50 protein-coding genes and 2 pseudogenes (1 of these 52 running past the window's edge) are annotated in these 57,485 nt (G+C 66.8%); 28 read left to right on the top strand and 24 right to left on the bottom strand.

What is annotated here, in order from left to right; all coding sequences use genetic code 11:
- Positions 1-761 carry the start of an L-aspartate oxidase gene (locus A5645_RS22610; protein WP_065131106.1) on the bottom strand. 820 nt of this gene lie to the left of the window's left edge, so the window shows 761 of its 1,581 coding nt (coding positions 1-761); it begins with the start codon at positions 759-761; the stop codon falls past the left edge of the window.
- Complete coding sequence (nadA, locus tag A5645_RS22605) at positions 758-1,807, bottom strand: quinolinate synthase NadA (protein ID WP_065131105.1); 1,050 nt, start codon at positions 1,805-1,807, stop codon at positions 758-760. Before nadA ends, A5645_RS22610 begins: the two co-directional genes overlap by 4 nt.
- 48 nt (positions 1,808-1,855) lie before the next feature.
- On the opposite strand from nadA, the gene A5645_RS22600 reads away from it, so the two are divergent.
- On the top strand, positions 1,856-2,569 hold the full coding sequence (locus A5645_RS22600) for an NUDIX hydrolase (protein ID WP_065131104.1): 714 nt from the start codon (positions 1,856-1,858) through the stop codon (positions 2,567-2,569).
- Positions 2,570-2,750: 181 nt separating this feature from the next.
- The gene (locus A5645_RS22595) at positions 2,751-4,091 is read left to right on the top strand and encodes a lipase family protein (RefSeq protein ID WP_065131103.1); all 1,341 of its coding nucleotides are present in this window, start codon (positions 2,751-2,753) and stop codon (positions 4,089-4,091) included.
- Here A5645_RS22595 and A5645_RS22590 read toward each other — a convergent pair.
- The 3 genes from A5645_RS22590 to bioB form a co-directional block, all read right to left on the bottom strand.
- A complete protein-coding gene (locus A5645_RS22590) occupies positions 4,088-4,669 on the bottom strand; it encodes a DUF2567 domain-containing protein (RefSeq protein WP_231123149.1) in 582 nt (193 codons plus the stop codon). The genes A5645_RS22595 and A5645_RS22590 overlap by 4 nt on opposite strands.
- Positions 4,670-4,794: 125 nt before the next feature.
- Positions 4,795-5,031, bottom strand: a complete 237-nt coding sequence (gene bsaP, locus A5645_RS22585) for a biotin synthase auxiliary protein BsaP (RefSeq protein WP_172830592.1) — start codon at positions 5,029-5,031, stop codon at positions 4,795-4,797.
- Between the two features lie 3 nt (positions 5,032-5,034).
- On the bottom strand, positions 5,035-6,084 hold the full coding sequence (gene bioB, locus A5645_RS22580) for a biotin synthase BioB (RefSeq protein ID WP_065131102.1): 1,050 nt from the start codon (positions 6,082-6,084) through the stop codon (positions 5,035-5,037).
- Positions 6,085-6,290: 206 nt separating this feature from the next.
- Between bioB and A5645_RS28230 the strand changes: the two genes are divergently transcribed.
- The 4 genes from A5645_RS28230 to A5645_RS22565 all read left to right on the top strand — a co-directional run bounded on the left by A5645_RS28230 (position 6,291) and on the right by A5645_RS22565 (position 10,065).
- Entirely contained in the window at positions 6,291-6,434 is a 144-nt protein-coding gene (locus A5645_RS28230) for a hypothetical protein (protein WP_167659556.1), read from the top strand.
- A 115-nt stretch (positions 6,435-6,549) separates the two neighbouring features.
- Positions 6,550-8,331, top strand: coding sequence for a hypothetical protein (locus A5645_RS22575; protein WP_065131130.1), 1,782 nt, complete (start codon positions 6,550-6,552; stop codon positions 8,329-8,331).
- Between the two features lie 4 nt (positions 8,332-8,335).
- Positions 8,336-8,701 (top strand): hypothetical protein, encoded by a 366-nt coding sequence (locus tag A5645_RS22570; protein WP_065035963.1) that lies wholly within the window; start codon positions 8,336-8,338, stop codon positions 8,699-8,701.
- Positions 8,698-10,065 (top strand): hypothetical protein, encoded by a 1,368-nt coding sequence (locus A5645_RS22565; RefSeq protein WP_065131101.1) that lies wholly within the window; start codon positions 8,698-8,700, stop codon positions 10,063-10,065. The genes A5645_RS22570 and A5645_RS22565 overlap by 4 nt, the downstream gene beginning before the upstream one ends.
- Positions 10,066-10,067: 2 nt before the next feature.
- On the opposite strand, the gene A5645_RS22560 is transcribed toward A5645_RS22565, so the two are convergent.
- Genes A5645_RS22560 through A5645_RS22545 form a run of 4 tightly spaced genes read right to left on the bottom strand, consistent with a single transcriptional unit; the run spans position 10,068 to position 13,722 of the window.
- Positions 10,068-10,577, bottom strand: coding sequence for a 2'-5' RNA ligase family protein (locus A5645_RS22560; RefSeq protein WP_065131100.1), 510 nt, complete (start codon positions 10,575-10,577; stop codon positions 10,068-10,070).
- Positions 10,577-11,254, bottom strand: coding sequence for a dethiobiotin synthase (gene bioD, locus A5645_RS22555; protein ID WP_065131099.1), 678 nt, complete (start codon positions 11,252-11,254; stop codon positions 10,577-10,579). Before bioD ends, A5645_RS22560 begins: the two co-directional genes overlap by 1 nt.
- On the bottom strand, positions 11,251-12,402 hold the full coding sequence (locus tag A5645_RS22550) for an 8-amino-7-oxononanoate synthase (RefSeq protein ID WP_065131098.1): 1,152 nt from the start codon (positions 12,400-12,402) through the stop codon (positions 11,251-11,253). The genes bioD and A5645_RS22550 overlap by 4 nt, the downstream gene beginning before the upstream one ends.
- 6 nt (positions 12,403-12,408) lie before the next feature.
- Positions 12,409-13,722 (bottom strand): adenosylmethionine--8-amino-7-oxononanoate transaminase, encoded by a 1,314-nt coding sequence (locus A5645_RS22545; RefSeq protein ID WP_065131097.1) that lies wholly within the window; start codon positions 13,720-13,722, stop codon positions 12,409-12,411.
- A gap of 85 nt (positions 13,723-13,807) precedes the next feature.
- On the opposite strand from A5645_RS22545, the gene A5645_RS22540 reads away from it, so the two are divergent.
- The 7 genes and pseudogenes from A5645_RS22540 to A5645_RS22510 all read left to right on the top strand — a co-directional run bounded on the left by A5645_RS22540 (position 13,808) and on the right by A5645_RS22510 (position 24,444).
- Complete coding sequence (locus A5645_RS22540) at positions 13,808-14,233, top strand: hypothetical protein (protein ID WP_065034934.1); 426 nt, start codon at positions 13,808-13,810, stop codon at positions 14,231-14,233.
- A 323-nt stretch (positions 14,234-14,556) separates the two neighbouring features.
- A pseudogene (ripD, locus tag A5645_RS22535) lies at positions 14,557-15,231 on the top strand (NlpC/P60 family peptidoglycan-binding protein RipD); the annotation flags it as partial.
- 474 nt (positions 15,232-15,705) lie between these two features.
- Positions 15,706-17,850 (top strand): acetyltransferase SucT, encoded by a 2,145-nt coding sequence (gene sucT, locus A5645_RS22530; RefSeq protein ID WP_065131129.1) that lies wholly within the window; start codon positions 15,706-15,708, stop codon positions 17,848-17,850.
- A gap of 42 nt (positions 17,851-17,892) precedes the next feature.
- Positions 17,893-20,085 (top strand): glycogen debranching protein GlgX, encoded by a 2,193-nt coding sequence (gene glgX / locus A5645_RS22525; protein WP_065034911.1) that lies wholly within the window; start codon positions 17,893-17,895, stop codon positions 20,083-20,085.
- A gap of 3 nt (positions 20,086-20,088) precedes the next feature.
- Complete coding sequence (gene treY / locus A5645_RS22520) at positions 20,089-22,389, top strand: malto-oligosyltrehalose synthase (protein WP_065131096.1); 2,301 nt, start codon at positions 20,089-20,091, stop codon at positions 22,387-22,389.
- Entirely contained in the window at positions 22,382-24,115 is a 1,734-nt protein-coding gene (treZ, locus tag A5645_RS22515; RefSeq protein WP_065131095.1) for a malto-oligosyltrehalose trehalohydrolase, read from the top strand. Before treY ends, treZ begins: the two co-directional genes overlap by 8 nt.
- Before the next feature lie 53 nt (positions 24,116-24,168).
- Complete coding sequence (locus A5645_RS22510; protein WP_065131094.1) at positions 24,169-24,444, top strand: DUF4190 domain-containing protein; 276 nt, start codon at positions 24,169-24,171, stop codon at positions 24,442-24,444.
- A gap of 2 nt (positions 24,445-24,446) precedes the next feature.
- Here A5645_RS22510 and A5645_RS22505 read toward each other — a convergent pair whose 3' ends face one another.
- Positions 24,447-25,775 (bottom strand): aminotransferase class I/II-fold pyridoxal phosphate-dependent enzyme, encoded by a 1,329-nt coding sequence (locus A5645_RS22505; RefSeq protein WP_065131093.1) that lies wholly within the window; start codon positions 25,773-25,775, stop codon positions 24,447-24,449.
- A 49-nt stretch (positions 25,776-25,824) separates the two neighbouring features.
- Here A5645_RS22505 and A5645_RS22500 point away from each other — a divergent pair, with 49 nt between their 5' ends.
- Positions 25,825-26,469 carry a pyridoxamine 5'-phosphate oxidase family protein gene (locus A5645_RS22500; RefSeq protein ID WP_065131092.1) on the top strand — a complete coding sequence of 215 codons (645 nt, stop codon included), beginning with the start codon at positions 25,825-25,827 and terminating at the stop codon, positions 26,467-26,469.
- Positions 26,470-26,947: 478 nt separating this feature from the next.
- Here A5645_RS22500 and ilvA read toward each other — a convergent pair whose 3' ends face one another.
- Positions 26,948-28,231 carry a threonine ammonia-lyase gene (gene ilvA, locus A5645_RS22495; protein WP_065034917.1) on the bottom strand — a complete coding sequence of 428 codons (1,284 nt, stop codon included), beginning with the start codon at positions 28,229-28,231 and terminating at the stop codon, positions 26,948-26,950.
- Between the two features lie 34 nt (positions 28,232-28,265).
- On the bottom strand, positions 28,266-28,703 hold the full coding sequence (locus A5645_RS22490; protein ID WP_065131128.1) for a nitroreductase family deazaflavin-dependent oxidoreductase: 438 nt from the start codon (positions 28,701-28,703) through the stop codon (positions 28,266-28,268).
- An 81-nt stretch (positions 28,704-28,784) separates the two neighbouring features.
- Here A5645_RS22490 and A5645_RS22485 point away from each other — a divergent pair, with 81 nt between their 5' ends.
- The gene (locus A5645_RS22485; RefSeq protein WP_065131091.1) at positions 28,785-28,994 is read left to right on the top strand and encodes a hypothetical protein; all 210 of its coding nucleotides are present in this window, start codon (positions 28,785-28,787) and stop codon (positions 28,992-28,994) included.
- Here A5645_RS22485 and A5645_RS22480 read toward each other — a convergent pair.
- Positions 28,975-30,858, bottom strand: a complete 1,884-nt coding sequence (locus tag A5645_RS22480) for a lysophospholipid acyltransferase (RefSeq protein WP_065131090.1) — start codon at positions 30,856-30,858, stop codon at positions 28,975-28,977. The two genes, A5645_RS22485 and A5645_RS22480, sit on opposite strands and share 20 nt — an antisense overlap.
- A gap of 211 nt (positions 30,859-31,069) precedes the next feature.
- On the opposite strand from A5645_RS22480, the gene A5645_RS22475 reads away from it, so the two are divergent.
- The 3 genes from A5645_RS22475 to A5645_RS22465 all read left to right on the top strand — a co-directional run bounded on the left by A5645_RS22475 (position 31,070) and on the right by A5645_RS22465 (position 34,401).
- A complete protein-coding gene (locus A5645_RS22475; protein WP_065131089.1) occupies positions 31,070-32,593 on the top strand; it encodes a GMC family oxidoreductase in 1,524 nt (507 codons plus the stop codon).
- A gap of 120 nt (positions 32,594-32,713) precedes the next feature.
- Positions 32,714-33,472: a TetR/AcrR family transcriptional regulator gene (locus A5645_RS22470; protein ID WP_065131088.1), complete on the top strand. Its 759-nt coding sequence runs from the start codon at positions 32,714-32,716 to the stop codon at positions 33,470-33,472.
- Between the two features lie 278 nt (positions 33,473-33,750).
- Positions 33,751-34,401 carry a nitroreductase family protein gene (locus tag A5645_RS22465; protein ID WP_065131087.1) on the top strand — a complete coding sequence of 217 codons (651 nt, stop codon included), beginning with the start codon at positions 33,751-33,753 and terminating at the stop codon, positions 34,399-34,401.
- 108 nt (positions 34,402-34,509) lie between these two features.
- On the opposite strand, the gene A5645_RS22460 is transcribed toward A5645_RS22465, so the two are convergent.
- From A5645_RS22460 to A5645_RS22445, 4 genes are all read right to left on the bottom strand, one after another.
- Positions 34,510-35,232, bottom strand: a complete 723-nt coding sequence (locus A5645_RS22460; RefSeq protein ID WP_065131086.1) for a TetR/AcrR family transcriptional regulator — start codon at positions 35,230-35,232, stop codon at positions 34,510-34,512.
- A gap of 38 nt (positions 35,233-35,270) precedes the next feature.
- Positions 35,271-36,176 carry an SAM-dependent methyltransferase gene (locus tag A5645_RS22455; protein WP_065131085.1) on the bottom strand — a complete coding sequence of 302 codons (906 nt, stop codon included), beginning with the start codon at positions 36,174-36,176 and terminating at the stop codon, positions 35,271-35,273.
- A 44-nt stretch (positions 36,177-36,220) separates the two neighbouring features.
- Complete coding sequence (locus tag A5645_RS22450; protein WP_065131084.1) at positions 36,221-37,666, bottom strand: aldehyde dehydrogenase; 1,446 nt, start codon at positions 37,664-37,666, stop codon at positions 36,221-36,223.
- Between the two features lie 262 nt (positions 37,667-37,928).
- Positions 37,929-38,303: a MerR family transcriptional regulator gene (locus A5645_RS22445; protein WP_065131083.1), complete on the bottom strand. Its 375-nt coding sequence runs from the start codon at positions 38,301-38,303 to the stop codon at positions 37,929-37,931.
- A 51-nt stretch (positions 38,304-38,354) separates the two neighbouring features.
- Between A5645_RS22445 and A5645_RS22440 the strand changes: the two genes are divergently transcribed.
- Complete coding sequence (locus A5645_RS22440) at positions 38,355-38,801, top strand: PPOX class F420-dependent oxidoreductase (RefSeq protein WP_065131082.1); 447 nt, start codon at positions 38,355-38,357, stop codon at positions 38,799-38,801.
- Here A5645_RS22440 and dnaE read toward each other — a convergent pair.
- Together dnaE and A5645_RS22430 are read right to left on the bottom strand one after the other, a co-directional pair.
- Positions 38,798-42,337: a DNA polymerase III subunit alpha gene (dnaE, locus tag A5645_RS22435; protein WP_065034923.1), complete on the bottom strand. Its 3,540-nt coding sequence runs from the start codon at positions 42,335-42,337 to the stop codon at positions 38,798-38,800. The two genes, A5645_RS22440 and dnaE, sit on opposite strands and share 4 nt — an antisense overlap.
- Positions 42,338-42,406: 69 nt before the next feature.
- The gene (locus A5645_RS22430; RefSeq protein ID WP_065034924.1) at positions 42,407-42,838 is read right to left on the bottom strand and encodes a type II toxin-antitoxin system Rv0910 family toxin; all 432 of its coding nucleotides are present in this window, start codon (positions 42,836-42,838) and stop codon (positions 42,407-42,409) included.
- 74 nt (positions 42,839-42,912) lie between these two features.
- On the opposite strand from A5645_RS22430, the gene A5645_RS22425 reads away from it, so the two are divergent.
- From A5645_RS22425 to A5645_RS22415, 3 genes are read left to right on the top strand one after another with little or no spacing between them, the layout of a single operon-like run.
- Positions 42,913-44,772, top strand: coding sequence for a serine/threonine-protein kinase (locus tag A5645_RS22425; RefSeq protein WP_065131081.1), 1,860 nt, complete (start codon positions 42,913-42,915; stop codon positions 44,770-44,772).
- Positions 44,769-46,643 (top strand): serine/threonine-protein kinase, encoded by a 1,875-nt coding sequence (locus tag A5645_RS22420; protein WP_065131080.1) that lies wholly within the window; start codon positions 44,769-44,771, stop codon positions 46,641-46,643. Before A5645_RS22425 ends, A5645_RS22420 begins: the two co-directional genes overlap by 4 nt.
- A complete protein-coding gene (locus A5645_RS22415; protein WP_065131079.1) occupies positions 46,643-48,310 on the top strand; it encodes a hypothetical protein in 1,668 nt (555 codons plus the stop codon). Before A5645_RS22420 ends, A5645_RS22415 begins: the two co-directional genes overlap by 1 nt.
- Here the strand turns inward: A5645_RS22415 and A5645_RS22410 are convergent.
- A complete protein-coding gene (locus tag A5645_RS22410; RefSeq protein ID WP_065034928.1) occupies positions 48,307-49,110 on the bottom strand; it encodes an SDR family NAD(P)-dependent oxidoreductase in 804 nt (267 codons plus the stop codon). The genes A5645_RS22415 and A5645_RS22410 overlap by 4 nt on opposite strands.
- A 4-nt stretch (positions 49,111-49,114) precedes the next feature.
- A complete protein-coding gene (locus A5645_RS22405; RefSeq protein WP_065131078.1) occupies positions 49,115-50,131 on the bottom strand; it encodes an SDR family NAD(P)-dependent oxidoreductase in 1,017 nt (338 codons plus the stop codon).
- 180 nt (positions 50,132-50,311) lie between these two features.
- Here A5645_RS22405 and A5645_RS27340 point away from each other — a divergent pair.
- A pseudogene (locus tag A5645_RS27340) lies at positions 50,312-50,488 on the top strand (globin domain-containing protein); the annotation flags it as partial.
- Between the two features lie 109 nt (positions 50,489-50,597).
- Positions 50,598-51,248, top strand: coding sequence for an MliC family protein (locus A5645_RS22400; protein WP_065131077.1), 651 nt, complete (start codon positions 50,598-50,600; stop codon positions 51,246-51,248).
- 11 nt (positions 51,249-51,259) lie between these two features.
- Here the strand turns inward: A5645_RS22400 and A5645_RS22395 are convergent, their stop codons facing one another.
- A complete protein-coding gene (locus A5645_RS22395) occupies positions 51,260-52,330 on the bottom strand; it encodes an NAD(P)-dependent alcohol dehydrogenase (protein ID WP_081288499.1) in 1,071 nt (356 codons plus the stop codon).
- A 202-nt stretch (positions 52,331-52,532) separates the two neighbouring features.
- On the opposite strand from A5645_RS22395, the gene A5645_RS22390 reads away from it, so the two are divergent.
- The 3 genes from A5645_RS22390 (at position 52,533) to A5645_RS22380 (ending at position 54,978) form a co-directional block, all read left to right on the top strand.
- Entirely contained in the window at positions 52,533-53,456 is a 924-nt protein-coding gene (locus tag A5645_RS22390; RefSeq protein ID WP_065131076.1) for an AraC family transcriptional regulator, read from the top strand.
- Positions 53,457-53,586: 130 nt separating this feature from the next.
- Positions 53,587-54,144 carry a VOC family protein gene (locus tag A5645_RS22385; RefSeq protein ID WP_065034931.1) on the top strand — a complete coding sequence of 186 codons (558 nt, stop codon included), beginning with the start codon at positions 53,587-53,589 and terminating at the stop codon, positions 54,142-54,144.
- 63 nt (positions 54,145-54,207) lie between these two features.
- On the top strand, positions 54,208-54,978 hold the full coding sequence (locus tag A5645_RS22380) for a class I SAM-dependent methyltransferase (RefSeq protein ID WP_065131075.1): 771 nt from the start codon (positions 54,208-54,210) through the stop codon (positions 54,976-54,978).
- Here the strand turns inward: A5645_RS22380 and A5645_RS22375 are convergent.
- Positions 54,961-55,887: an RluA family pseudouridine synthase gene (locus A5645_RS22375; RefSeq protein ID WP_065131074.1), complete on the bottom strand. Its 927-nt coding sequence runs from the start codon at positions 55,885-55,887 to the stop codon at positions 54,961-54,963. The genes A5645_RS22380 and A5645_RS22375 overlap by 18 nt on opposite strands.
- The gene (lspA, locus tag A5645_RS22370; protein WP_065131073.1) at positions 55,884-56,468 is read right to left on the bottom strand and encodes a signal peptidase II; all 585 of its coding nucleotides are present in this window, start codon (positions 56,466-56,468) and stop codon (positions 55,884-55,886) included. The genes A5645_RS22375 and lspA overlap by 4 nt, the downstream gene beginning before the upstream one ends.
- Before the next feature lie 46 nt (positions 56,469-56,514).
- Between lspA and A5645_RS22365 the strand changes: the two genes are divergently transcribed.
- Entirely contained in the window at positions 56,515-57,441 is a 927-nt protein-coding gene (locus A5645_RS22365; protein ID WP_065034940.1) for an asparaginase, read from the top strand.
- Positions 57,442-57,485 lie beyond the last annotated feature (44 nt).

Below are 57,485 nucleotides of genomic sequence, written 5' to 3'. Positions count from 1 at the left end.
GCCTCGGTGATCAGCGGCCGCCGGCCAGCGCCATCGACGGAATAGAGCATGGTTGGGTGGAACTGGATGAACTCGAGATCGCTGACCGCCAGCCCGGCCCACAGCGCCAGCGCGATGCCGTCACCGGTGGAACCGTCCGGATTGGTGGTCGCGCCGTAGAGGTGCCCGAGCCCGCCGGTGGCCAGGATCACCGCGGGGGCGGTGATGATGCCGAGGCCGTCAGGGCTGTTCACCAGGACACCGGTCACCGCGGAGTCGTCGTGCAGCACCCGCAGGACGACGTGGCCGCTGCGGATGTCCAGCACCCGTCCGGCGTCATCGAGGGTGCGCTGCACCTCCGCGCCGGTGGCGTCCCCGCCCGCGTGCACGACGCGCCGGCGCGAATGGCCGCCTTCCCGCGTCACATCCCACCGCCCGGGCACGGCTTCGTCGAATTGTGCTCCGTCACCGACCAATTCACAGACAGCGCGGTAGCCGTCGGCGACGATCGAGTACACCGCGTCGGGATCGCACAGCCCCGCACCCGCGGCCAAGGTGTCCGCGACGTGGGCTTCGATCGAGTCGTCGTTGTCGGGCAGCACCACCGCGATGCCGCCCTGGGCGTAGTGCGTCGCCGTGACGCCCCGCGTCTGGGCCGCCTTGTTGAGCACGACGACACGGCTGCCCGCACGGTGGGCCGCCAGCGCCGCCGCCAGTCCGGCGACGCCCATGCCGATCACCACGACGTCGGCGTCGTCGCGCCACAGCGGGGCGATCGTCATTCGCCACCGCCCGGTTGCCCGATCTCGATCATTCGCTGCACGCTGCGCCGGCCCGCGGCGGCGACGTCAGGAGCGACGTGGACCTCGTCGGCGCCTTCCACCAGGCACCGCAACAGCGCTGCGGGGGTGATCATCTTCATGTACCGGCACGAGGCCCGGTCATTGACGGCCTGGAAGTCGACTTCGGGTGCCGCCTTTCGCAATTGGTGCAGCATGCCGACCTCGGTGGCCACCAGCACTTTGCGGGCACGGGTTTCGTGGGCGGCGTCGAGCATGCCGCCGGTGGACAAGATCTTGACCCGCTCCGCGGGGAAGGCACCTTCCCCAGCCAGGTACAAAGCCGATGTGGCACAACCACATTCGGGATGGACGAACAGCTCCGCGTCCGGATTGGACCGCGCCTGCTCGGTGAGTTCGTCGCCGTTGATCCCGGCGTGCACGTGGCACTCGCCGGCCCATACGTGCAGATTGGTGCGACCGGTCACCCGCCGCACGTGGGCGCCGAGGAACTGATCGGGGCAGAACAGCACCTCCCGATCGGGGTCGATCGAGGCCACCACGTCGACGGCGTTCGACGACGTGCAGCAGATGTCGGTCAGCGCCTTGACCTCGGCGGTGGTGTTGACATAGGAGACGACGACTGCGCCGGGGTGGTCGGCTTTCCAGGCGCGCAGTTCGTCGGGCGTGATCGAGTCGGCCAGTGAGCACCCGGCCCGCTGGTCGGGAATCAGCACGGTCTTATCCGGGCTCAGGATCTTGGCCGTCTCGGCCATGAAGTGCACGCCGCAGAACACGATGGTGTCCTCAGGCGCCTCGGCGGCGATCCTGGACAGGGCCAGCGAGTCCCCCACGTGGTCGGCTACATCCTGGATTGCGGGCAACTGGTAATTGTGCGCCAGGATGGTGGCACCCCGAAGCTCGGCCAGACGGCGAATTTCGGCGGCCCACTTCGCGTCTCCCTCGACTCCGGTGTAGCCGGTTTGCGAGTCGATAATCCGGGAAGACATCTCGTCAGCGAACGTGACCGTGCGGGCCAGGACCGTCATTGGTGACTCCTTTCGCACCCAGGAGGTTTTCGACTTATAATCGAAAACATGCCCCATACTAGCACCGCCCACGAGGTGCTTGCGGTTGTGTTCCAGGTTCGGCCGGTCGCCGGTGGCACCCGGAAGGACAAACCGCAGCTCAACGTGCTGTTGTGGCAACGCGCCCGGGATCCCGAGCGGGGCGCGTGGTCATTGCCTGGCGGGCGGCTGCGCAACGACGAGGACATGAACAGCTCGGTTCGCCGCCAACTCGCCGAGAAAGTCGACGTGCGCCAACTAGCCCATCTGGAGCAACTCGCGGTGTTCTCCGATCCCGACCGGGTGCCCGGCACCCGGATGATCGCGTCCACCTTCCTAGGGCTGGTCCCCTCCCCCGCCACACCCGAGTTGCCGCCGGACACCCGCTGGCATCCGGTGGACTCGCTGCCGGAGATGGCGTTCGACCACGGCCCCATGGTTACCCACGCGCACGCCCGGCTGGTCGCCAAGTTGTCCTATACCAACATCGGGTTTGGGCTGGCGCCAAAGGAATTCGCGCTGTCGACACTGCGCGACATCTACGGCGCCGCGTTGGGGTACCAGGTCGACGCGACCAATCTGCAGCGGGTGCTGGCCCGGCGCAGAGTCATCACCCAGACCGGCACCATCGCTCAATCCGGGCGCAGCGGCGGCCGCCCCGCGGCTCTGTACCGGTTCACCGACTCGCACCTGCGGGTCACCGACGAGTTCGCCGCGCTGCGCCCGCCGGGTGCGGCCTTGTGACGGGCGACACCGCGCGTTGGTTTCGACGAGCCGTACAAGACCTGTACATTGTCTAAGAGCTGTTTAAGAAACTGCTGGCGCTTGGCATGCGCTGGTGCTGGAATCTGACTGGCCGGCGGCGCCGCCATCCCACCGAGGGCAGAACGCGCGCGAGCACGCCGGGGCCTCGAAGGGAGCCTTGATGGTCGAGCTCGCCAAAGCGGTAGGCGCGACGGGCGCGGAGTGGATCGGGCGGCCGCCACACGAGGAGCTGCACCGCAAAGTTCGCCCGCTGCTGCCCAAGGACGACCCCTTCTATCAGCCTCCGGCCGGCTTCCGGCACGCCGCCCCCGGCACCGTGCTGCGCACCCGCGACGTCGAGCTTGCATTCCTGGGCCTGATCCCGCAGCGCATCATCGCAACCCAGTTGCTGTACCGGACGACGGACATGCACGGCAACCCCGAGGCAACGGTCACGACGGTGCTGGTGCCCGCCGATAAGGCGCCGGGTAAGCCCATCCCGCTGATCTCCTACCAGTGCGCGATCGACGCCATCACCTCCCGCTGCTTTCCCTCCTACGCGCTGCGGCGCCGCGCCAAGGCCATCGGGTCCCTGGCGCAGTTGGAGCTGCTGCTCATCTCGGCCGCGGTCGCCGAGGGTTGGGCGGTCACGGTGCCCGACCACGAGGGACTCAACGGGCTGTGGGGCGCACCCTACGAACCTGGGTACCGGATCCTGGACGGCATCCGCGCCACGTTGAGCTCGGAGCGGTTCAACCTGTCCCCCGACGCCCAGGTGGGGTTGTGGGGCTACTCCGGCGGTGGGCTGGCCAGCGCCTGGGCCGCGGAACTGTGCGGGGACTACGCGCCCGAGCTGAACATCGTCGGCGCGGTGCTGGGATCCCCCGTCGGCAACCTGGGTAACACCTTCCGTCGGCTCAACGGCAGCCTGCTGGCCGGGTTGCCGGCTCTGGTGGTCGCCGCCCTCGCCCACACCTATCCGGACCTGGACCGGATGATCAAGGAACACGCCAGCGACGCGGGCCGGGAGCTGCTGCTCAGCCTGGAGAAGATGACGACGGCCGAGGCCGTGGTCAAGATGGCGCGCCTGGACATGGGCACCTTCCTCGACGAACCTCTCGAGGACATCCTGGCCACCCCGGCGGTGGCGCACGTCTTCGACAGCACCACTCTCGGAGTCGCCGTCCCGACCCCGCCGGTGCTGATTATCCAGGCGGTGCACGACTACCTCATCTCCGTCGACGACATCGACGTGCTGGCCGACTCCTATTCAGCGGGCGGCGCGAGCGTCACCTACCACCGCGACGCGTTCAACGAGCACATGCTGCTGCATCCGTTGTCGGCGCCGATGGCGCTGCGCTGGCTCATCGACCGCTTCGCCGGCCGGCCGCTGACCGACCACCTGATCCGCACCAAGTGGCCCACCATGTTCAACCCGGTGACTTACGCCGGGATGGCGCGGCTCGGAGTGATCGCGGCGAAGGTGATCACCGGCCGCAAGATCCACCGCCGCCCGCTCTAGTGCTGGTCGGGCACCGGCGTCGGGGGTACTGACGGCAGCACCGCCGCCGGCCGGTTGACCGGCGGATAGGCGCCCAGGTCGTCGCGGACCGTCCCGGTGGCGCACAGGGCGTAGACCAGCGACGCGGCCGCGGTCGGCGACAGCAACGTCGCGAGGATCTGCAGGGGCAGGTGGCCGAAGAACACCGGCGGCGCCTGCCGCACATAGGTCAGCTGATGGTCGCCGCCGGACAGCTGCACCGTGTCGAAGTCCAGCGCGCCGTAGCGCAGGCGTACCAGCAACGCGCCCACGCCCGCTGCCGCGGCCGCCGCGCCGATCAGGCCCACGGTCAGCGCGCCCACCATCTCCGGTCCCCGATGATCGCGCCACTGCCACGCGGCGACGGCCGCCACCACGGCCAGCACGCCGAGCAGGCCCAGCAGCACGAACGGCGCCACGAAGAAATTCTGCGATTCGCTGCCCAGGTACTCGTGCACCCGCTCGCCCTTACGGCTGATCGCGACCACGGCGTGCACCGGCGGCGCGATCCACGCCCACAGCGCACCCACCAGCACCCCGCACGCCGCCAGGGCCAGCATCACGACGGCGCTGGCACGGTTGCGGGAGGTACGCGGCCCAACCGGCCCCTCGGGTTGCGATACCTCGGGTTGCGGACCATCGGGCTGCGGTATTTCGGCTTCCGCGCCGGAAACGCGGTCCCCGGTCATCGCTGCGCCTCCAGGTCGTTCGAATCCACCTGGCCGTGGCGGGAACAACGGGCCCACCAGCCGTCCGGACGGACCTGCACGATCATTCGGCGGCCGCATTCGGCGCAGAATCGGGGCGGCTCCAGACCGAGCTGGGCTGCGGTCGGCGTGGCACTGCCGGCCAACTCGCCGGTGTAGACGTTGTAGACGCCGGCCGCCACCGGACCGCCCAGCTCACCAGCCACGATCAGCACCGGTTACAGGCTGGCATTGAGCGCCTTGATCGGCATCTGCAGATCCTCGAGGAGCTCCAGATCGGCCTCGGCGGGTCGGCCGAGAGTGGTCAAGTAGTTGCCGACGATCACGGCGTTGATTCCGCCCAGGATGCCCTGCTTGGCGCCGAGGTCGCCCAGGGTGATCTCGCGCCCACCCGCGAACCGCAACATGGTGCGCGGCAACGCCAGCCGGAAGGCGGCGACGGCCTTCAACGCCTCGCTTGCCGGCAGCACCTCCAGGTCGCCGAACGGGGTGCCGGGGCGCGGGTTGAGGAAATTGAGTGGGACCTCGTGGGGGTCGAGCTCGGCCAGGTCCGCCGCGAATTCCGCCCGCTGCTCCAGCGTCTCGCCCATCCCCAGGATCCCGCCGCAGCACACCTCCATGCCCGCGTCACGCACCATCGACAGGGTCTGCCAGCGCTCTTCCCAGGTGTGCGTGGTGACCACGTTGGTGAAGAACGAACGCGCGGTCTCGAGGTTGTGGTTGTAGCGGTGCACGCCCATGGCCGCCAGCCGGTCGACCTGCTCGGCCGTCAGCATGCCCAGCGAGCAGGCGATCTGGATGTCCACCTCGTTGCGGATGGCTTCGATGCCGGCCGCGACCTGGGCAAGCAACCGTTCGTCGGGCCCGCGAACCGCGGCGACGATGCAGAACTCGGTGGCACCGGACTTGGCCGTCTGCTTGGCGGCCTCGACCAGGCTGGGTATGTCGAGCCACGCGCTGCGCACCGGGGACTGGAACAGCCCGGACTGAGAGCAGAAATGGCAGTCCTCGGGGCATCCGCCGGTCTTCAAGCTGATGATGCCCTCGACCTCGACTTCGGGCCCGCACCAGCGCATCCGCACGTCGTGGGCCAGCGCGAGGAGTTCTTCGAGCCGGTCGTCGGCCAACTGCAGCACCCGCAGCACCTGGTCCTTGCTCAGTCCCTCGCCGCGTTCGAGCACCTGCTCGCGGGCTACCGCGAGGATGTCCTCGCCGCTGGTGCCATCCGGGCCGGCATCGCTGGTCGGTCTAGTCGGCGCTTGGGTCACCGGGTACTCCCCTACTTCTTGATCGCACGCAACGTGGGCGATCCATGCTCGATGGCCGCGCCCTGAGGGCGGCTCGGGTGGAAAACCGTTCAGGTTAGGGTAACGGTCCCGACGACGACGGATCCCGCGCGGGCGGTCCGTCCAGCCCTCGGACGTAACCCCGAGCCGCCCGGGTTGGAAGTCGGCGGTGCGGGTATGAATTCTTTATGACCGACCTGCACGTCGAGTATTTGGCCGACCACGGCATTTGGCTGGCGATACCCGCTTTTCTACCTGCAGTGATCGTCGTCGGCGTGGTGTTATACATAGCAATGCGGAACCGGAAAAGCTCCAGCGAAAAGCAGGATTGACTGATGCCCCAATTGGGCATTACAGCTTCGTCCTAGTCAGCCGTGCGCAAAACGGGAGGCGATCGCGGTGGAATTGTCGGTTGTTGCGGAGGCGCCAGCGGCTCGCGGTGCCGAACTGAGCCAGGTAATCGGGCTTTCAGTCGCTGCGCTGATCATCACACTGATCATGCTGGCCATCGGCTGGGCGCACCGCACCCGCCGGATCATGTGGCTGGAGAAATTCGCCGACTGGCTGGGCGTCAAGTTCCGGCGTCCGTCCTGGGTGGCGCTGCCGGTGCTGGTCTACACGACGTCGATCATCTGCGCGCTGTTCGGGTTCATCTGGGACGTCAGCTGGCACATCGGCGAAGGCCGCGATCCGGGGCCGCTGGCAAATCCCGCGCACTACTTCATCATCATCGGCCTGTTCGGCATCTTCCTGGGCGGCATGATCGCGATTGCGTTGCCGTTCGACGAGCCTGGACCGGCCCCGGTGCGCATCACCGATAACTGGCACGCCCCGGTCGGCGGCGTGTTGATGGCCGGCTGCGGCATGTACGCGCTGTTCGGGTTCCCGCTCGATGACATCTGGCACCGCATCTTCGGCCAGGACGTCACCCTGTGGGGCCCCACGCACCTGATGATGATCGGCGGCGCGGGGCTGTCCTTGTTCTCGGTGCTGATGCTGGAGTACGAAGGCGGCCGTGCGCTGCCGGACGCGCCGCCGGAGAAGCCGTTCGTCCGGTTCTTGCGCTACCTGTCCTGCGGTGGGCTCTTGATCGGCCTGTCCGTCTATCAGATCGAATTCGACTTCGGCGTTCAGCAGTTCCGGCTGGCATTCCACCCGATGATGATCGCCGGCGTCGCTGCGCTGGCGTTGATCGTGGCCCGCATGACCCTGGGGAAGGGCGCGGCGATCATTGCCGCCCTGTTCGCGATCGCGCTGCGCGGCGCCGTCGCGTTCACCGTCGGTCCAATCCTTGGAGCGCCGCACAACTGGTTCCCGCTGTACCTGGGGCCCGCCCTGGTGGTCGAGATCCTGGCGCTAACCCCGTTGTTCAAGCGGCCGATCGTCTTCGGCGCTGTCACCGGTCTTGCGGTCGGCACCGTCGGACTCTGGCTGGAGTCGCTGTGGATCGGGGCGGTCTACCACTACCCGTGGCCGACCAGCATGTGGGGCGAGGCCCTGGCGATGGCGGTGCCGGTGGCAATCTTGATGGGCGTCTGCGGCGCTATGACCGGCATGGTGCTCACCGGCCAAGCACTGCCGCGCCGCGCGATCGGCATCTCGCTGGTCGCGGCAACGGTGGTGGTGATCGGCGCGACGGTGGCCAACGGCCTGCACATCCTCATCCCGAGCCAGAACACCGCCACCATCAAGCTGACCGAGTTGCCCAGCGACCCCGGTAAGCGCATGGTCTCCGCCGATATCCAGATCAACCCGCCGGACATGATCAAGGACGACCCCGACTGGGTATCGATCACGTCCTGGCAGGGGAAGATGGAGAACAACCGCGGTCTGATAATCGACCGCCTGCAGCGGGTCGGCCCCGGACACTACCGCACCACCGAACCCATCCCGGTCTGGGGAACATGGAAGACGCTGCTGCGCGTGCAGGACGGCTACACCATGACGGCCGTGCCGATCTACGAGCCGGCCGACGAGGCGATCCCGGCCCCCGAGGTGCCGGCTCAACCGGAGATGACCCGCCCGTTCGTGTTTGAGAACACGATCCTGCAGCGCGAGCGGGACCCGAGCGCGCCGCAGTGGTTGTTCACCGTGGGTTCGATCCTGGTGCTGATCTTCACGTTGATGGTGATCGCCGCCTTGACCTGGGGCGCCGGCCGAATCAACGGTGAGGTGACCCGGCCGAAGCGGGTGGAGGAGCAAAAGCACCCGCTGCCAGAAGCGGCGTAACCCGATGACGGTTGGACGCACCCTCGTCACGGCGTGGGCGGGCTTGCTGATCTGCGCGCTGGTCGCCTGCGGCGGCAACACGCCCAGCAAGCCCCCCGCCGAAGCTTTGACCATTGACGTCACCATCGCCAACGGGCAGGTCACCCCGACCAACGCCACGTTGCAGGCCAAGGTGAAGCAACAGATCGTCCTGCACGTCACCAGTGACGCCACCGACGAGTTGCACGTGCACTCGGTGCCCGACCACAAGTTCCAAATCGCGGCGGCACCGCATCAACAGTTCGAGTTCAGCGTCGATGTGCCCGGCAGCGTGGACGTCGAACTCCATCACCTCAAGCGGACGATCGCCACCATCCAAGTCCAGCCGTGACCGACGCTCACCCCGTGTCGGTGCTGGCGCACGGCTTGGGCGGGTCGAACGATCTCCCGGTGCCATACACCTTCGCGCTGATCGGCGCGGCGTGGGCGCTGACGTTCACGTTCGCGTTGGTGGCGCTGGCCTGGAAACAACCGCGGTTCGATCCGGACAAACCCGGACACCCGCTGCCGGACGTGGTTACCGCCGTGGTCGATTCGCGCGCGGTCCGCTGGATCGTTGGCGGCCTGACGTTCCTCTTTGCGGTCTGGGTGCTGATCGCCGGGGTGTGGGGGCCGCAGAACCAGGCCAATGGCCTGTTGGGCGCGTTTTACGTGCTGCTGTGGGTCGGGTTGGTCGCCGTGTCGCTGTTCTTCGGGCCTGTTTGGCGGGTTGTCTCGCCGGTCCGGACCCTGTATCTGCTGGTGCGCCGCGGCCTGCCGGAGCGGTTCAGCCGGCCTCGGTGGACATATCCGGAGCGCTGGGGGTACCGCCCGGCAGCGTTCGGGTTGTTCGCATTCGTCTGGATGGAACTGGCCAGCCCGGATTCGGCGTCGCTAACCGCGGTCAAGACATGGCTGCTGGTCTACACGGTGGTCTTGTTCGCCGGGGCCTGGCTGTGTGGCCAGCGCTGGTTCGCCCGGGTCGACCCGTTCGGGGTCTACAGCATGGCCGTGTCCCGGCTCTGCCCATTCTGGCGTAACCCCGAGACGGGCAAGATCGTGGTCGGCAATCCGTTCGACCACCTGCCGTCGCTGCCGGTGCGTCCGGGCGTAGTGATGATGCTGTCGGTGCTGCTCGGATCTACCGCCTTCGACAGCTTCTCAGCCGCACCCACCTGGCGCAATTTCGCCGAAGGGATCGCCCGGGACGTACATAGCGTCCCGGAAACGCTGACCTCGTCGGTGCTGCGCACCGCCGGCTTGCTCGTCTTCATTTCGGTTGTGGCGGCCACGTTTTCCCTGGCGGCTCGCGCGACGGGCGGCGTCGATGCCGAGGAGCGCCGGGCCCTGCCGGGCCAAATGGCGCACTCGCTGATTCCGATCGTGGTCGGCTACATCTTCGCCCACTACCTGACCTATCTGGTGGAGCGCGGACAGCAGGCCGTCATCGCGCTCGCCGACCCATTGGGCCGCGGGTGGAACCTGCTTGGCCTGGCGGACGCGCATGTCGCTTACCTGCTCTCGACGCACCCCGCGGTGCTGTCAACGATCAAGGTGGCCTGCGTGGTGACCGGGCACATCGTGGCCGTCATCGCGGCGCACGACAAGGCGCTGCGGCTGCTGCCCAAGGACCATCAGCTCACCGGCCAGCTCACCATGATGCTGGTGATGGTCGGCTACACGTTCATGGGCTTGTACCTGCTGTTCGGCGGATGACGTCAGCCGAGGTGATACTCGACGCGCTTGTCGCCGTCCCACCGACGCAACCCGGTGAACTGGCCGTCAAGCTGAACCGGTCGCCCGGCGATCTCCACCGCCTGGCCCAGGTAGGCGCCGTCGAGCCGACGGGCCAGCGTGACGTGCGCGGTCCACTGCCCCGGCAGGCTGTTGCCCATCGGTTCGGGCAGCAGGTGCGAACCGCACATCCGGTGCACCTCGGCATGCAAATCCAGCAGCTCGCCAGACGGCACCACCAGCCGCGTCAGCACGACACTGCCGCGGCCGAATACCAGCGGCGCCCCGACCACACAGCGCAGCGGAAGCCGCCGCATCACCGGTCCCAGTAGCTCGTCGACAACGGCATCGATCCGCTGCGATACCGCCACCGTCACGTGCGGCCGGCCGGGCGGTACCCGGGCGGGTATGCGCGCGGCCGCCAGCTTGTCCCACATCCGCCTGATCGCGGCTTCGGTGTCCGGGTCGAACAGCAGCTCGATCGAATGCGCCATCAGCAGACCAACGCCGTGACCCAGTCACGGTCGAACGCCGCCGCGCTCAGCGCGGCAAAGTCCACGCCGACGGCCGCGGCCCCTTCAGGCAGCGCCGCGCGCACCGGAGCCAGCCTGGCCAGCGCCGCCCGGTTGGACTCCGCCACCGGCCCGGGCCGCGACGGCCAGCTGCCGATCACCAGCCCTGCGCATGAAACATGCTGCGCAACAAGGGCTTCCAGGGTCAAAGCGGTGTGGTTGAGGGTGCCCAGCGCCGCGCTGACCACGACCAGCGCCGCGGCGCCCAGGTCCACCGCGAGGTCCCGTAACGTGTAACCGTCCTCGGCAAGCTCGACCAGCACTCCCCCGGCGCCCTCGACCAGCGTCAGGCGCCCGGGCCCGTCGACGCCGCGGACCAAGCGCAGTAGCTCGCCGCGGGTGGGCAGCGGCGTCCCGGCCCGCTCGGCGGCAGCGGCGGGAGCCATGGGCAGCGGATACCGGGCCAAGCCGGCCAAGTCGGTGACTCCGGACAAGCGGGCGATCTCGGCGAGGTCGTCGTCGCCGTCGCGGGTGCCGGTCTGCACCGGTTTGCATACCGCCACGTCAATGCCGGCCTGCCGGGCGTGTGACGCCAACGCAGCGGTAGCGACTGTCTTTCCGATACCCGTGTCGGTCCCGGTGACGACCAGGACCGTCAAGGGCGGCGAGCCTCGGCGAGTACGCCGGTCAGCACCCGCCGGGCGAGTTCGAGTTCGTCGGCGCTCAGCGAGGCACGCGCGGTCAGCCGCAACCGGGAGGTCCCGGCGGGAACCGTCGGGGGCCGGAAGCAGCCCACCTTCACTCCGGCGTCCAGGCAGGCCGTGGCGGCCGCGAGCGCTGCCTCGGGATCGCCGAGGATCACCGACACCACCGCCGACTGCGGGACTTCGGCGACGTCGCACGCCCGAGCCAGCTCGCCGGCGTGCCGCAACACCGCTCCCGGCCGCCAGGGCTCGGCCTGCAGGATCCGCAACGCCGCCAGGGCGGCACCAACCGCGGCCGGAGCCAGACCGGTGTCGAAGATGAACGGCCGGGCCGCGTCGATCAGGTGCGCCCGCACCGCCGACGGACCCAGCACCACCCCGCCCTGGCTGCCGAGCGCCTTGGACAGGGTCGTTGTCATCACCACGTCGGGCGCGCCGGCCAGCCCCACCTCGTGCAGCAGTCCGCGTCCACCGCCGCGTACACCCAGTCCATGCGCCTCGTCCACGATGAGCAGGGCCCGGTGCCGTCGGCACACTTCGTGCAATTCTCGCAGCGGCGCCAGGGCGCCGTCGGCGCTGAACACCGAGTCCGTGATGACCACGGCGCGCTCTTCGGCGCGGGCCGCCAGGGCCGTCTCCACCGCGCCGACGTCACGGTTCGGAGTCACCACCACCCGCGCTCGGGACAGCCGGCAGGCGTCCACCAGGGATGCGTGCGAATAGGCGTCAGACACCAGCAGCGAACCGGCGCCGGTCAGGCTCACCACCGCGCCCAGATTCGCGGTGTACCCCGAAGAGAACACCAAACCGGTTGCCGCACCTACATATTCGGCAATCTCTGCCTCGAATTGCTGATGCAGTTCGGTGTCGCCGGTGACCAGGCGTGAGCCGGTGGCACCGGCACCCCAGACCCGCAGCGCCTGCACGCCGCCCTCGATGACCTCGGGATGCTGGGACAGTCCCAGGTAGTCGTTGGAGGCAAGGTCCAATTCGGTTGCCACGGCGGGACGCGGCCGCAGCGAGCGGCGCAGGCCGGCTTCGCGGCGCTGGGACTCGACCGCGTCCAGCCAGGCCAGCGGTGATGTCGTTTCGATCGGTGCCATCGCGGTTCAGCCTACGAGGCGCGCGACCTGCACCATCGCCGAGGTGATCTGCGCGATCTCGACGGGCGTGCAGATGTAGGGCGGCATCACATAGATCAGGTTGCGGAAGGGCCGCAACCACACGCCGCGGTCGATGGCCGCGGGCGTGACGACGGCCAGATCGACCGGCCGGTCGCACTCGATGACGCCGATGCCGCCACAGACCCGCACGTCGGTAACTCCAGGCACGGCCCGGGCGGGTTCCAGCCCGGCGACCAATTCACCGCCGATCTCGGCGACCCGCGACCGCCAGTCCTGGCTCAACAACAACTCGACGCTGGCCACCGACACCGCACACGCCAGCGGGTTGGCCATGAACGTCGGGCCATGCATCAGCGCACCCGCCGCACCTCCGCTGATGGTGTGGGCGATCTCGGCGGTGCACAGGGTCGCGGCCAGGCTGAGGTACCCGCCGGTGAGCGCCTTGCCGACGCACATGATGTCCGGGCTCACCCCGGCGTGGTCGGCGGCGAACAACTCCCCCGTGCGCCCGAAGCCGGTGGCGATCTCGTCGAAAATCAGCAACACCTGGTGCCGGCGGCAGATGTCGCGCAGGTCGGCCAGGTATTGCGGGTCATGGAAACGCATCCCGCCCGCGCCCTGCACGACGGGCTCCACCATCACCGCGGCCAGTTCGGCGGAGTGCCGGGCCAGCTGCGCCTCGAACGCCGCGCTGTAGTCCGGGTCGTAGTCGCGCGGCACCTGCGGTGCGAACACCTGGTCGGCCAGCACGTCGGTCCACAGCGAGTGCATGCCGCCGTCGGGATCGCAGATGCTCATCGGGGTGAAGGTGTCCCCGTGATAGCCGCCGCGCCACGTCATCAGGCGGTGCTTGCCGGGGCGGTCGACGCTGCGCCAGTACTGCAACGCCATCTTCACGGCCACTTCCACCGACACCGATCCAGAGTCGCTGAAGAACACCGTCTCCAACCCCTCCGGTGTCACCTGCACCAGCAACTGGGCCAGCCGGGCGGCGGGCTCGTGGGTCAGGCCCCCGAACATGACGTGGTTCATGGTGGCCAGCTGGGCGGTCATCGCCGCGTCCAGCACCGGGTGGCCGTGGCCGTGGATGGCGGTCCACCAGGAGCTCATCGCGTCGATCACCTCGACCTGCTGGTCCGCCCGGACGAGCGTCAACCGGGTCCCGTGCGCGCCCACCGCGACCACCGGTGCGACGGCTTCTGCTCCGATGGTGCTGTAGGGGTGCCACAGATGGGCGGCGTCGATCGCGCTGATCTGCGTGGGCGTCAGCTTGGATCCGGACGTTCCGGCCGCTGCCATGGAAGCCGAGACTAATGCAGCCGCAACGCCCCGCCGAAGCCCCCATCGGTCGCAGGAAAGCGGTTCATCGGGAAGCATGCAGGACATGACCGCACCTGAAGAGTCCCCGGACACCCATACCGAGGCCGAGCAAGCGGCGGACGAACCCGAGCTCCGGATCATCCGGCTGCGGTTGGTTCCCTGGGACGTGGTCACCATGTTGGTTCTGCTGGCGCTGCTGATCGCCGCGGTCACCATGACCAGTTGGCCGACGCGGCTGTTCGCCTTCACCGACACCATCTGCCAGGGCGAAGAGTGCGGACTGGTGCCCTTCGGCGTCGACTACTACATCTATCCGCTGGTGTGGGGTGGCGTCGGCGCCGCGGCCACCGCGGCGTTGCTGGGCCCGCTTGTCTCGTTGGTCAAGGGCTGGTTCATGTCCTTCTGGCCGGTCGTCTCGGTCGGCGTCCTGAGTCTGGCTTCAGTGGTCGGTCGAGCCCTCACCGATTTCAGCAGCCACTACTGGCACTAGACCGCCTGCGAAGCATCACGCGGCGGCAACATCTGTGAGACCGAAATCACAACTGCCGTCACGGAATTGGCCCGGCTAATCACCATCCGGTCACGTTACGACAAAGAATGTTTGCCGCCTCTGGCCCTCGCTAATCTCTGTTGCCAAAGTGTCTGTAGTGACTGGTGTGAATAGAACGGGCTGACTGGGCCGTTCACCTCACCAAGTGTCATCCAGCGGCGCTCGGCCCCGACGTGGCGGCCGGTCTGGAACGGCAGCGGATGCGCGGTTCACCGCGCTGAGGCACAGAGGGGCCGCGAGGCCCCAGGAAACGAGGGAACGACATGAAACGCGTCTACGCCTTGGCGGTCGGCCTGGCCATGCTGGTCGCACCCATGGTGACCACCGCGGCGCTGGCCACAGCCGATCCCTACACCCGGGCGTCGGACTACCAGCAGCTGGCCGACACCGTGATCGCGCGCGGGCTCTCCCAGCGCGGCGTGCCGTTCTCGTGGGCCGGCGGCGGTGTCACGGGCCCCACTCGCGGCACCGGGTCCGGCATCAACACCGTCGGCTTCGACGCGTCGGGCCTGATCCAATACGCCTACGCCGGAGCCGGGCTCAAGCTGCCGCGGTCCTCCGGCCAGATGTACCGGATCGGGGAGAGGGTACTGCCGCAGCAGGCCCGCAAGGCTGATCTGATCTTCTACGGTCCCGAAGGCACCCAGAGCGTCGCCATGTACCTGGGCAACGGTCAGATGCTTGAGGTCGGCGATGTCGTGCAGGTTTCGCCGGTACGCAGCAGCGGCATGACGCCCTACCTGGTGCGCATCCTGGGCGCACAGACTGTGCCGGCGGCGCCGGCACCCGCCCAGCAGGCTCCGGCTCAGCAGATTCCGGGACAGCAAGCACCGGCCCAGCAGGCTCCGGCTCAGCTGATTCCGGGACAGCAAGCACCGGCCCAGCAGGCGCCGCTGCAGCAGGTTCCGGGACAGCAGGCCCCGGCCCAGGCGGTTCCGGGGCAGCAGGCCCCGGCCCAGCAGCTACCGGGCCAGCAGTTGCCGGCGCAGCAGGCCCCGGCGCAGCAGGCCCCGGCGTTGCAAGCCCCGGCGCCCCAAGCCCCGGCGCAGCAGGTTCCGGGTCAGCAGGCGCCGCTGCAGCAACCGCCGGTGCAGCAACTGCCGACCCAACAGGCGCCGCTGCAGCAGCAGGCGCTCACCCCGCAAGCGCCGGCGCAGCTGCCCGGCCAGCAGGCGCCGTTGCAGCCGGTCCCGGCCCAGCCGGCGCCCGCGCAGCCTGTCCCGACGCCCCCGTTGCAGCTGGTCCCGGTGCAGCCGGTTCCCGCAGCCCCCGGCAGGTAATCGCCGTAAACTTTCCGCACCACCGCCACTTGCTCCCTCGCCGCCGGCGCCGCCGACCAGCGAGAGTGTGAGCGCCTCGCCCGAACGAGCGCTCAGGAGCGAGTGGCGGTTTTCGGTAAGTTAACGGTGATCATGCAGACGCAGACACCGCCTTCCAGACCGGCTACCAGCGGGGAGCCGGGCGGTATGGGGACCCGTTCTTCGGGCTTCTACCGGCACGACCTCGACGGCCTGCGCGGAATCGCGATCGCGTTGGTCGCCGCCTTCCACGTCTGGTTCGGGCGCGTGTCCGGCGGCGTGGACGTCTTCCTGGCCCTGTCCGGATTCTTCTTCGGCGGCAAGGTGCTGCGGTCCGCGCTCGCCGGCTCCCTGTCCCCGGGCACCGAAGTGGTGCGGCTGGTTCGCCGGCTGGTCCCGGCCCTGGTGGTGGTGCTGGCCGGGTGCGCGCTCCTGACTGTCCTGATCCAGCCGCAGACCCGATGGGAGACGTTCGCCGACCAGAGTCTGGCCAGCCTGGGCTACTACCAGAACTGGGAGCTGGCCCACTCGTCCGCGGACTACCTGCGCGCGGGCGAGGCCGTCAGCCCGCTGCAGCACATCTGGTCGATGTCGGTGCAGGGCCAGTTCTATCTGGCTTTCCTGTTCCTGGTGGCTGGCAGCGCATATCTGCTGCGCGCAGTGCTGGGCAAGCACCTGCGGACCTTCTTCGTGGTGCTGTTGACCGCTTTGACAGTGGCGTCCTTCGTCTACGCGATCATTGCCCATAACCAGTATCAACCGATCGCCTACTACAACAGTTTTGCGCGAGGCTGGGAGCTCTTGCTGGGTGCGCTGGTCGGCGCCGTGGTCCCCGTCATCCGGTGGCCCATGTGGTTTCGGACGGTGGTCGCCACGGTGGCGCTGGCCGCGATCCTGTCCTGCGGCGCGCTGATCGACGGCGTCCAGGAATTCCCCGGCCCATGGGCGCTGGTGCCGGTCGGTGCCACCATGCTGATGATCCTGGCGGGAGCGAACATGCAGGCCCGCCCGGACACCCGCGGCCGGATGCCCGCGCCGAGCCGGATCCTGGCGGTCGGTCCGCTGGTGACGCTCGGAGCGATGGCCTACTCGCTGTACCTCTGGCATTGGCCGCTGCTGATCTTCTGGCTCGCCTACACCGGCCACAAGGACGCCAACTTCATCGAAGGCGCGGCGGTGCTGCTGGTATCCGGTGTGCTGGCCTACCTGACCACTCGGCACGTCGAGGACCCGCTGCGCTACCGGGCCAACGCGCCGCGCCCCGCGCCGGTCGCCTGGCGCCAGCGCCTGCGCCGGCCCACCATGGCGCTGGGATCGATCGTGGTGCTGCTCGGCGTCACACTGACCGCCACCTCGTTCACCTGGCGCGAGCATCTGGTGATCGAACGTGCGTCCGGCAAGGAGCTCAGTGGCCTGAGCGCCAACGACTACCCCGGCGCACGCGCGCTGGTGAACCACGTGCGGGTGCCCTCGCTGCGGATGCGGCCGACCGTGCTCGAAGTTCAGGAGGACCTGCCCGCCTCCACCAGAGACGGCTGCATCAGCGACTTCGCCAACCCCGCCGTCGTCAACTGCACCTACGGCGACGACAACGCTCCGCGGACCATCGCCCTGGCCGGCGGCTCGCACGCCGAACACTGGCTGCCCGCCCTGGACCTGCTGGGCCGGCTGCATCACTTCCGGGTGGTGACGTATCTCAAGATGGGCTGTGCGTTGTCCACCGAACAGGTTCCCCTGATCATGGGCAACAACGCCCCGTACCCGCAGTGCCGGGAATGGGTGGAGACGACGATGGCCAAGCTCGTCAGCGACCGCCCCGACTACGTGTTCACCACCTCGACCCGGCCGTGGAACATCAAGCCCGGCGACGTGATGCCAGCCACCTACACCGGGATCTGGCAAACGTTCTCCGACAACAACATTCCGGTCCTGGCGGTCCGGGACACCCCGTGGCTGGTCAAGGACGGCCAACCGTTCAACCCGGCCGACTGCCTGGCCAAGGCAGGCAACTCGACGTCCTGCGGGATCAAGCGCAGCGAGTTGCTCTCCGATCGCAACGGGACGCTGGATTTCGTCGGGCAGTTCCCACTGCTGAAGCCGCTGGACCTGTCCGACGCGATCTGCCGTCCCGACCTGTGCCGCGCCGTCGAGGGCAACGTGCTGATCTACCGTGATCCTCATCACCTGACCGCGACCTACATGCGCACCTTGGCGCCTGAGCTCGGACGGCAGATCGCAGCAATCACCGGTTGGTGGTGACGACAACCTCCGGCCGGGACGCGTCGCGATTAAGGTCGAGTAATGGCTTCGACCGAGCGAAAGAACGAAAGTCCTTTTGACGAGGCCGACACGTCGCCCGCTCTGGCGACGGTTTGGCCGGGCGCGCCCTTTCCCCTCGGCGCCACGTATGACGGTGCCGGCACCAACTTTTCGCTGTTCTCCGAGGTGGCCGACCGCGTTGAACTGTGCCTGATCGCCAAGAACGGCACCGAGACCCGGATCAACCTCGACGAGGTCGATGGCTACATCTGGCACTGCTACCTACCGAACGTCACCCCCGGCCAGCGGTATGGATTCCGGGTGCACGGCCCGTTCGACCCGGACGCCGGGCTGCGGTGTGACCCGAGCAAGTTGCTGCTCGACCCGTACGGCAAATCGTTCGTCGGCGACTTCGACTTCGGCCAGGCGCTGTACTCCTACGACCTGGCGGTCGCCGCCGAGAACCCGTCGGAGACCGGCACTCCCCCGATGGTCGATTCGCTCGGCCACACGATGACCTCCGTGGTGATCAACCCGTTCTTCGACTGGGCATCGGATCGCGCACCGTGTACGCCGTACCACGAAACGGTGATCTATGAGGCGCACGTCAAGGGCATGACCCAGACCCATCCCGCCATTCCGCACGAGCTGCGCGGCACCTATGCCGGGTTGTCGCACCCGGCGATCATCGACCATCTGAAGTCGCTCAATGTCACCGCCATCGAACTGATGCCGGTTCACCAGTTCATGCACGACCATCGGCTGCTCGACCTGGGCCTGCGAAACTACTGGGGCTACAACACCTTCGGCTTCTTTGCCCCGCACTACCAGTACGCGGCCACCCGCAAGCCCGGTGGTGCGGTCGCAGAGTTCAAGTCGATGGTGCGCACGTTTCACGAAGCGGGCATCGAGGTGATTCTCGACGTCGTCTACAACCACACCGCCGAGGGCAACCATCTCGGCCCGACGATCAACTTCCGCGGCATCGACAACGCCGCCTACTACCGCCTCGTCGACGGGGATCTGCGGCACTACAAGGACTTCACCGGCACAGGAAACAGCCTCAATGTGCGGCACCCGCACACGCTGCAGCTGATCATGGACTCGCTGCGGTACTGGGTGCTCGAGATGCACGTCGACGGTTTCCGCTTCGACCTGGCGGCCACGCTGGCGCGCGAGTTCTACGACGTCGACCGCCTCTCAGCGTTTTTCGATCTGGTGCAGCAGGATCCGGTGGTCAGCCAGGTCAAACTGATCGCCGAGCCGTGGGACATCGGCGAAGGCGGTTATCAAGTCGGCAATTTCCCAGGTTTGTGGACCGAATGGAACGGGAAATACCGCGACACTGTGCGCGACTATTGGCGGGGCGAACCCGCAACACTTGGCGAGTTCGCTTCCCGGCTGACCGGGTCGTCGGACCTTTACGAGGCGACCGGGCGGCGCCCCAGCGCCAGCATCAACTTCGTCACCGCCCATGACGGGTTCACCCTGCACGACCTGGTGTCCTACAACGAAAAACACAACGAGGCCAACGGCGAAGACAACCGCGACGGCGAAAGCCACAACCGGTCATGGAACTGCGGCGTGGAGGGCCCGACCGACGATCCCGACATCGTCGAGCTGCGCTGCCAGCAGATGCGCAACTTCTGGGCCACCCTGATGGTGAGCCAGGGCACCCCGATGATCTCTCACGGTGATGAGTTCGGCCGCACCCAGCACGGCAACAACAACGTGTACTGCCAGGACTCCGAGTTGTCTTGGATGGACTGGTCGTTGGCGGAGAAGAACTCCGACCAGCTGGCATTCGCCAAGCGGGTGACGAGGCTGCGCAGGAAACACCCGGTGTTCCGCCGCCGTCGCTTCCTCAAGGGTGGCCCCTTACGCACCGGCGCCGAAGTGCACGACATCGCCTGGCTGACACCGGCCGGCGAGGAAATGACCGAGCAGGACTGGGACAACGACTTCGGCAAGAGCATCGCCGTGTTCCTCAACGGTCAGGTGCTGCCCGAGCCCAATCGGCGCGGCGAGCGCATCGTCGACGACTCGTTCCTGCTCTGCTTCAACGCTCACGACCAGGAGGTCACCTTCGTCATGCCCCACGGTGACTACGCGCAGCAGTGGACGGTGGAGCTCGACACCACCAGCCCCACCGGCGCGGCCGAGCGGGTCGTCACGGACGGCGAAGAAGTCGCGCTGGCCGGGCGTTCCGTGCTGATCCTACGTAAGACGTTGTGACACATGCCTTTTCCAATCTCAGCAACCTACCGGTTGCAGTTGCGCGGCGCGTCTAGCGGTTTCGCGTTCACCCTTGCCGACGCCGAGAATCTGCTTGACTACCTCGACGAACTCGGGGTGTCGCATCTGTACCTGTCGCCGATCCTGACCGCGGTGAGCGGCTCGTCCCACGGCTATGACGTCACCAACCCGGAGACCGTGTCCGCTGACCTCGGCGGGCCGGAGGGCCTGGCCCGGCTGGCTGATGCGGCGCGGGCCCGCGGCATGGGATTGATCGTCGACGTCGTACCCAATCACGTCGGTGTCGACAAACCGGAGCAGAACGCGTGGTGGTGGGATGTGCTGCGGCACGGCCGGGACTCCGAATATGCGTCGTTCTTCGACATCGACTGGACCCTGGAGGAATCGGGACGAATCATCCTGCCGGTGTTGGGATCTGACGGCGACGTCGCGGACCTGACCGTCGACGGCGACCTGCTGCGACTTGGTGATCTGGCTTTTCCGATCGCGCCGGGCACCGGGAGCGGGGCCGGGCCTGAGGTGCACGACCGCCAGCACTACCGGCTGGTGGGCTGGAAGAACGGCGTGGTGGGATATCGCCGTTTCTTCTCGATCACCTCGCTGGCGGGACTTCGCCAAGAGGATCGTGCGGTGTTCGACGCCAGCCACGCCGAGGTCGCGCGGTGGGTCAACGAAGGGATCGTCGACGGGGTGCGGATCGACCACCCCGACGGATTATCCGATCCCGCAGGCTATTTGGTGTGGCTGCGAGAATTGCTCGGACCCGAGGCCTGGATCGTGATCGAGAAGATCCTGGCCGTCGACGAGGCCCTGGAGCCGACTTTGCCGGTGGCCGGTACCACCGGCTACGACGTGCTGCGGGAGGTAGGCGGTCTGTTCGTGGATCCCAGCGGGGCGCCGGCGCTCACCGAGCTGGTCGAATCCGCCGGTGTCAACTACGACGAAATGCCGCAGAGGTTGGCCGAGCTGAAGATCCAGGCGGCGACGGAAACCCTCGGCAGTGAGCTGGCCCGGCTGCGACGCAGCATCGTGGCGACGGCCAAGGCCGACGATCCGCTGCTGCCGGATGCGATAGCGACGCTGCTCACCTACATCGACGTCTACCGTTCCGACTACCAGGGGCTGGCCGCGACGCCCCCCACGGCGTTGGCCAAAACGCAAGCGGCACAACCGGACTACGGTCCCGCGCTGCAGGTGCTGGCCGCCGCGCTGGCCACCGGGGGTGAGCCCGCGACCCGTCTGCAGCAACTGTGCGGCGCGGTCACCGCCAAATCGGTCGAGGACTGCCTGTTCTACCGCGACGCCCGGTTGGTCTCGCTCAACGAGGTCGGCGGCGAACCGCACCGCTTCGGTGTCGGCGCCGCCGAGTTCCACCAGAGTGCGGTGACCCGCGCCCGCCTGTGGCCGCAGGCGATGACCACGCTGACCACCCACGACACCAAGCGCGGTGAGGATGTCCGCGCCCGGATCGGCGTGCTCTCCCAGGTCCCGTCGTTGTGGACGGAGTTCGTCGCGCGCTGGGAGGTCCAGGCCCCCTCCCCCGATCCGGCGACCGGACAGTTCTTGTGGCAGAACATCTTCGGGGTCTGGCCCGTCAGCGGCGAGGTCACCGATTCGCTGCGCGAGCGGCTGCACGGCTACGCCGAGAAGGCGATCCGGGAAGCGGCGGTGCACACGACGTGGAACGATCCGAATGCCGACTTCGAGGACGGTGTCCACCGCTGGCTGGACACCGTGCTGGACGGGCAGGTGGCCGGCGCGCTGACCGAACTCGTCGGTCAGCTCAATCCGCATGCTGCCAGCGACGCGCTCGGCCAGAAGCTACTGGCCCTGACGGTGCCCGGCATCCCCGACGTGTACCAGGGCACCGAGTTGTGGGACGACAGCCTGGTCGACCCGGACAACCGCCGCGAGGTCGACTATGCCGTCCGCCGCACCGCCCTGAACGACCTGCAGCATCCAAAGATTCGTGTCGTCACCACCGCGCTGCGGCTACGACGCGCGCGCCCGGACTGCTTCCTGCACGGCGACTACGTCCCAGTCCTGGCCGCGGGTCAGGCCAGCGATCACGTGGTGGCATTCCGCCGCGGGCCCGACATCCTGGTCGCAGTCACCCGCTGGACGGTGCGGCTGGCTGATCTTGGCTGGGGCGATACGGTGCTGCCGCTGCCGGAGGGCTCGTGGACCGACCGGCTGACCGGAGCCATGTCCAGCGGACCCACCTCGGCCGCCCAATTGTTCGCCGACCTGCCGGTCGTCCTGTTGGAGCGCAGCAATGCCTGATTTCCGCGTATGGGCGCCCAAGCCCGAGCGAGTACGCCTCGACCTCGATGGTGCCGTGCACGAGATGACCCGATCCGACGACGGCTGGTGGCACGCAACCGTCGACTCGCCACCCGACGCCCGGTACGGCTTCCTGCTCGACGACGACACCACCGTGCTGCCCGACCCGCGGTCGGCCCGCCAGCCCGACGGGGTGCACGAGCGCTCGCAGTTGTGGGATGCCGGCGCGGCCGCCTGGACCGATGGCGAGTGGGCCGGCCGGTCGGTCGAGGGTGCGGTGATCTACGAGCTGCACGTCGGCACATTCACCCCGGAGGGCACCTTCGATTCCGCCATCGCCAAGCTGGACTACCTCGTCGAGCTCGGGGTGGATTTCGTGGAGCTGATGCCGGTGAATTCGTTTGCCGGAACCCATGGTTGGGGCTACGACGGTGTGCTCTGGTACAGCGTGCACGAACCGTACGGCGGACCCGACGGACTAGTCAGGCTCGTCGACGCGTGCCACGCCCGCGGGCTGGGTGTGCTGATCGACGCGGTGTTCAATCACCTGGGGCCGTCCGGAAACTACCTGCCGAAGTTCGGCCCGTACCTGTCCTCGGCCAGCAACCCGTGGGGTGAGGGCATCAACATCGCCGACGCCGACTCCGACGAGGTGCGCCGCTACATCATCGGGTGCGCGTTGCGCTGGATGCGCGACTTCCACGCCGACGGGCTGCGCCTGGACGCCGTGCACGCTCTGGTGGACACCACCGCGGTGCACATCCTGGAGGAGCTGGCCACCGAAACAGACTGGCTGTCAAGGCAAGTGGGCCGTCCGTTGTCGTTGGTTGCCGAGAGCGACATGAATGACCCGCGGACGATCACTTCGCGCGATCGTGGCGGCTACGGGATCACCGCGCAGTGGGCCGACGACATCCACCACGCCATCCACACCGCGGTATCCGGCGAACGGCAGGGCTATTACGCCGATTTCGGTTCGCTGGCCACGCTGGCCCAGACGTTGCGGCACGGCTTCTTCCACGCCGGCACCTATTCGTCGTTCCGGCGCCGCCGGCACGGGCGCCCGCTGGACACCTCCGCGGAAACCGGAATCCCGGCCACCCGGCTGCTGGCCTACACCTGCACCCACGACCAGGTCGGCAATCGCGCGCTCGGGGATCGGCCCTCGCAGAACCTGACCGGCGGCCAGCTCGCCGTCAAGGCCGCGCTGGTACTCGGGTCGCCCTACACGGCAATGCTTTTCATGGGCGAAGAGTGGGGCGCGTCCAGCCCGTTCCAATTTTTCAGCTCGCATCCCGAGCCGGAACTGGCGCAGGCCACCAGGGACGGACGCAAAGCCGAGTTCGCCGAACATGGCTGGGACGCCGACGAGATCCCCGACCCGCAGGACCCGCAGACGTTCCAGCGTTCCAAGCTGATCTGGGACGAGGTGGACTCCGGCGAACACGCCCGGCTGCTGCGGACCTATCGCGACCTGATCGCGCTGCGGCGCGACGAGCCCGACTTCGCCGACCGGTGGCTTGATCATCTGACGGTCGACTATGACGAAGAGCAGCGCTGGATCGTGCTGCGGCGCAATACGCTGCACCTGGCCTGCAATCTGGGCGCGGAGCCGGTTCGGGTGCCGATCACCGGTGAGTTGGTGCTGGCGTGGGATCCGCCGGACATCGGCGACAGCTCCACCGAGCTGCCCGGGCATTCCTTCGCCGTACTGCGCAGCGGCTGACGTCAAGGATCCGACAAGAATCCGGCAAGCACCGTGCCCGAGGGTCTTGTGACATGACGACGATCAGCCCGGCATTCGCTTTCCCCGTCTTCGCGCCGCAGCGGCGGGCGGTCAACGGCTTGGCCCTGCTCAGCCTGACCGTCGGCGTCTTGCAGTACCTGCTTTTCTTCGTCCCGACGTCATTGATCACCATCCCGCTGGCGCTCAACGCGCTGCAGCGCTGCGAGCCGGCGAACCGCGAAGGCCGCGCCATGGCGATCGCCGGGCTGGCGCTGTCGGTGGCGCACTTCCTCGGCTACGTTGCGTTGTTCGTTTGGCTGCTGGCCTGAGCTCACACGCTCGCGGGCCCGGTACCGTGCACAGCCTCGGCGATGGCGTCGGCCAGCGGGCCGATCTCATCGTCTTTGAGGTCCGCGATGGTGATGCGCATCCCGGGCGGCGTCTCCATCCGGAAGCGGGTACCCGGTGCCGCACCCCAGCCCGCGCTGAGCAACCTGGTGATCGCAACCGTCTCGTCGGGTACCGGGATCCAGACGTTGAGCCCCGATTTTCCGTGCGCGATGATGTCGCGCTCGGCCAGGGCCCGCTGCAGCGCCTCGCGGTTCTTGGTGTAGCGGACCTGGGCCGTGTGCACCATCTCTGTCGCGGCCTCGTCCGTCCACATGCGGAGCGCAAGGTCCTGCAGCAGTCGGCTCACCCAGCCTGGGCCGAGCCGCAACCGGCCGTGCACGCGCTCGACGGTGCGGCGGTCTCCGGCCAGCACCGCGAGCCTCAGGTCGGGGCCGTAGGCCTTGGACACCGAACGCACGAACGCCCAGCGCCGGGTGGCGCCGGCGAGCGGATGCAGCGGGGCGCCGGAAATCCTGGCGCAGTGATCGTCCTCGACCACCAGCACGTCACCGGTCTTGGCGGCCAGCAGGCTGCGCAGCGCGGCGGCGCGTTCCTTGGACAGCGCGGCGCCGGTCGGGTTCTGCGCCCGGGTTGTGACGATGACGGCCCGCGCTCCGCGGCGCAGCGCCCGCGCCATGCTCAGCACTAAAGGCCCCTCGTCGTCGACCTTGACGGGTTCAGGGGAAAGACCAAGCGCCGCAACAAGATCGAGCATGTTGGCCCAGCCCGGATCCTCGACCGCCACCCGGTCGCCGGGACGCAGATGCGCGGCCAGTACCCGCTCGATGCCGTCCAGTGCGCCGCTGGCCACTGTCAGATAATCGGCCGGCACCCGGTCGGCGCCCAGATCCTTGCGGGCGAACTTCGCCAGCTCGGCCGACATCGCCGACTGCCCGTACAGCAGCGGCTTACCGGTATCCGGGCGGGCAAGCTGCGCGGTGGCGATGGGCAGCAGCTCCGGGTCCGGATTGCCCGTCGACAGGTCGCGCGCGCCCGGGGGCACCGCGAGACCCAGCAGGGAGCGCGGCGTGGTCGCCGGCCGATCCCGCACCCGGGTGCCGCGCCGCCCAGCGGTCTCGACCGCCCCGCGTTCGCGCAGCAGCCGGTAAGCGGCGGCGACGGTGTTCGCGTTCACCCCGAGCTGTGCCGCGACCTCGCGGATCGACGGCAGCGCATCGCCGGGTGCCAGGGCACCGTCCGAGATGCCCTCTTCGACGCTGGCGGCTATGGACTCCGCGCCGGTTCCGGTTATGCTGTATCGTACTGGCATAAAGACAAGTATGTACTAGAACAAACAAAAGGGCAAGGGGTTCGTTGCTGTGGACACCGATTACCGACCCACTCCCCGCACCACACCGACCCGGTACCGGGACCGCGCGCGCTATGACCGCGACACCGTGCACCGCATCCTGGACGAATCGTTGATCTGCCACCTCGGATACGTCAACGATGGGCGACCGGTAGTGCTGCCGACCACGCACGCGCGGCTGGGCGACGTGCTCTATCTGCACGGCTCGTCGGGCAGCGGCCCGATGCTGGCGGCGCGCTGGTCCGGGATGCCCGTCTGCGTCACTGCGACTTTGGTCGACGGCCTTGTGTTGGCCCGCTCGGCGATGCATCACTCACTGAACTACCGCTCGGTGGTCGTGGTAGGTACCGCCCGCCTGGTCGAAGATCCTGACGAGAAACGGCGCGCGCTGGATGCCCTGCTCGACCACATCCGGCCGGGCCGCGCCGGCGACTGCCGGCCACCGAACGCCCGCGAGCTGGCTGCCACCGCGGTGCTGGCCGTTGATCTGGTCGAGGTTTCGGCGAAGCTGCGCCTCGGCGGGGTGTCGGACGACGAGGAAGACCTAAGCCTGCCGTACTGGGCAGGTGTGGTGCCTCTTTCGGTGGCCGCCGGAGCGGCCCAACCGGCCGACGATCTCGACCCCGCTACCCCGCTACCGTCCTACCTGCGCTGACGGGTCGCCCGGGCGCAGGCCCACCGTTGCCCGCATACCCCCGCCCGCGAAGGTGCGCAGCGTGCCAGCAACACGCCGCAAATCCCGGACATCTACGCACCCTCGCGACGCTAGGCAAGCCCGTCGACGGCACACCCCTCCCGCGAAGGTGCGCAGCGTGCCAGCAACACGCCGCAAATCCCGGACATCTGCGCACCCTCGCGACATTAGGCGGCCCGTCGACGGCACACCCCTCCCGCGAAGGTGCGCAGCGTGCCAGCAACACGCCGCAAATCCCGGACATCTGCGCACCCTCGCGACATTAGGCGGCCCGTCGACGGCACACCCCTCCCGCGAAGGTGCGCAGCGTGCCAGCAACACGCCGCAAATCCCGGACATCTGCGCACCTTCGCGGCAGAAAGGAGCGGCAGAAAGGACCGCCGCAGAAGGAAGGACGGGCAGTAAGCGAGCGCCCCGTCACACCAGCAGGGCCAGAAGCTCAGAGCAGCAGGTAGCGATACGCCGGCGACCCCGGCAGCAGCGTCTCGACGTGAATCTCCGTCGCTCGCATCCGCGCCAGCAGGCCGTCCAGGTCGGCGGCCGATCCCAGCTGCACGCCGACCAGCGCCTCACCCGTCTCGCGGTTGTTGCGCTTGACGTACTCGAACAGGGTGATGTCGTCGTTGGGCCCGAGCACCTCGTCGAGGAACCGACGCAATGCGCCCGGCTCCTGCGGGAAATCCACCAGGAAGTAGTGCTTGAGGCCGAGGTGCACCAGCGAACGTTCGAGCACCTCGCCGTAGCGGGACACGTCGTTGTTGCCGCCCGAGATCAGACACACCACGGTCGACCCGGGCTCGACCTGGGCCTCCAGCAGCCCGGCCACCGACAACGCTCCCGCGGGCTCGGCGATGATGCCTTCGTTCTGGTAGAGGTCCAGCATCGCGGTGCACACCGCGCCCTCGTCGACAGTGGTGATCGACACCATGTCTCCGGCGGCGGCGAGCGCGGCGTACGGCAGCGCCCCCGCGCAGGCCACCGCAGCGCCGTCGACGAATTGGTCGACATGCTCGAGCGTCACCGGTCCCCCGGCGGCCAGGGCGGCCATCATTGCGGCAGCGCCGGCCGGCTCGATCCCCAGCACCGCGGTGTTGGCGGTCCGCTCGGCCAAATAGGTCGTGATGCCGGCGATGCACCCGCCGCCGCCCACCGGCACGATGACCAGGTCCGGCTCCCCGCCCAGCTCGGCGAGTATCTCCACGGCGATGGTGCCTTGGCCGGCCATGGTCCGCAGGTCGTCGTACGGCGGGACCAGGGTGGCGCCGGTGCGTTCGACGTCGGCGCGCGCGGCCGCGGCGGCCATGTCGTAGGTCGTTCCGCCCACGATCAGTTCGATGTACTGACCGCCGTGGTAGCGGATCCGGTCCCGCTTCTGCTTGGGCGTCTTGGCGGGCACGTACACCCGGCCGTGCACGCCGAGGGACCGGCACGCGAACGCGAAGCCCTGCGCGTGGTTGCCCGCCGACGAGCACACCACCCCTGCGGCCAGCTCCTCCTCGGACAGCTGAACCAGCAGGTTGTAGGCGCCGCGCAGCTTGTAGGAGCGCACCACCTGCAGATCTTCCCGCTTGAGGTAGACCGTCGCGCCGGTGATCTCGGAGAGCCGCTCGCTGAGCTGCAACGGAGTCGGCGTCACCACCGGGGCAATTCGCTGCGCCGCACGGTCGATATCGGCCGCGGACAGCGGCGACCTACTCGGGTGCTGGCTCAGTTCGGCGGACACCGGTTAATGGTGCCATGGCCACGACGGGGCCGTATCAGCTCACCGGGGTCAAGACGAATACCGGAATCTGGCGGTCGGTCTTCGTTTGGTATTCGGCATAGTCCGGCCATGCCGCGACGGCCCGTTCCCACCAGACGGCCTTCTCGTCGCCGAACACCTCGCGTGCGTCGTATTCGCGGGTGACGCTGCCGTCCTGCAGTTCGACGCGGGGGTTCTTCACGACGTTGTGGTACCAAACCGGGTGCTTCGGCGCGCCGCCCAACGACGCGACCACCGCGTACTGACCGTCATGCTCGACGCGCATCAGCGGGGTGCGGCGCAGCTTGCCGGTCTTGGCGCCGACGGTGGTCAGCACGATGATCGGCTTGCCCTTGAGCTCCGCGGCCTCGGATCCGCCGGATTCCACGAACTTGTCGGCTTGTTCCCGGGACCAGTCGAAGGGGCTGGGTGCGTACTCACCTTGTAGCGGCATATTGATCACTCTATGCCGGAGAGCGCCCGCATCGAATGTTTCGATTAGCCGAAATTCGAAGTGCTGGGTACACTCACTCTTATGACTCAACCGGCCTTGAACAGGAGCGATGTGCTGGTCGCGGGCGTCCCGTGGCCGCGGCACAAGCTGTTCGCCGTCATCGCCGGGCTGGTCACTCTGCTGCTTGTCGGGGCGGTGACGTCTAGCGCAGCGCCGGCGGTGCTGGGCGGGGCCGGTGTCGGCGTCGCGGTCGGGTTGCTGCTCAAGGTCGCTACGGACCTGCGAGGCTGACCCTCCTCCTGGCCATTTCGGCAATCGTGTTGACCCTGCGGGTCGCCGTGGCGATCTCGTCGGCGAACTCCTGGCGCCGCTTGGCGATGTCCGCCCGATCGGCACCGTCAACCAGCTCGCGGTGCCGGGCCAACCGCAGCGCCGTCTTGAACAGTTCCATCGATCTGGACTCGGCGTTGGCGATGCGGCGCTGCAGTTCCCACTGCTTGCCCACTTCGAGACACTCGGCCAGGAACGCTTCCTCGTCCAGCGATTCGTCCTCCAGGGCAGCCAGCCGGTCGGCGACGATGTGGTACGCGTCGAGGAACGGCCGCAACACCAGATGCGCCAACAACACATCCGCCGACTCCAGCAGGTTGCATACCTCCTCGGCCTTGGCATCCTTGGTGGTGTCCTCGACCGGGCCGATGAGCCGCACCTCGTCGGCGAGTTCCATCTCGAACTGCGCCCGCCCGGAGAACAGGAACTCGAACTTCAGCAACTCGCGCAGGCTCAGCGCTTCATCGCGCACGGACGCCGGCGCCACCGTCCCGTCGCTCGAGTTCTCCGACGCCGCCAGCAACGCCAGCTCGGCGATGGCCCGGTCGACCAGGATGTGGATCGCGGTGTTGCGGTAGAACGCCGCGACCAGATGCTGGTCGGCGCCGATGCCCCAGACCGCCTCGGTGCCGGCGTCATAGACGCTGACGACGCCGGAGTCCACCATTTGGTGCAAGGTCCAGCGGATCGTCGACTTGTTGGTCAGGTCCGCCGCCCCCGCCACGACCCAGTTGCGGGCCGCGATGTAGCTGGCCAGCGGTCGCACGGTGGCCAGCACCTCACTGATGGACAGTGACCGGTCGGCGCCCAAGAGCGCCAGGCTCACCACCGCGGTCGGCGTCACCGGCGTGGCGCGGTTGATCCGGTGTTCTACGTCGAGTGCAATCCGCTCGACGACGGTCTCGGTGCCCGACGGATCGGCGCGCAATTCTTCGAGGCGCTTGCGCAACGGCAACGGTTCGCCAAAGTCGAGGTAGGCGCGACCCAGCCGCTCACCCTGCTGGCGGGACAGCCGCACCAGGAACCGGAAGTCCTCGGGCCGCTTGGTCGCGCCGTAGGCCTCGGTGGTCATGGCCTCGACCTCGTGCAGCTGGTCGTACACGATCGACGTCGGCACCAAATACACTTCGGGGCCGTCAATTTCGTCGACGGCGTCGGTCAGGTAGCGAAGGATGCCGAACACCGGCGGGCGCAGCTTGCCGGTTCGGGTGCGCCCGCCCTCGATCGACCAGGTGAGGTTGACGTGATTCTGGACCAGCTGGGCGGTGTAGGCGCGCAGCACGAACCGGTAGACGGGGATGTCCTTGGTCTGCCGGCGGATGAAGATCGTGCCGGTCCGCTTGGCGAAGCCGCCCATCGGGAAGAAGTTCAGGTTGGCCCCGCCGAACGTGAACGCCGACGACAGGCGGTTGGCAGCGATCGCCTCGGGCAACAGCATGCCGTCCAGGTAGGAGCGGTGGGAGAAGGCGAAGGCCAGTGTGGCCTTGCGGTCGAGGCGGCGCAGCGCAGCGATCTGATCCTCGTCCACCAGCACGTCGTAGGCACGCATCAACCATCGGCTGAACCCCCGCCAGGCCTGCACGGCACGCTCGTCCAGCGACGCCGCGACCTCGCGCAGGTAGCCCGCCGCCTCCACCCGCACGCTCGCCGGATCGCGACCGAGCTCCTCGGCCAGCGCATCCAATCGCTCACCGAACCATCGGGCCCCCAGCAACTGAGTCACCGCTTCGGGGTCGGTTGGCAATGCGGTCGTCGACTCGTCGACAAACCCGGTGCGCTGCAGAAGCTTTCGTACTCCGCTGCGGCCGACCTCCCGTGCAGTCACCTCGTCCCCCTCAGGCCGGTTGTGCCGCGGCCGCGGCCGCGGGCTCGTGTAAGCACCACATCACATGGGTGAGCCTACGTCCTTCGGGCGCTGGTGTCGGCCCGCTTCACATTCGGGATCGAAGGTGCGGCATTCAATACTCGTGCCCCTTTCCCTCCAGTTAGTATCACCGTTATCATCAAATTGATATCATCGATAACGGAGGTATGGCATGAGACACGCGAGCACATATGACTTCATCATTGTCGGAGCGGGCACGGCTGGTTGCGTGCTTGCCAGCCGGCTGTCCGAGGATTCTGAGGTAAATGTTCTGCTGCTCGAGGCCGGTAGCGCGATGCCGCCAGCTGCCAGTGCGGTTCCAGCGCTGTGGCCCAGCATGATTGGCGGTTACTCAGACTGGGGAGATTGGACCACTGTGCAGGCGGCCAGCGGTTCGGCCGAGCGAATGCCAAGAGGTCGGGTGGTCGGCGGCTCCTCCGCAATCAACGGCATGATGTTTGTACGGGGACATCGAAGCAGCTATGACGCCTGGGAGCGACTGGGCGCTAAGGGTTGGGGTTTCGACGATCTGCTTCCTTTCTTCATGCGCAGCGAGTCGGCCCGTTGGGGTGATCCAGCCCTTCGTGGATCGGATGGGCCGATGCGGGTCGCAGAGATCAGCCCACTGCACCCAGTGGCGACAGCTGCCCTTGATGCCGCGGCCGAATGTGGATACGCGCGGGCCAGGGACATCAGCGCGGGCCTTGATGTGGGTTTCGGACCCACCTCGAACAACATCGTCGATGGCAGACGGCTCAGCGCCGCGGACGCCTACCTGCTGCCGGCCCTGAGCCGACCCAATCTCGATTTCATCGCTGACGCGACAGCACACCGCCTTCGGATTAGGAAGAGGCGCTGCGTGGGAGTTGAGTACACCATCGCACAGGCAAAATCGGTTCGTGCCGCGTCGGCCGGGGAAGTGATCCTAGCTGCTGGCTCCATCGGGTCGGCCCAACTGCTCATGCTCTCCGGCATCGGACCGAGAGCACATCTGGGCGCAATGGGCATAGGCATCGAGGGCGACTTACCGGGCGTGGGAGCCAACCTGCAAAATCACCTCCTGGTACCAGTGGCCTATAGCTCGGCGCGGCCGATACCCAGCAGCCACAGCGGGCATGCAGAGGTTATCGGCCTGGTCGAGAGCGAGTGCGCCGTCGACGGCCCCGATATCCAGATATTGATCTTGAATTCCACCCGTATTGGCCTGCCGGGTGACGACGGCCACGTGGCCGGCTATGCGATAGCTGCTGCACTCATGCGGCCGTTCAGTCGGGGAAGCATCAGGCTTTCCGGACCGGACACGAGCGACCGCCCGATCATTGATCCCAACTATTTCGATGAAGACATAGATTTGCGCACTGTTGTGGCCGGATTGCGGCGTGCTCGACAGATCGGCGATGCCAGCGCTTTTAAAGAGTGGCGCGGCGCAGAAGCCATGCCCGGCAATGGCGTTGAGAACGACGATGCGCTCGGAATCTTCGCAAAGACCGCGTTCCAGTCGTACTTCCACCCCGTGGGGACCTGCGCCGTGGGTGATACCGACATGTCGGTGCTCGACACCCAATTGCGGGTCCACGCGTTCAACGGACTTCGAGTGGCCGATGCATCAGTGATGCCGTCAATCCCGTCTGGGAATACCGCTGCCACCGTCTATGCGATTGCCGAACGGGCTGCGGACTTGATCAAGTCTGCCTAGGCATCCGAACGCAGATCCTCACCCCGCCGCAGTACTTCAACGACCGCCCGAAAACCCTCAGTCAAAACCGAGCACCGCGTCATACATGCGCGATAGCGGGTCAGCGATATCATCGTTAACATGCCAGAGCAGACGAGACGCCGCAGGTCTCCCCGGACGGGCGTCGACGCCTTGCCCCCGACTCGTTCCGAGAAGGTGCTGCAGGCTGCGGCGGAGCTACTGCGCACGGGCGGCATCGATGCGGTTTCCACCCGCGCGGTCGCGACCGCAGCAGGGGTCCAGCCACCCGTCATTTATCGGGAATTCGGGGGAAAAGACGAACTGCTGGACGCGGTTTCACACTACGTGTTAGGGGATTACCTGCGCGACAAACGTCGCCGTTTGTTGCGCGCGTCGGGCGATACCGTCGAAGACCTTCGGCAGGTATGGGATGCGCACGTCGAGTTCGGGCTCGCGCATCCTGATACCTACGTCCTGACTTTCGTGCAATCTCGTCCAGGCGCACCGACTTCCGGTGCGGCCGAGACCTTCAAGCTGTTGGAGCAAACCATAGCTCGACTCGGGGATGAGGGCCGATTGCGTATGAGCGTGGACCGCGCGACCAAGCTCTTCCATGCCGCCGGCGTGGGTATCGTTCTGACCCTCATCTCCGAATCTCCCGATAACCGGGATATGCAGCTGTCCAATCTGGCCAGAGACAATGTGCTGTCAGCGATCGTCAATATCAAGGGCGCGACCGCGGCGAAGTCCTCGGCTCTGACCGCACGCGCTGTCGCGCTGCGAGAGACGGTTCGTCGCGCCGAAGACACGCCCCTGACAACCGCGGAACGCGACTTGTTGCTGGAATGGCTTGTCCGCCTGGCCGACCGAAACACGTGACGCCCACACCCTAATCCTCGGCCATGGCGCACGCCGGCTGTAGACGACGATCCGCAGGATCCAGAAGGCGAATACCGCCTCGCAGTGCCACATTGGCGAGGCCGTCGGCCTACCTGCCGACGAACCGAGAGACCCGAGACACCGGTGATTTCGCGGCGTCGGCGTTCCGGTCGCGGTCCTGAGCGATTCTGGCAATGTCCGATTTCCTTCGCGCGGTGTGTTTCCATCGTTATCATATCACTGTTTACATCGGAAACACACTGGAGTAGCCTCGGGTCGTGAGCTGCGATCTTTCTGTTGATCAGGCACTGACGACCACCCGCGCCGTGCGCAGACGACTGGACCTGCGCAGGCCGGTTCCGCGCCAGATCCTCATGGAGTGCCTGGATCTTGCACTGCAGGCGCCGACGGGAGCCAATTCGCAAGGGTGGCAATGGGTTTTCGTTGATGATGTCGACAAGAGGTATTCGCTTGCCGAAATTTACCGGTCGGTGGCAGACCCATACATTGATGCCCTGGGCGAGTCACCCCACGGCGACGCGAGCGACAAACGAATCTCTGCGAATATCCGTTCGGGTAAATACCTCAGCAAACATCTGCACGAGGTGCCGGTGTTGCTCGTCCCCTGCCTAGCAGGCCGTCCGGAGAATGTCGATCACATCCCAGGTGGCACGGCCGCTTTCTGGGGATCTCTGTTGCCCGCAGTTTGGAGCTTCATGCTGGCGCTGCGGTCTCGCGGCCTCGGCTCCGCCTGGACGACGTTCCACCTCAGCGGAGACGGTGAGAAGCGGGCTGCGGAGATCCTGGAGATCCCCTACGAGAGCTACAGCCAGGGCGGGTTGATTCCGATCGCTTACACGATAGGCACCGGCTTTCGGCGCGCCGAGCGCATACCCGCTGCCCATCTCACACATTGGAACACCTGGTAGCCACTGCAATTCGATCCGAAGCCGGCATTTCGATTCGATTCGAAGCCGCCATTGTGACCCGAGCCCGCCGGTGCGCACGCCGGGCACGCAACGGCGGCGCCTAACGCGCTAAGCGTCGTCGGCCAGCCGATGTAACCATTCAGCCAAGAGCGCGCGTTCCGCCGATGTCAGCCTGCAGTTGCGGTAGTGACGGAGCCGCTGACGCAACTCGTCGGCGCGGGCCGAGATATCGGAAAGCCTGGCCACCAGCTCGGGCTCGTCATATGTGATCTGGGCCAGCGTATTGTCCCGCATGATGTGCGAGACCTGAAGATCCCGCTCCTGGGGAGGCAATGCTATCAGCGTGAGCACGACACCTTTAGCGGACGAGCGAAGGAGAGCGGTCGCCCTTTCGACGCTCATTCGCAGCCGGCCTTCACTTCCCAACTGAGCGACAACCTCTCGCAATAGGTCGAACGATTGGGCCGCGCAAGCCGATGCCGTGGTTCGACCCGAGTACACATAAGCAAGCAGATAACAATCCGGATTCGTCAATCCGAAATCCACGTGCAAGTCCCACAATTGCTTGAGCTCGCGAAGGGGGTCGGGGCACGTTGCGATCAACCGTCGCTTTTCCGCAATGTACTTCTCGAAGACGAAAAGTGTCACCGCATCGAGAAGTCGGTTCTTGTTACCAAACTGGCGATAGATGACTGGCGGCTGCACACCCGCGGCAATAGCGACGGCCCGGGTGGACAGTCCGTCGATACCGTCGACACGCATGAGTTCTGCTGCTGCCTGCAGTATGGGTTCCGATGTAGGCGATGCCTCCGATGGCTGCGGTATGCTCATATGTTTCCAATGATATTGTCGAATCGTTTCCAGCGCGATCAGTTTGGAACAAGTACCCCCGTCAGGAAGCGCAAGTACTCCGCGCTGTCAGGTAGCAGCGGCACGTTGTGCACAGAAAGCCGATAGGAACCGAGAAGATCTGCCAGGCGAGCATTTCGAGTGTTCCATCCGCGCATTGCCAGATGCACTGCCGGGTCTTGACGCACGCCAGGAAAGGTCAAGCGGCGCAGACTGATGTTAGGGTCATGTTGGCGCCATAAGTCGTGCAGTCGATCAAGGACGTTGCCGACCACATCGTCTCGCTGTATGAAGTGATCGGCGGCAATGCGGCTGTTTGGTGCGCTCAGTGCGGTGATTGCGTTGAGAATTCTGTCCTGTCCCGCGGGAGGCAGATACCCGACAAAGAGACCCTCGACTACCCAGGCGGTAGGCTTCGAGGCATCAAATCCGGCCCCGAGTAGCGCTGCCGGCCAATCCTGCCGCAGATCGATTCCTACGGTTCGGTGTCGCACTGACGGTTCTTGCCCGAGATTCACCAACACGTTGCGCTTCCAATTAATCACTTCCGGTTGATCGATCTCGTAGACCGTGGTCGCGGAAGGCCACGCCAAGCGCAAGGCGCGGGAGTCCAAGCCCGACGCCAAGATCACCACTTGGCTAATCCCGCCCTGACAAGCCTCGACCAGATAGTCATCGAATGCGCGCGCCCGGATTCCGAAGAAAAAGGGGAACCACCCAGCTCCGATATCTTTGAAATCAACTACGCCGTCGATGATTTGGGTAAACAGATCGGTGCCGACCGCGCGGACGAGCAGTTCCGCAAACGGATCGTCGATGACTCCGCCCAGCTGTTTCGTCGCCACCGCCCGCGCCGTGGCCACCATCGTGGCAGTGGTACCGACTCCTGTTCGCAAGTCCCAACTGTCGTAACCCGTGCGTGTCATATGTCCCTCCTCAGAGCTTGGCATTGATAAATGTCGTTCGGTCGTCAGCTGATCGCGGCGGGTGCGGCCGTCCGATAGATCGACTTTGTGGCCTGGTAGGCGATTAGTCCTTCGGGGCCGAATTCCCTTCCGAGGCCACTACTTTTCACCCCGCCGAATGGCGACCCGACATCCGGGTGGTAGTAGTTGACCCCGATGGTTCCGGTTTGAACTGCCCGAGCGATATTGGTCGCACGATCTTCGTCGGCCGAAAAGACACTGCCGCCTAAGCCGAATTCGGAATCGTTCGCGATATCGACGGCCTCTCGGTCTGAGCCATACGGAATGACGGACACGACCGGCCCGAAAATCTCTTCGCGAGCGATGCGGGCTTGGTTGTGGACACCGGCAAACACTGTAGGCGCGACGTACCAGCCGCGCCGCTGAGTCGCTGGTGCACCTCCCCCGGTGACCACCTTGCCACCTTGCGCCTTTCCGATCTCGATGTAAGCCAGGACGCGCTTTCGTTGGCGTGAGCTGACGAGCGGGCCGATATCGACACTTTCGTCAAGTGGATTGCCAATGCTCAGCGAGCGGGCCATGGCCGCCAGTGCATCGACCACCTCTTGATACCGCGACTTGGGCGCCAGGACACGGGAATTCGCAATGCATAGCTGGCCGTTGTTACCGAACGACAGCAGACGCAGCTGCTCCATCACCCGATCCAGGTCAGCGTCCTCCAGCACGATGGCAGCTGATTTGCCACCTAACTCCAGTGTGACCGGCCGCAACAAGCGACCGCAGGCTTCGGCAATCCGCCGTCCGACATTCGTTGATCCGGTGAACGTCACCTTGTCGATTTGCGGGTGACGGATCAAGTAGGCGCCAACTTGGTCACCACCGGGGATGATGTTGAGAACCCCGGGCGGCAGGCCGGCTTCGACTGCGGCTTCGCCGAAAACCCTGGCGTCCAAGGCGGTCTCCGGCGATGGCTTCAGTACCACAGTGCAACCTGCGGCCAGCGCAGGGCCGATCTTCGCTGCCCCGAGGAGTTGAGGCACGTTCCATGGCACGACCGCGCCGACTACACCCACCGCCTCCCGCCGCACGATTGTCTGGCCGACCGGATTTGAACGGATATCCTCTTCATCGGTGCGCGCCGCCAAGCCGGCGTAGTAGCGCAGCACTGCAACCGGGAGCGCGCTACTAAAGGCCCGAGAGGTCGTGATCGGCATTCCCGTCTCTCGTGTGCACAGCTGGATCGTGTGGTCGGCGCGTGCCTCCACGGCATCCGCCAGACGTTGGAGGATCCGCGACCGCTCGGCCCCTGAAGTCGCCTTCCAATCAGGGAAAGCCTTCCTGGACGCTGCTACCGCGTCGTCTACGTCAGTGACGGTAGCGCTGGGCCCTTTGCCGAGCAGCCGCTCTGTCGCGGCTTCGATGACTGGTTCGATACCCCGAGCCGAGCGGAACTGTCCAGCAATAAACAGTTCGGGCTCAATATGTTCCATGACTTCCCTCCGATGAGTAACGATCATCCGCATCGACCACTTCACGGCCGATGGTGCGCGTGTCACCTCGACGAGGCACATCTGGTCACACAATCGGATGGTATCACCGGAAACAGATTATTGGTAGCACTGAAAACATACTGGCCGTTGCGCGGTGTCGGTCGGGCAGCCGGCAAGTCGTGACAGATCATCGAAGGACGCAGGACCACCCACCGATTTGCAACGCGTTGGCTCCCCGCCCTTCAACAGGTAACGGTCCCCATCAGCAGGGGTGGACCCCACAGCTGCAGGCGTCGATCGACGGACATGTGCACCGCATCCCCCACTCGATGACCTCCCGCGCGCGGGCCAATGACGCTATCTGCGCGTCGATCTCGACGAGTTTTCGCTCGGCGAGAGCGCGAGAGGCCGGGCGTCCGGGCGCCTCGTCGGCGAACAGCAGTTGGATCTCCTCCAGCGAAAAACCGGCCGACTTGCAGAGGCGGATCACCTCGAGCCGGCTCAGGATCGAGTCGTCGTAGCGTCGCTGCCCGCCCTTGCGCTCCGGCGCGGGCACCAGACCGATCTGCTCGTAGTAGCGCAGGGTGGTCGCCGCGATACCAGCGTCGCGGGCGACGTCTCCGATGGTCAGTTGCATCCGAATCTCCAGGCTTGACTTCGAGTCAACTCTAAGTTGTTGACTGGCCCCATGCACACCACTACACGCGCCGGGCTGACCGACGCCCGTTACGCCCTGCTGCGGTCCTTTCGCCGTGACGGCAATCCCGTCGACACCCCGATCTGGCTCGCCTTCGACGGCGATGCTCTGCTGTTCCGCACGAAGCTGGGACCCAAGACCAAGCGGCTGGCCAACAACCCTGAGGTGCAGCTCGCCGTCTGCGACTACCGCGGCCGAGTGCAACCCGGTGCGGTGGAGGTCACCGGCCGCGCCACGATACTGGCGGGCCCCGACGCCGAACGCGCCAACGGCATCCTGCACCGGCGGTACGGCTGGCAGTGGAATATCGTGCCGCTGCTCAAGATTCCGGGCGTGACCAATGTGCATCGCGATCTGCCGCTGCGGGAGAAGCTGCGACGGGCGCGCGACCGGGGCGTGTGGCCAGACAGCGCGATTGTGCGGGTGGAGTTCGCCTAAGCGCCCAGGCAGCCCGGTCCGAGCAGCTCCTTCAGATCGCCCATCAACGCCGGCGATGGGGTCACCCGCAGCGACTGATCGAGCTCGAGCGTGGTGATCCGGTCCCCGCTGATCAGCCGCAGGTGCACCTGGGACGTGCCGGGGTGCCGGGTCAGCACCTGCTTGAGTGCGCTGACCTTGTCGATGGTGCACTGCCGGGTGGGCAGACTGACGGCCAGCGGCCGATTGGGCTGGGCGTTGGAGAAGTCGGGTACCACAAGCTCGTTGGCGATCAAGCTGATCCGGTCGTCGCGAATGGCGACCTTGGCGTTGACCAGCACCACCGCGTCATCAGCGATGTCGGCGCCGTAGCTGGAGTAGGTGTGCGGGAAGAACATCACCTCGATGCCACCGGTCAGGTCTTCCAATTGCGCTGAGGCCCAGGGCATCCCGTTCTTGTTGACGCGCCGGTTGACCGAGGCCAGGATGCCGCCGACGCGTACCTGGGTGTCGTTGGGGACGTCGCCGTCCAGGATCGCCGGGATGGCGGTGTCGACCTGGGTGGCCAGCAGGTGTGCCACCCCGTTGAGCGGGTGCCCGGACACGTACAGACCCAGCATTTCGCGCTCGAGGGCGAGTTTGTGTTTGTCCTCCCACTCGTCCTCGGGCACCTTGATGGTGAAGACTGCGTCACCGGCGCCATCACCGTCGGAGCCGCCGAAGAGGTCGAACTGGCCCATCGCCTCGGCCTTCTTGGTGCCCAGCACCGAATCGACGGCGTCGGTGTGCACCAGGAAAAGTCCCTTGCGCGGGTGGTTGAGCGAATCGAACGCGCCCGCCTTGATCAACGACTCGGTGACTTTCTTGTTGCACGCGGAGATGTCGATCTTGTTCAGGTAGTCGGAGAAGTCGGTGAACTTGCCCTTCTCGCTGCGGGTCTTGATCAGCGAGCCCACCACGTTGGCGCCGACGTTGCGCACCGCTCCCAGCCCGAAGCGGATGTCCTTGCCCACGGAGGCGAAGTTGACCAGGGACTCGTTGACGTCCGGCGGCAGCACGGTGATGCCCAGCTTGCGGCAGTCCGCCAGGTAGACCGCCGCCTTGTCCTTGTCGTCGCCGACGGAGGTGAGCAGTCCCGCCATGTACTCCGCCGGGTAGTTGGCCTTCAGGTAGGCGGTCCAGTAGGAAACCAGGCCATAGCCTGCGGCGTGCGACTTGTTGAAGGCATATCCGGCGAATGGAAGGATGGTGTCCCACAACGCTTTCACCGCTTTTTCGGAGAAGCCGTTGTTGGTCATGCCCTCGTAGAAGCCCTTGTACTCCGCCTCGAGCACCTCGAGCTTCTTCTTGCCCATCGCCTTGCGCAGCGCGTCGGCCTTACCCATGGTGTAGGAGGCGACCTTCTGGGCGATGAACATGATCTGCTCTTGGTAGACGATGAGACCGTATGTCTCCGAGAGGATCTCGCGCAGCGGCTCTTCGAGCTCGGGGTGGATGGGCTTGATCGGCTGGCGGCCGTTCTTGCGGTCGGCGTAGTCGTTGTGGGCGTTCATGCCCATCGGGCCGGGCCGGTACAGCGCCAGGACGGCGACGATGTCGTTGAACTCGGTGGGCTGCATGCGGCGCAGCAGGTCGCGCATCGGCCCGCCGTCGAGCTGGAACACCCCCAGCGTGTCGCCGCGGCCCAGCAGTTCGTAGGTCGGCCCGTCGTCCAGCGGCACCGACTCGAGGTCGAGGTCGATGCCCCGGTTGGCTTTGATGTTCTCGATCGCGTCGCCGATGATCGTCAGGTTGCGCAGGCCCAGGAAGTCCATCTTCAGCAGGCCGATGGCCTCACACGACGGGTAGTCCCAGCCGGTGATGATTGCGCCGTCCTGCGGCCGCTTCCACAACGGGATCGCCTCGGTGAGCGGCTCGCTGCTCATGATCACCGCGCACGCGTGCACACCGGCGTTGCGGATCAACCCTTCCAGACCGCGCGCCGTCTGATAGATGGTGCGCACGTCCGGGTCGGTCTCGATCAGGCTGCGGACCTCGGCGGCTTCCTTGAACCGCTCGTGGTTGGGATCGGTGATCCCCGACAGCGGGATGTCCTTGGCCATGATCGGCGGCGGCAACGCCTTGGTGATCCGGTCGGCGATCGCGAAGCCGGGCTGACCGTAGTGGATCCGGGCCGAGTCTTTCAGCGCCGCTTTGGTTTTGATGGTGCCAAAGGTGATGACCTGGGCGACGCGGTCGTGGCCCCATTTGTCGGCGGCGTAGCGCACCATCTCGCCGCGACGACGGTCGTCGAAGTCGATGTCGATGTCGGGGGCCGACGGGCGCTCGGGGTTGAGGAAGCGTTCGAACAGCAGACCGTGCGGGATGGGGTCGATGTTGGTGATGCCCATCGCGTAGGCCACCAGCGACCCCGCCGCCGAGCCACGGCCGGGACCCACGCGGATGTCGACCGAGCGCGCGTGGTTGATCAGGTCCGCCACGATCAGGAAGTAGGCGGGGAACCCCTTGTCGCAGATGACCTTGATCTCGTACTCGGCCCGGTCGATGTAGTCCTGGCCGACGCCGTCGGGGAACCGGCGTTTCAGGCCGGCCATCACCTCGTGGTGCAGCCAGGACGCCTGGTCGTGTCCTTCGGGCACCGGAAACACCGGCATCCGGTCGCGCGGCGTCCACACATCGGCGTAGGACTGCACCCGTTCGGCGATCAGCAGGGTGGAGTCGCACGCGCCGGGCACCTGACCGTCCCACAGCTGGCGCATCTCGGCGGCTGACTTGAGGTAGTAGCCGTCACCGTCGAACTTGAACCGGTTGGGGTCGGACAGCGTCTTTCCGGTCTGCACGCACAGCAGCGCTTCGTGGTTGTGGGCGGCGTCGCGGGTGACGTAGTGGCAGTCGTTGGTGGCTAGCGGCGGAATGCCGAGCTTGCGGCCGATGTCCAGCAGGCCCTCCCGGACTCGCTGTTCGATCGACAGGCCGTGGTCCATCAGTTCGAGGAAGTAGTTGTCGGGCCCGAAGATCTCGCGCCACTTCGCCGCCGACTCCAGCGCCTCGCGCTCGTGCCCGAGCCGCAGCCGGGTCTGCACCTCTCCGGACGGGCAGCCGGTGGTGGCAATGATGCCCTCGGCGTGTTCGGCGACGAGTTCGGCGTCCATGCGCGACCACTTGCCCAGTTGGCCCTCGAAGGAGGCCAGCGACGATAGCTTGAACAGGTTGCGCAGGCCGGTCGCGTTCTCGGCCACCATCGTCAGGTGCGTGTAGGAGCCGCTGCCGGACACGTCGTCGGACTTCTGGCTGGGATCACCCCAGGTGATGCGGCGGGTGTCGAAGCGCGAAGCCGGCGCGATATAGGCCTCCACGCCGATGATCGGCTTGATCCCGGCCTTGGTGGCGGTGTTGTAGAACTCGCTGGCGCCGAACATGTTTCCGTGGTCGGTCATGCCGATGGCGGGCATCCCCAACCGCTCGACCTCGGCCAGCATCGGGCTGATCTTCGCGGCACCGTCCAGCATCGAATACTCGGTGTGGTTGTGCAGGTGCACGAAGCTCGACTGGTTCATAGGGACGCCAGTCTATGACCGGGTACCGACACCGCATCGGCGTGTCGCCGAGTGTGTCTTGATGGCTTTTTACGCGTACAGCTCGACGAAGTTCTTCAGTGACTTTTCTACGTCACCCTTGACGGCGCGGGCGGCGGCTTTGCCCACCGGGCCGAACAGGGCCCGCCCGCCCAGCTCAAGGCGCAGGCCCATGGTGGAACCGTCCTCGTGGGGGGTCACGGTGACCCGCACGCCGTATTTTGCTCCGCCCTTCCCCTCGCCGGACATCGCGACCTCGTGCGGCGGGTCCCACTTGGTCACCGTCCACGTCACCCGGTTGCGCAGGCCCTTGGAGCGGGCCACACCGACGACCTGGGTGCCTTCGCTGATCTCCTCGGGCACCTCACTGCGCCAGCCCTCGTGCATGACGAGCCATTCGCTCAATTGGGACAGATCCGACACGCGCTCCCACATGTCCTGCGGACTCATGGGTACATCAGAGGTCACCTCGACAGAAGCCATGTCGCGAGAGTAACGGCAGCGCGGTTACGCTCGGCGGCGTAGCTGCCGGAGTCGGCCGAGCGGAGGGAGGGTTAGTGGTCGAGGATCGGACGGGTTCGCAGTTCGGGCCGTACCGGCTGATCCGTCTGTTGGGCAGCGGCGGGTTCGGCGAGGTGTATGAAGCCGAGGACACCGCCATGCACCGCGCGGTGGCGCTGAAGTTGCTCACCGGTGCCTACTCGCAGGATCCGGTGTTCCGCGAGCGGCTCTTCCGGGAGGCGCACACCGCGGGCCGACTGCGCGAACCCCATGTGCTGCCGATCCACGGTTGCGGTGAGATCGACGGCCAGCTCTACATCGACATGCGGCTGGTGCGCGGCGTGGACCTCGAGACGGTGCTCGAGCGTGAGGGGCCGCTCGATCCGGCGCGCGCGGTGAATCTGATCCGCCAGACCGCCGCGGCGCTGGATGCCGCGCATGCCGAGCAAGTGATTCACCGCGACGTCAAACCCGCCAACATCCTGCTTTCCGGAGACGATTTCGCCAGCTTGGTCGATTTCGGACTGGCCAATGCGGCCGGCGACGCTCGGCTGACCAAGCCCGGCAAAGCCGTCGGCACCTTCGACTACGTCGCCCCGGAGCGACTCTCCGGCGCCGCGGTGGACCACCGCTGCGACGTCTATGCGTTGGCCTGCGTGCTTTACGAACTGCTGACCGGCTCGCCGCCCTACGCCGAGCACCGAGACATCGCCGCTTTGATGCAGGCGCAACTGAACGCGCCGATACCGCGGGTCAGTGAGCGACGCGCAGGCATCCCGGCCGAATTGGACGCGGTCATCGCCCGCGGCATGGCAAAGGATCCCGACGCCCGGTATTCCACCGCCGGCGAGTTCGCCGCGGCCGCCCTGCGGGCTCTCAACCCCGCGGCCACCACCCGCGAGTGGACGGCGGCCACTCCCCCGGCGCAGCAACCTCCCGAGGTCCGGCGGCCGCAACCACTACCGGACTGGGCGCGGCCACCGGGCCGAAACACACGGCGCCGCAAGGTGATCGCCGCCGCCGCGATCACCGTCGTCGCCGTCGCGGCAGCGGTGGCGATCATCGCGGTCGTGCGCGGCCCCGCAACGTCACAGCCAGCGGCACCCACCGCACAGCGGCCGTCGTCGAGCGCCCCGATCGTGCTGAAGTTCCCGGCGCTGGTGAACACCCGCGGCGTCGCCGTCGACGAGGCCGGGACCGTCTACGCCACCGAGGTCGGCGGCCGCGCACCCGAGGGGCGGGTCTTGAAACTGCCGGCCGGTCAAACGTCGGCCACCGAGCTCACCTTCGGTGAGTTGGTGCCGACGGGCCTGGCGGTCGACCCGGGCGGCAATGTCTATGTCGCCGACCTGCACGGTCCGGGCGTGTGGAAGCTGTCGCCGGGCGCGCGTGGGCCATCCCTGGCGCCGTTCGGACACCTGATCCGACCGGAAGGGGTGGCCGTCGGCAAGGACGGCAGCGTCTATGTTGCGGACACGGCCGCGCGGCAGGTACTGCGGCTGGCTCCCGGCGCGACGAGCGCCACTGCGTTGATGCCGACGACGCTGCTGAACGCGCCGGCGGGCGTCGCCGTCGACAACGACGGCAATCTCTACATCGCCGACGGCGAGGACCGGCACGTACTGAAGCTGCCCCCCGGCGCTGATACCCCCACCGAACTGCCGTTCGCCGGGCTCCAGCAGCCTTACGGTGTGGCGGTGGACAACAGGGGCAACGTCTACGTCTCCGACGTCGAGGGACGCGGGATCTTCAAGCTGGCTCCCGGCGCCACAAGTGCCACCCCGGTGCCCTTTCCCGGGCTGAACTATCCGTTCGGGTTAACGGTCGACAAGGACGGCAACCTCTATGTCGCCGACTGCCATCGCGGCGACGGGTGCGCCACCGGCAAGGTGCTGGAAATAGGTACCGCGCAATGACTTCGAGTTCCCGGGTGGGTTCACGGTTCGGGCCGTACATCTTGCGACGGTTGCTCGGCACCGGTGGGTTCGGCGAAGTCTACGAGGCCGAGGACACCGCAATGAACCGCGTGGTGGCGCTGAAGTTGCTGTCCAGCAGCTATTCGCACAACCCGGCGTTTCGGGAACGGCTGTTTCGCGAGGCCCGCACGGCTGGGCGACTGCACGATCCACATGTCGTGCCCATCCACGGCTGCGGCGAGATCGACGGGCAGCTCTACATCGACATGCGGCTCATCGACGGCACCGACCTGCAAAGCACCCTGGACCGCGAGGGTGCACTGGGCCCGGCGCGGGCGGTCAACATCGTGCGCCAGATCGCCGCGGCCCTGGACGCCGCACATGCCGAGACCGTGATCCACCGCGACGTCAAACCGGCCAACATCCTGCTCGGCAATGACGACTTCGCCTGTCTGGTGGACTTCGGTCTGGCCAACGCGGCCACCGACACCAAGCTCACCAGTGAAGGCACCACGATCGGCTCGTTCGCCTACCTGGCCCCGGAACGTCTTGCCTCCGGCGAGATCACGCCGGGCGCTGACATTTACGCGCTGGCCTGCGTGCTGTTCGAATGCCTGACCGGATCCGCACCGTACGAGGGCCGGACCGAGATCCCCGCATTGGTCGCCGCACACCTCACCTCCCCGCCGCCGCGGCCGACCCAGCACCACCCAGGCATTCCGGTCGGTTTCGACGAGGTCATCGCCCGGGGTATGGCGAAAGAGCCCGCGCACCGCTACCGCACGGCCGGCGAATTGGCCGCCGCGGCGCAACGAGCCCTGAGCACTCCGGTGCACCAGGGCGGCTGGGGTCCCGAGGAAGCCGTCACCACACGTCCTTGGAGCCCGCCCCCACCACCGGTTCCGCCCGCTGCCCGGCCTCCCGTCCCGGCACCAAAGCCCTTGCGCCGCAAGTCCCGTCGCGGGACCTTGCTCGCCGTTGGGACGCTTGCGCTGGTTGCCGTCACCGCTGCCGTCATCGCGGTGGTGGCCGCACCCGGGCCCACCGAGCGCCGAACTCCGAGCACCAGCGCCAGCGCCAGCCCGACCAGCGCCGCGCCGGTCACCAGCGCCGCGCCGCCATTGAACGCCACCCGCCTGCCAATCATCGGGTACGGGGAACTCGGCGGTGTCGCGATCGGCCCGGGCGGGGACATCTTCGTCGTCGACACCAGCACCGCCCGCGTCTACCGGTTCGCCGCCGACTCCGCCGCCCCAGTCGAGGTGCCGTTCAGGGGGCTCACCCGACCCAAGCGGATCAGTGTCGATGGCGCCGGCGGTATTTACGTGACCGACTTCCAGAAGGGCGACAACGTCGGAAAGGTCTGGAAGCTCGCCCCCGGCGCCGCCGACCCGGTGGAGTTACCGTTCGGCCGGCTGTTTCCCAACGGTGTAGCGGCCGACGCCGCCGGAACGGTATTCGTCGCCGCGAACGATCGGGTGCTCCGACTAGAGGCGGGATCCACCACCCCGACCGTGCTGCCGTTCGGCAGCGGGATGTACGAAGGGGTCGCCGTCGACGGCGCCGGCAACGTCTATGCCCTGCAGTCGGGACGAGTGCTCAAACTGGCTCCCGGCGATACGAATCCGACTCAACTACCGTTCGGACAGCTCGGTCGGGCGCAGGGCGCCGCGGTCGATGGTCAGGGCACGATGTACGTCATCGACAACGCCGACAACCGGGGACGGTTGCTGAAGCTCCCGGCCGGTGCCACCACATCGACCCAGCTCTTCGCGCCGGAGAACCAGTCATTCGGCGGCGTGGCAATCGACGGCGCAGGCAACATCTACCTGACCGAGAACACCCGGTTGCTCAAGGTCGGTGCCAGCTGATGGCCAACCAGAGCCTGAAAAGCGTGCTCGCACAGGGCGGCCCGCTTGATCCCGCGCGGGCGATCGACGTGGTGAGCCGGGTTGCGGCCGCGATCGACGCCGCCCACGCCAGCCAAACCGTGCACCGTGACGTCAGCACCGACACCATCTATTTCGCCGGCGACGGTTCGGTGTTCCTCGGCGACCGTGGTGGGTCCACGCCATCCACCGAGCGCACTCGCTCGCTGGTCACCAACACCGAGGCCACCTACCGAGGCGACGTCGACGCGTTGGCGGCGGTGTTGTATGAGTGCCTGCTCGGGCATCCCCCGCAGGCCGCCGGTCCCGACGTGCCGGTTCCGCGCCCCAGCGAGCAGCGTGCCGGCCTACCCGGTGCGTTCGACGATGTGGTCGCCAAGGGACTGGCCGCCAATCCCGACGATCGCTACCACAGCGCGGCCGAACTGGTGGCCGCCGCCCGGGCCGCCCTCGCTGTGGGCCCACCCGCGCCGTTTAGCCCGTCAGAGGCCGCGACCCGAACCATCGACCTGCCACCCCCGCCACCGAGCCCCAATCCTCCACCGCCGCAATGGGATCCCGGCTATGGACGCTCCCCCACGGTGTCGTATCCGCATTCCCGCCCGATCCCGCTACCGTCGCCACCTCCGCGGCGTCGGCGACGGCGCCTCGCGCCGGTGCTCGCCGTCGTCGTCATCGTCGGCGCGGTGGTGGCCGGGGCCATCGCCATTCCGCGACTCGTCCATCACAGCGGTTCCACCCCGGCCGCGTCCACCACTTCGACGGTGGCCCCCGCGGGGCCGCGGCGCACCTACGCCGGCCAACCCATCGAACTGCCCTTCCCGGGAATGTATCCGACGAAGAGCCTTGCGGTGGACGGTGCGGGGAACATTTACGTTCTGGCTTCGATCGCGCCACCGCCCGACGCCGGCATGTTCGATTCGAACCCCGCGCAACTGTTCAAGCTGACGCCCGGGGGAAGCGGCCCCACCACCCTCGAGTTCCCCGGCGTGGATCTGCGTTCGGCGTCGGACCTGACTGTCGATCAGGCAGGCAACATCTACGTCAGTGTGGGCGCCCAGGTCTGGTTCATCGAGGCCGGCAAGTCCACGGCGATCCGATTGCCGTTCCGGGGGTTCTCGTCGATCCAGGCCATCGCGGTCGACACGGCAGGCAACGTCTACGCGGTCGGGGGTCTGCTGACCGAGGACATGGCGCTGAAGTACGGCGCCAAAAAGCTGGCCCCCGGCGAAAACCGGCCAACCGACCTGGCTTTCAGTGACATCTTCCTGCCTCGGGGCATGGCGGTGGACAAAGCCGGCAATATCTACATCTGCGCCGGCGTCAAGGGCACGGGCCATGGCCGCATACTCAAATTGGCGGCCGGCGCCACTGCCGCGACCGCGCTGCCGATCCCCGACCTCATCGAGCCTCGGCATGTGGCGTTCGACAGCGCGGGCAACATCTTCATCGCCGACGGCTTCGGCCGCGGATTTTTTGAATGGCCGGTGGACGGTGGCAGCGTCGTCAAAGTGCCCCTGGTCGCGAACAGCTACGACGTCGCATTCGACTCCACGAACAACCTCTACGTCCTGACGTCAGCGGTCTCCGACAGATCAGACAAGCTCGTTCAGCCCGGCCGGGTCTTGAAGATACCGCCGGACGGCTAGCGGCCCGGCCCGCCTCGCAGGGCGTTACCGATCCGGATGCCAGGTAGCAGCAGACTGCGCGGAATGAGCCTGCCGCTGGTGCTGACCACCTTGGGCACCGTGCCCGGCACCACCGTGCGCTTGCCGGCGAGCATGCCCTTGATCGCCTGCTCGGCGACCTCATGCGGCGTGGTTTGGAACACCGGGAGGCTGAACCGCTCGGCATCGGCGATCTGCGCCCACTCGGTGGGCACCGGACCGGGACACAGCGCGGTGACCGACACCCCGGTGCCGTGCAGTTCCTCCTGCACGGCCTCGGAGAACGTCAAGACGAACGCTTTGGTGGCCGAGTAGACGGCCATGTACGGGATCGGCTGGAAACCGGCGATCGAGGCGATGTTCAGCACGGCGCCGGCGCCGCGCTCAACCATGCCGGGCAGTGCCGCGTGGGTGAGCTCGGTCAACGCCAGCGCATTGAGGGTGACTTCCTCGCTTTCCCGTTCGAAGGGCAACTCCCAGAACTTGCCGCTGGTGCCGAATCCGGCGCTGTTGCACAACCCGCCGATCGGATCGGTGCGCAGGCGGTCGACCAGCTTCCCGCGGGATGCCGTGTCGGACAGGTCAAGTGGCAGTACCTCCACCTCGACCTTGTCGGAGGCACGCAACTGCTCGGCGAGCTCGTCGAGGCGTTCGCGCCGGCGCGCGACGAGGACCAGGGGAAAGCCGCGGCCGGCGAGGCCCTTGGCCAGTTCGGTGCCGATGCCCGAGGAGGCGCCGGTGATGACGACGGTCGCGTTCTTGTTCGGTTTGGGCAGGCTCATGAGGTCACCAGTGAATCCCGCGGGTCGCCTGCAGGAAGGTCTCGCTGCGGCGATCGAGATCCTTTTGATCACCCTTGTCTTCGCTGCCCTTGGCCGCCGAGGAATCGTCGAACATGCTGAAGGCGCGGTTGCGCACCCGGTCCATGACGGCGGGATTGACGGCGTCGGCGACCGCGGCAAACTGCCCGAACGGCGAGCTGGCCCGCCGCGGCCGGTGGATCAGCGCATCGGTGATCACGCCGGCGGCTTGATCCGGGGTCAGCGTCGGGAACTTGTCGTACATGGTGGTTGGGCTGATCATCGGCGTGCGTACCAGTGCCATGTGCACGGTGGTGAATCGCACGTTGTCACTGACGGTTTCGGCCTGCAGCGCATCGCACAAGCTGTCCAGCGCGGCCTTGCTGGCGATGTAGGCGCCGAACCGCGGTGCGCGGGTTTGTACACCGACCGAGGAGACGTTGACGATGTGGCCGAAGCCGCGCTCGCGCATACCGGGGATGAACTTGAGGATCAGCTGGACCGCACCCAGGTAGTTCAGTTGAATGGTCCGCTGGTAGTCGTGGATGCGGTCGTAGGAAAGGGCCAGCGAACGGCGGATCGAGCGTCCGGCGTTGTTGATCAGGATGTCGACGCCGCCGAGGTCCTCGAGCACCTTGTCGGCCATCTCGGCGATCGCGTCCATGTTGGACAGGTCGCAGGGGTACACGTGGGCGGTGCCCCCGTTGCCGCGGATGTCGTCGGCGACCTTCTCCAGGTTCTCCAGGGTGCGAGCGACCAGAACCACAGTGCCGCCCGCCTCGGCGATCTTGTGCGAGGCCGCCTCGCCGATGCCCGAAGATCCGCCCGTTATCAGCGCGATCCTGCCTTCCACCGCGTCCTCGAGCTTGCGGCCCTGCACCGCGTCGCGCAGGTTGCGCCAGTAGAACGGCCGGTACCGACCCGCGGAGTTCGGCGTGTTGATCAGGTTCGACACAGCCGCGAACGGCTTCTCGACCAGATTCGTGAGGTCACCAAGATTCATTGACAGTTGCTCCTGATGGCGGTGTGGACGGTGTGACACAGGTCATGAAGCCAACCTAGGACATCGGCGGGCCAATTTATACAGATTGCCGGCATGTAAACAATCGTCTTGTAACGCCGGATAATCCGGTGGTGACGGCGGACTAACTGTCCAGCAACCGGCAGATGTTCGACTGGGGCGATGCCGCCACTCAAGCTTTTCCCACTCCGCAGACGCCTCAGCATCTACGACCGGATCGGCGGCTACCAGGCGATCGAAACCGTCGTCGACGACTTCTAGGATCGCGTGCTCGCCGATGCCCAACTGGCCGGCTTCTTCAGCGGGACCAATATGAGCCGGCTCAAAGGCAGGCAGGTGTGATAGCGATAGCGCCGCTGGCCTCAGACATCGCACCGGGCGAAAGCAGCAGCACGAAAGTCTGAGCGCCTCGCGTGCGAACTCCCCAACGTGCGGGATAGTCGACGGTGTGAAACTGTTCGCCGTCTGCCTGGTCGCCGCGTTCGTCGTCACCGCCTGCGGCGGGCAGGCCCCGCCCAGTTCTCCCACCTCTTCCCGCACAAGTTCCGTCACAAGCAATACCACGACGGCCGCGCCCGCGGCCGCGGCCGGCACGTTCGATTGCGCTAAACCCACGAACAAGGCGCAGCAATTGATCTGCAGCGAAACACAATTGACTGACCTGGACCATCGTGTGCAGACCGCTTATCAGCAGGCCCTGACCCGCGCCGGCGCTGACCAGCCCGCGCTCACGGCCGCGCAAAACGCCTTTGTCGCCACCAGGGACGGCTGCGCGGACCATGCCGACATGCGGCCATGTGTGCTGGAGGCCTACCAGACACGGCTGGTCGAGTTGGCCATCGCCGACCCGGCCACTGCCGCGCCGCCGGTCGTGTCCTACGACTGCCCGCCGGACGCCGGCACCCTGACCGCCCAGTTCTACAACCAGCTCGAACCGAAGACGGCGGTGCTGGATTGGAAGGGCAACCGCGTCATTCTGTTCATTCAGCCCTCCGGTAGCGGCGCCCGGTACGGCCGCCAGGGATCGGAATACTGGGAACACCAGGGCGAGGTGACCTTGAATCTCAGCGGCACCGAATTCGTCTGCCGGACAAGGTGATCAACTGCTGATCAGTCGAAGACGACCACCGCGCGACCTACAATGTCTCCCTGACCCAAGGCTTCCAGAGTCTCGTTGATGTCCTCGAGTTTGACTGGGACGACACGATGCTTGATCAAACCTTGGCTGGCCAAGGCCAAGACCTCGCGCAGGTCGTTGTAGTTGCCCCAGAACGACCCGTAGTAGGACTTTTCCCCGCTGACGAAGGGGAACAGGGGCAGTTCTACGCGCTGACCCATCAGGCCAACTTGGGACAGCGCGCCCTCGGTGGCCAGGATGGCGGCCGCCAACCCCAACGACTCCGGAGACCCGGCGCAGTCAAGGACGGCATCGACGGTGCGCCGGCCGGTCAGGTCCTCCAGCTCGTTCTGCACATCTTCGGCGGACTTGTCCCGGACATTGACGGTGTGGTGGGCTCCGTGTTCCCTTGCGACAGCGAGCTTTTCGTCGCTCCGCGCGAAGCCGAGCACTGTCGCCCCAGCACCGAGCAGCCGCGCGTACTGAACCCCATAGCTGCCCAGGCCACCGATGCCGTTGACAACCACGGTGCGACCGGCGCCGAGCTTGCCCGCGTCGCGCAGCTTCTTCATCCCCCGGTACGGGGTGAGCCCGGCATCGGTTAGCGGGGCCAAGTACTCGGGTTGAGAATCCGGTTGATCTGCAACGGAGATGACGTGGTCGTAGGGTGCGACCATGTATTCGGCGAAGCCCCCGTTCGGGCCGAAGCCGACGAGTTGCCCATCGGTGCACAGTTGTTGGTTGCCTTCGTGGCATTGGCGGCAGGTGCCGTCGCCCCAGTTCGGGTCTACCACGACGAGATCCCCCTCGGAGATCGCCGCGGATTCCGGCACATCCGCGCCTACCTCGGCGATGGTTCCCGCCACTTCGTGGCCTGGAATGAAGGGCAACTCCACTGGCAGGCCGTCCCGGAAGTAACCATCGAGGAGTTGATAGTCGCTGCGGCACATGCCGGTAGCGGCCACCTTGATCAGAACCTGATCACGCCCGACGTCGGGCACCGGCACTTCATCGATCTGCAGTGGCTGGTTGTAACCGTGCATGCGCGCTGCCCGCATCGGCATGATCCCTCCTCGATTTCAACGATGAACGTTTCGACGCCTGCCCGGGGCGATAGAAATAGCCAACCTGATCCTCGAGCGCCGGGGTATCACATTCCTGCTCGATGTTTGCCGATTCCGCCACGACGGCTATATCGGTGGGCCCGGGGCTGTCACCGAGCGGACGGGTCTGCCGTCGGATACCTTTGCGCAAGGAGGTGCCGCGTTGACCGCCACCGAGCACATCGAGCAGCACATAACGTCGGGTGATCTGGTCGCCGACTTAACTACCCGAGCGGTGCATGTCGGCGCGAACGTCGGCCTGTGGCCGGGCCTGACGATCTACCGTTTCACCGAGCCCACCGAACCCGAGTGGCAAGAGATTCGCGGACTGTCGATCGGCGTCGTCGCCCAGGGCCGCAAGGCGGTCATCGACAAGGGCAGACGCTACGTCTATGACCAGTTCAACTATCTGGTCATCAACGGCGACTTACAGTTCCAAAGCGAGGTTCTCGAGGCCTCACCCGGCCGGCCCTGCCTGTGCCTGGTCCTCGAGATCGACCCCTCCACCGTCCGCAGCATCTCGGACAAGATGCCCGGGCAGCGCCGCATCTCGACGGGCGCTCTCCGGGAACTCGCCGAGACCTGTGTGATTTCCACCCTCGACGACGAGGTGTTGAGTTCGGTGCTGCGATTTCTGCGGTCGCTGTCCACCGACGTCGAGCGACGCGTCCTGGCACCGTTGTATCAGCGGGAGCTGGTCTACCGGGTATTGCAGCGAGAACAGTTTGCGCGGATGCTCCACTTTGCCGAGCAACAGGCAGCGGGCAATCCGATTCGTGCCGCACTGATTTACATCAACGCCCACTTGGCGGATCCGATCACTGTTGCCACGATGGCCGCGCAGGTGGGCTTGAGCCCGTCCGCCTTCACCAGGACGTTCCGCGAGGTGACCGGGTCATCGCCGTACCAGTACGTCAAAGATGTGCGGCTGAACAGAGCGCGCGAACTCGTGATCGATCGTCGCCTCGGTGTGTCAGAAATCGCCCATGGGGTGGGGTACACCAGCGCCTCGCACTTCATCAAGGAGTTCCGTAATCGATTCGGCTCGACGCCACGGGATTACTGGAACGGCACAACCAACAGATGATCCGCCCCGGTATAGCAAAGCGCCCGCATCCGTAGCGGATTCCGGTATTCGTACGGCGTTGTCGCCACCTCCGCCGTTGACTACGCGGTGTGGCCGCCGCAGCCACCTCGCCGCAACAGGAGGACAGCGCATGACCGGATCGGCTTGGGGCTTGCAGCCGCCACGAACCATCACCCACGTAGGCGTAACCGTGACGGACGCCGACGCCGCGATTGACTGGTATCGAAACGTGCTTGGATTTCAGCTCTTACACGAACCACAGGAGTACACCGCGGGCGAGGGCTACTTCGGCGGGTTGGTTGCGGACATGTTGGGGCCACACGTCGTATCCGGCAGGATCGCCATGATGGACGCCGGAAACGGAGTCGGTCTTGAGATATTCGAATTCTCGGACCCAAAGCCCGAGCAGCGCGGTGCAGACGAGAACACGCAATTCTATCTGCAGAAGACGGGCACGTTCCACTTCTGCGTCATCGATCCGGATGTCGAGAGCCTGGCGAAGCGGATAGCTGACAGCGGCGGTAAGCAACGCAGCGCGGTGTGGGAGTTCGCTCCTGGCATCGGGTTTTATGTGTGTTATTGCGAGGACCCGTTCGGCAATATCGTGGAGATCTATTCGCACGGCACATGCCAAATTTGGAGCACTCTGGCGCAGGTGAACGGTAAAGCTGGGAAACACCAACTCTGACCCTTCTCACCCGGCTGGCGCGGAGTGGTTGTGCAGTACGCCATTTCCTGGATAGTTACCTTCATGCATCGGACATTCGAAGACCTGGTGGCCGAGGCCGAGTCAGTCCCGCTCGACGGATGGGACTTCTCCTGGTTCGACGGTCGCGCGACCGAGGAGCGGCCGTCCTGGGGTTATCAGCGGCTGATGAGTAGTCGTCTGGCGGAAGTTTCTGCCGCCCTGGATATTCAGACCGGTGGCGGCGAGGTATTGGCTGGGGCGCAGCGATTTCCGCCCACCATGGCGGCGGTGGAGTCCTGGCCGCCCAACGCGGCGCTGGCGACCAAACGGCTGCATCCGCGGGGTGTGGTGGTGGTCGCCACACCCACCGAATCGCCGCTGCCGTTCGCCGAGGAGGCCTTCGACCTGGTGACAAGCAGCCATCCGAACACCGTGTGGTGGAACGAGATTGCGCGGGTGTTGCGGCCCGGCGGCAGCTACCTCGCCCAGCACATCGGGCCGGCCACTGTCTCGGAGTTGGTCGAATACTTCATCGGGCCGCAGCCCGAAGCGTGGGCGCGGCGGCACCCGGATCACGAGCGGGCACAGGCGGAAGCGGCCGGCCTGCAGATCGTGGACATGCGGTCCGAGCGGCTGCGCCAGGAATTCTTCGACATCGGCGCCGTCGTTTACTTCCTGCGCAAGGTGATCTGGACGGTGCCCGACTTCACCGTCGACCGCTATCGCGAGCGGTTACGCGCACTGCACGAGCGCATCCAGCACGAGGGGCCGTTCGTCGCGCATGCCGCGCGCGTCCTCGTCGAGGCGCGCAAACCGTCACCCCTCGGCGCGTAGCACGCCCAGCGCGTGCTCCAGGTCGGCCGGGTACGGGGCCTCGATCTCTACCCGGCGGCCGTCGGCCGGATGGGCGAACGCCAGCGACCGCGCGTGCAGCCACTGCCGTTCCAGACCAAGCCTTTTCGCCAGCTTGGGATCGGCACCGTAGACCAGGTCACCGCAGCAGGGGTGATGCAGTGCGGCGAAGTGCACGCGAATCTGGTGCGTGCGACCGGTCTCCAGGTGCACGTCGAGCAGACTGGCGGCGACGAACGCCTCCACGGTGTCGTAGTGGGTGATACTGTGCCGGCCATCCCGCTTGACCGCGAACTTCCACTCCGGGCCGGGATGCCGGCCGATCGGGGCGTCGATGGTGCCACTGGACGGATCTGGATGTCCCTGCACCAGCGCGTGATAACGCTTGTCGACGGTGCGTTGCTTGAACGCACGCTTCAGTACGGTGTACGCGCGTTCGGAGATCGCCACCACCATCACCCCGGAGGTGCCGACATCCAGGCGATGCACGATGCCCTGCCGCTCATGCACCCCGGATGTGGTGATCCGGTAGCCCGCGGCGGCCAGTCCGCCCAGCACGGTCGGACCGGTCCAGCCCATCGACGCGTGCGCGGCCACCGCCGCGGGTTTGTCGACGGCGACGATGTCGTCGTCGGAGTACAGGATCGTCATGCCCTCGATATCGACAGGCGTGTTCTCCGGCGGCTTGGGCGGCTCCGGCAGCCGAACCTGCAGCCAGGCACCCGAATTCAAACGGTCGGACTTCCCGGCCGTCACGCCGTCGAGTTCGACGCCCCCGTTCTCGGCGATGGCGGCGGCGGCGCTGCGGGACAACCCCAGCAGGCGAGCCAACCCGGCGTCCACGCGCATACCCGCCAGCCCCTCGGGGACCGGCATCGAGCGGTTGGTCATTCCTTCGACTCGGCGTTGCGCCGGCCCACGGTGTCGAAGTCGAACCCGAAGATCGACAGCACAACGAGCAGGATGGCGCCACCCACCACGGACGGGTCCGCGACGTTGAATACCGGCCACCAGCCGACCGACAGAAAGTCCACCACGTGGCCGCGCAGCGGCCCGGGTGCCCGGAAGAAACGGTCGACCAGGTTTCCCATCGCGCCGCCCAGGATCATCCCCAGCCCCAGCGCCCACCACGGTGAGACCAGCCGACGCCCCATCCAGAAGATGCCGACCACCACGCCGGTCGCGATCAGCGTCAGCACCCAGGTGTAGCCGGTGGCCATCGAAAACGCGGCCCCCGAATTGCGGACCAGCGTCCAGGTCACGGTGTCCCCGATGATCGACACTGGCTGGCCCGGGGGCAGCAGTTTGACCGCCAGCACCTTGGTCACGATGTCCAGCGAAAGCACCACCGCCGCAACCGCCAACAGCAAACGCAGCCGCCGGGGCGGCGGGGCTGCCTCGGGTTCGTGGGCTGACACGGCGTCACCGGCTGAAGTCAGCGGATCGGCGGACCCTGTTGGTTCGTCAGGCACCCCACCATCATCCACTAAGCCGCCGCGGGTGCGGGATGATCCCCTGATGGGCCGCGTCACCGTGATCACCACCGGAGGGACGATTTCGACGAGCACCGGCGCCGACGGCGTGCGCCGGCCCGCGCACTCGGGCGCCGACCTCACCCAAGGACTCGACGTCGACGTCGTCGACCTGATGGCCGTCGACAGTTCCGAACTGACACCGCCGGACTGGGACCGGATGCGCGATGCGGTGCATACCGCGATCGCCGACGGTGCGGACGGGATCGTGATCGCGCATGGCACCGACACCATGGAAGAGAGCGCCCTGTGGCTGGAGCTGACCTATTCGGGTGAGGTTCCGGTCGTGTTGACCGGTGCGATGCGCAGCGCCGATGCGCCCGACGCGGACGGACCCGCCAACCTGCGGGCCGCGGCGGCGGTGGCGGCCCACCCGGCCGCCCGCGGGCTGGGAGTGCTGGTGTGTTTCGCCGGCCGGGTGCTGCGACCGCTGGGACTGCGCAAGGCCGCAACCCAGGACCTCAGTGGTTTCGCCGGGCAGCTGCTCGGCACCGCCGACAGCGTTGTGTCGTTGACCGGAGCCAAGGTTCGACCGTTCGCCGGTGACATCCGGGCGGCCGGGGCACCCCGGGTCGACATCGCCGTGGCGTATCTGGGCAGTGACGCGGTCGCGCTGGACGCTTTCGCGGCGGCCGGGGCTCGCGCGGTGGTGCTGGAGGCTCTGGGTTCCGGCAACGCCGGGGTCGCCGTCGTCGACGGGGTGCGGCGCCTGTCCCGCGCCGGGGTGACGGTCGCCGTGTCCACCCGGGTGCCCAGCGGCCGGGTGAGCGCCGGTTACGGGCCGGGCGACGACCTGGCGCGTGCGGGCGCGCTGCTGGTGCCGCGACTGGGCCCGCCGCAGGCGCGCGTGCTGCTGATGGCGGCCCTGGCCGCGGGCCTACCCGTCGCCGACGTCCTCGATCGCTGGGGCTGAGGCGTCCCGCTCGCGCAGATCACCGACGTAGTCTGCCCAGTCCA

Origin of the sequence: Mycobacterium asiaticum (assembly GCF_001673635.1) — a bacterium.
In the GTDB taxonomy this organism is placed as follows: Bacteria; Actinomycetota; Actinomycetes; order Mycobacteriales; family Mycobacteriaceae; genus Mycobacterium; species Mycobacterium asiaticum_C.
This window is presented reverse-complemented; position numbering and strand designations above follow the sequence as displayed.

What these genes read in the sequence shown, in the direction of transcription:
- A5645_RS22560 (WP_065131100.1), bottom strand. Translation starts at nt 10,577, where the DNA reads ATGGCGCATTCGATCGAGCTGCTGTTCGACCCGGACACCGAAGCCGCG.
- treY (WP_065131096.1), top strand. Translation starts at nt 20,089, where the DNA reads ATGCCTTTTCCAATCTCAGCAACCTACCGGTTGCAGTTGCGCGGCGCG.
- A5645_RS22540 (WP_065034934.1), top strand. Translation starts at nt 13,808, where the DNA reads ATGACCGCACCTGAAGAGTCCCCGGACACCCATACCGAGGCCGAGCAA.
- A5645_RS28230 (WP_167659556.1), top strand. Translation starts at nt 6,291, where the DNA reads ATGACCGACCTGCACGTCGAGTATTTGGCCGACCACGGCATTTGGCTG.
- A5645_RS22410 (WP_065034928.1), bottom strand. Translation starts at nt 49,110, where the DNA reads ATGAGCCTGCCCAAACCGAACAAGAACGCGACCGTCGTCATCACCGGC.
- nadA (WP_065131105.1), bottom strand. Translation starts at nt 1,807, where the DNA reads ATGACGGTCCTGGCCCGCACGGTCACGTTCGCTGACGAGATGTCTTCC.
- A5645_RS22455 (WP_065131085.1), bottom strand. Translation starts at nt 36,176, where the DNA reads ATGACACGCACGGGTTACGACAGTTGGGACTTGCGAACAGGAGTCGGT.
- A5645_RS22470 (WP_065131088.1), top strand. Translation starts at nt 32,714, where the DNA reads ATGCCAGAGCAGACGAGACGCCGCAGGTCTCCCCGGACGGGCGTCGAC.
- A5645_RS22395 (WP_081288499.1), bottom strand. Translation starts at nt 52,330, where the DNA reads ATGCCGATGCGGGCAGCGCGCATGCACGGTTACAACCAGCCACTGCAG.
- A5645_RS22380 (WP_065131075.1), top strand. Translation starts at nt 54,208, where the DNA reads ATGCATCGGACATTCGAAGACCTGGTGGCCGAGGCCGAGTCAGTCCCG.
- A5645_RS22570 (WP_065035963.1), top strand. Translation starts at nt 8,336, where the DNA reads ATGACGGTTGGACGCACCCTCGTCACGGCGTGGGCGGGCTTGCTGATC.
- dnaE (WP_065034923.1), bottom strand. Translation starts at nt 42,337, where the DNA reads ATGAACCAGTCGAGCTTCGTGCACCTGCACAACCACACCGAGTATTCG.
- A5645_RS22485 (WP_065131091.1), top strand. Translation starts at nt 28,785, where the DNA reads ATGACTCAACCGGCCTTGAACAGGAGCGATGTGCTGGTCGCGGGCGTC.
- A5645_RS22590 (WP_231123149.1), bottom strand. Translation starts at nt 4,669, where the DNA reads ATGCTGGCCCTGGCGGCGTGCGGGGTGCTGGTGGGTGCGCTGTGGGCG.
- A5645_RS22385 (WP_065034931.1), top strand. Translation starts at nt 53,587, where the DNA reads ATGACCGGATCGGCTTGGGGCTTGCAGCCGCCACGAACCATCACCCAC.
- A5645_RS22510 (WP_065131094.1), top strand. Translation starts at nt 24,169, where the DNA reads ATGACGACGATCAGCCCGGCATTCGCTTTCCCCGTCTTCGCGCCGCAG.
- A5645_RS22375 (WP_065131074.1), bottom strand. Translation starts at nt 55,887, where the DNA reads ATGACCAACCGCTCGATGCCGGTCCCCGAGGGGCTGGCGGGTATGCGC.
- A5645_RS22365 (WP_065034940.1), top strand. Translation starts at nt 56,515, where the DNA reads ATGGGCCGCGTCACCGTGATCACCACCGGAGGGACGATTTCGACGAGC.
- treZ (WP_065131095.1), top strand. Translation starts at nt 22,382, where the DNA reads ATGCCTGATTTCCGCGTATGGGCGCCCAAGCCCGAGCGAGTACGCCTC.
- glgX (WP_065034911.1), top strand. Translation starts at nt 17,893, where the DNA reads ATGGCTTCGACCGAGCGAAAGAACGAAAGTCCTTTTGACGAGGCCGAC.
- A5645_RS22490 (WP_065131128.1), bottom strand. Translation starts at nt 28,703, where the DNA reads ATGCCGCTACAAGGTGAGTACGCACCCAGCCCCTTCGACTGGTCCCGG.
- A5645_RS22475 (WP_065131089.1), top strand. Translation starts at nt 31,070, where the DNA reads ATGAGACACGCGAGCACATATGACTTCATCATTGTCGGAGCGGGCACG.
- A5645_RS22440 (WP_065131082.1), top strand. Translation starts at nt 38,355, where the DNA reads ATGCACACCACTACACGCGCCGGGCTGACCGACGCCCGTTACGCCCTG.
- A5645_RS22460 (WP_065131086.1), bottom strand. Translation starts at nt 35,232, where the DNA reads ATGAGCATACCGCAGCCATCGGAGGCATCGCCTACATCGGAACCCATA.
- A5645_RS22505 (WP_065131093.1), bottom strand. Translation starts at nt 25,775, where the DNA reads ATGCCAGTACGATACAGCATAACCGGAACCGGCGCGGAGTCCATAGCC.
- A5645_RS22600 (WP_065131104.1), top strand. Translation starts at nt 1,856, where the DNA reads ATGCCCCATACTAGCACCGCCCACGAGGTGCTTGCGGTTGTGTTCCAG.
- sucT (WP_065131129.1), top strand. Translation starts at nt 15,706, where the DNA reads ATGCAGACGCAGACACCGCCTTCCAGACCGGCTACCAGCGGGGAGCCG.
- A5645_RS22595 (WP_065131103.1), top strand. Translation starts at nt 2,751, where the DNA reads ATGGTCGAGCTCGCCAAAGCGGTAGGCGCGACGGGCGCGGAGTGGATC.
- A5645_RS22405 (WP_065131078.1), bottom strand. Translation starts at nt 50,131, where the DNA reads ATGAATCTTGGTGACCTCACGAATCTGGTCGAGAAGCCGTTCGCGGCT.
- A5645_RS22545 (WP_065131097.1), bottom strand. Translation starts at nt 13,722, where the DNA reads ATGGCAGCGGCCGGAACGTCCGGATCCAAGCTGACGCCCACGCAGATC.
- A5645_RS22415 (WP_065131079.1), top strand. Translation starts at nt 46,643, where the DNA reads ATGGCCAACCAGAGCCTGAAAAGCGTGCTCGCACAGGGCGGCCCGCTT.
- A5645_RS22550 (WP_065131098.1), bottom strand. Translation starts at nt 12,402, where the DNA reads ATGGCACCGATCGAAACGACATCACCGCTGGCCTGGCTGGACGCGGTC.
- A5645_RS22450 (WP_065131084.1), bottom strand. Translation starts at nt 37,666, where the DNA reads ATGGAACATATTGAGCCCGAACTGTTTATTGCTGGACAGTTCCGCTCG.
- A5645_RS22445 (WP_065131083.1), bottom strand. Translation starts at nt 38,303, where the DNA reads ATGCAACTGACCATCGGAGACGTCGCCCGCGACGCTGGTATCGCGGCG.
- A5645_RS22430 (WP_065034924.1), bottom strand. Translation starts at nt 42,838, where the DNA reads ATGGCTTCTGTCGAGGTGACCTCTGATGTACCCATGAGTCCGCAGGAC.
- A5645_RS22420 (WP_065131080.1), top strand. Translation starts at nt 44,769, where the DNA reads ATGACTTCGAGTTCCCGGGTGGGTTCACGGTTCGGGCCGTACATCTTG.